Below are 46395 nucleotides of genomic sequence, written 5' to 3'. Positions count from 1 at the left end.
ACTAACTTGCTGATTGTTGGGAGGCGTTTTCTTTGCTTCTGTTTCTTTTTCGCCGCGTCGGAAAAAGAAATGAGGTGCCGCCACGCACAGTGGCTAATAGCGATAAAGAGAATAACTAACTTAAACCAACCGCAAGCCTGAGAAGCACCAACCCAGCCTCCCCCCGACCGAGTGCGAACGAAAAACTATTGCGCTCCTACGAGCCTGTAACCCACCCCAGTCTCCGTAACGATATGAACCGGCTGTGTCGGATCAAGCTCGAGCTTGTGGCGAAGGTGCCCCATATAGACGCGCAAATAATGCTGGTTCTCAACATAAGCCGGCCCCCACACTTCACGCAGCAATTGCTGATGCGTAATAACTCGTCCGGCATGACGCACCAGCGTAGTCAGCAGCCGATACTCAATCGGCGTGAGATGAATCGCCGTCCCATCACGCGTCACGCGCCTCTCCGACAGATCAACCGAGACAGTGCCGAACCGTACCAACGGCGTCTCCTGTTGCCCGCCACGATTACGCCGTCGGAGTTGCGCGCGAATTCGCGCGAGCAACTCCGACACACCGAAAGGCTTGGTGAGATAGTCGTCCGCGCCCGCATCCAGCGCCGCAACCTTGGCGTCTTCGTGGGTGCGCGCGGAGAGCACGATCACCGGTTGCTCAGTCCAGGTACGCAGTTCACGAATGACATCGATACCGTCGGTGTCCGGCAAGCCAAGGTCGACGACAATGAGATCAGGCAAACGAAAAGCAGCTTCACGCAAGCCCTGTTGCCCGGTTTCCGCCTCGAACACGGTCATGCCCTGCGCTTCCAGCGTGCTCCGTACGAAACGGCGAATCTGCTTGTCGTCCTCAATGACAACAACAGTCAAAGTAGGCTCGCTCATGGAATATCCGACTCCGCGGCAGCGTCGGGCCCCTCGCCGCTCTCCTCGGGAAGCACCTCGAAATACGGCGTCTGATTGGCCGGCAGCGTAAACCAAAACCTCGCACCCAGAACTTTTCCTTCGCTATCCTCCCTATTCTCCGCACCAATCTTTCCACCATGCGCCTCTACAATCGCCCGGCAGATTGCGAGGCCCAAGCCGATCCCGGGCTTCGCAGATTCCTTCTCGCCACGCGTGAATTTATCGAAGAGCGTTTGTTGTATTCCCGAAGCCAGACCCGGCCCGTTGTCGTCCACGCAGACCCGGACATAACGTTCGCCGGCTTGCTGTTCGACAGCTGCATGGATTGACAGCGCCGAGTCTCGCGGCGTGTATTTCGCTGCGTTCTCGAACAAGTTGGCGAGCAACCGCTCCATCAGTACGGCGTCAAGTTGTATCAGCGGAAGGTCGGGCGGAACACGAACCTGCACTGGGCGCCCGGCGAGCGTACGGCGACACACGGCCAGAGCCGCGCCGACCACTTCCTCCAGCATCAGCCACTGCCGGTTCAGACGAATGCTCCCCGCCTGAAGCCGGGCCATGTCGAGCAGATTCGTCACGAGCCCGCTCATGCGCAGCGCTTCCTCGTGGATCGCGTGAACCAACTCGCGCGCACTGTCCGCAGACCCGTTAGGAAGACGCTGCTGCTCCTCCAGCACCGACGCGAATCCGACAATCGAGGTCAGCGGCGTGCGCAAGTCGTGCGAGATCGCCGAGAGCAGCGAGTTGCGCATGCGCTCCGACTCCATGTTGACCAACGCATCCTGCGCAATTTCAACGTAGTGGACACGTTCAAGCGCAAGCGCGATCTGCGAAGCAAACGTATCGATCATGCGCTGCTGTTCCGGTACCGCAAGCTCGGCGGCATTGCCGGTGATGAGCGCGAGGACACCGCGTGTACGCATCGGCGCCTTGAGCGGCAGATACAGCGCATTGCTGGCCGGCAGTGTGTCCGTTCCGCGCCCTGCGGGCTTCTGCTGGTCGTACACCCATTGCGCGATGTCGAAGTCGAGATCGGCCGCGTCGAGCGTGACCTGCGGATTCGGATCGTCAACTTTCTGCCGGACCTTTTCCGAGCTGTCGGGAAGCAGGATGGCGACCTTGGCCTGGAAGATTTCCCCCACGTGCCGCGTCCCTATTTCAATGATCTGCTCGGTCATCAATGCGCCGCCCAGTTCACGAGTCATGGCGTACATGGCGCCCGTGCGCCGCTCGCGTAGCGAGGCTACCCGCGCCTGACGCCGAAGATTCGAAGTCAGATGACTGATCGTCAAAGACGTCAACAGCATGACAAAGAAGGTCAGAAGGTACTGCGTGTCCGAGACCGAAAACGAGAATTGCGGTGGAACGAAGAAGAAATCAAACGCCGCGACGCTCAGGAATGAAAGTAGTACACCAGGGCCCCGTCCAAGTCGAACCGCGGCAAAGACGACGCCCAGCAAATACAACATCACAAGGTTCGTGAGGTCGATATGGCGGGACAGCAGGCCCGCTAGCGCGGTAATCGCAACGCCAATAGCGGCCGCAAAAATGTATGCGTTGGGTGAGGATCGCGTTTCATTGCGGACCCCGGCGAACATCGGAATGCTTGCGTGGCGCTCGCGCGCTTCCTTTGCCGCCTTCACGCCCACCAGCGTCACATCGATATCGTGCGCATACTGCACCAGCGCTTCGGCAACAGGCTGGTCAAGCAAACGACGCCAGCCAGGTGCATCGGACGCGCCCGCAACGATCTTCGATACATTGCGCATGCGTGCGTACGCGACCAGCGTGGCAGCCGCGTCGGCGCCATCGAGGGTCACGGTTTCCGCGCCCAGCTCGGACGCCAGCTTGAGTGCGTCCAGCGTGCGTTTGCGCCATGCATCAGGCAACCGCTGCAGCTTGGGTGTTTCAACATATACCGCCAGCCAGTCCGCCTTGAGGCTCGCAGCCAGACGCGCGGCCGAGCGAACCAGCGTGGCGCTTTCAGGACCCGGGCCAATGCATGCAATAAGCCGCTCACGTGCCTGCCAGATCCGGCTGATCGACTGATCAGCGCGATACTCGCGCATCTGCGCGTCCACGCGGTCAGCCGTTCGACGCAGCGCCAGTTCGCGCAAGGCAATCAGGTTGCCCTTGCGAAAAAAATTCTTTACCGCGTTTGCCGCTTGCTGCGGCATGTAAACCTTTCCATCCCTCAACCGGTCAAGCAACTCTTCGGCTGGCAAGTCGACGAGCGTGACTTCATCGGCGAGATCGAACACGCGGTCCGGCACGGTTTCCCATACGCGGATACCCGTGATCTGTCCGACGATATCGTTAAGGCTCTCCAGATGCTGGACGTTGACCGTGGTGTACACGTCAATGCCCGCGTCGAGCAATTCGTACACGTCCTGCCACCGTTTCAGGTGACGAGCGCCTTGCACGTTCGAATGCGCCAGTTCGTCGACGAGTATCAGTTGCGGTTTGCGCGCAAGCGCAGCGTCGAGGTCGAATTCGGGCAGTTGCCGGCCACGGTACTCGTAGTGCATCAACGGTATCGCATTCAGCCCTTCGACCAGTGCCAACGTCTCCTTGCGGCCATGCGTCTCGACGATACCGACGACGGTGTCGACACCGTCGTCCCGTCGCCGATGCCCGGCTTGCAACATGGCATAGGTCTTCCCGACACCAGCCGATGCACCGAAGAAAATCTTCAACTTGCCACGCTGCTTTTTCTCTTCGTCGCGCTGGATCTTGTCGAGCAGTTCATCGGGATCGGGACGGTCCATCAGCTAGCGGGCTTCAGGTCGTCAAGCGCGAGGTTCAGCTTCAGCACGTTCACGCGCGCTTCGCCAAGGATGCCGAACTGGCGCCCGCTCGTTGCGCGTTGAACCAGCGCATCGACGTCGTTATGCGACAGCTTGCGTGCCTTCGCGACGCGGTCGATCTGATAGGCAGCCGCGGCAGGACTGATCTCAGGATCGAGACCGCTGCCCGACGACGTCACGAGGTCGACCGGGATCGGCGCTGTATTCGTCGGGTCGGCATCGTGCAGCGCACTGATGCGTCCTTTCACTTCATCCGCAAGCGCCGGATTCGTCGGGCCGAGGTTCGAAGCGCTCGAGCCTTGGGGGTTATAAGGGTTCGGCGACGTGGCGGACAAGCGGCCCCAGAAATAACCCGGCGCATCGAATTGCTGACCCAGCAGTTCCGAGCCGACCGGCTTGCCGTTTTTCTCGATCAGGCTGCCGTTTGCCTGGCTGGCGAAAGCAGCATGCGAGACCGCGGTGACCACGACTGGATACACGACCCCGGTCATCACGGTCAATGCCGCGAACAACACGAGCAAAGGACGAAGGATGTTTTTCATGACTATTAACCTTGGTAAATTGAAACGAGGACCATTGAGCAGAAAAGAGGCCGGGTATATAAAGCTTGCGCACTACCCGGCCAAAGCCCTGCTCGGATCAGGCCCAGCCAAACGCAGTCAGAATCATGTCAATGAGCTTGATGAACGGGAACGGCAGCAAGATACCGCCGAGGCCATACACCAGCAGATTGCGGCGCAGGAGCGAAGCCGCACCCAGCGGCCGGTATTTCACGCCCTTCAACGCCAGCGGAATCAGCACGACGATGATCAGCGCGTTAAAGATCACAGCGGACAAGATGGCGGACGACGGCGAAGTCAGATGCATGACGTCGAGCACGCGCAATTGCGGATACGTCGATGCAAACGCGGCCGGAATAATGGCGAAGTACTTGGCCACGTCGTTGGCGATCGAGAACGTCGTCAACGAACCGCGCGTCATCAGCATCTGCTTGCCGATCTCCACAATCTCGATCAGCTTGGTCGGATTCGAATCGAGGTCGACCATGTTGCCGGCTTCCTTCGCCGCCTGCGTGCCGGTGTTCATTGCCACGGCAACGTCGGCCTGCGCAAGCGCCGGTGCGTCGTTAGTGCCGTCGCCGGTCATCGCGACCAGCCGCCCTTCAGCCTGATAACCGCGGATGGTGGCAAGCTTCGCTTCCGGCGTCGCTTCCGCAAGGAAGTCGTCGACGCCCGCTTCGGCTGCAATCGCTGCAGCGGTCAAGCGGTTATCGCCCGTCACCATCACGGTCTTGATACCCATCTTGCGCAACTCGGCAAAACGCTCCTTGATGCCGCCCTTGACGATGTCCTTCAGCTCGATCACACCCAGGACACGCGCACCTTCTTCGCGCCTGTCGGCCACCACGAGCGGCGTGCTGCCTCGACGCGCGATTTCATCGACCGCATTCGATACTTCCTGCGGATAACGGCCGCCATTGCGTTCAACGTACATCTTGACCGCATCGGCTGCACCCTTGCGAATCTCACGATCCGGCAAGTCGACGCCGCTCATGCGTGTTTGTGCGGTGAAGTTCAGGAACGTCGCGTGAAGCGTAGCCATCTCGCGTTGGCGAATGTTGAAACGCTGCTTGGCGAGCACAACAATACTGCGGCCTTCAGGCGTTTCGTCGGCCAGCGATGCAAGCTGCGCCGCGTCGGCCAGGTCCTGCTCCGAGAGACCCGGAGCCGGCACGAAGCTCGATGCCTGACGGTTACCCAGCGTGATCGTGCCGGTCTTGTCGAGCAACAGCACGTCGACGTCACCCGCTGCTTCAACTGCGCGGCCTGAGGTCGCAATCACGTTCGCCTGCATCATGCGGCTCATGCCGGCCACACCGATGGCAGACAACAGACCGCCAATCGTGGTCGGGATCAGGCAGACCAGCAGGGCGGCCAGCGCGGTGATTGTCACCACGTGACCGGCCTTCATTGCGCCAACCGAGAAGATCGAGAACGGCAGCAGCGATGCGGTAGCAAACAACAGCACCAGGCTGAGCGCAACCAGCAAGATCGTCAGGGCGATTTCGTTAGGCGTCTTTTGACGCTTGGCGCCTTCGACCATCGCGATCATGCGGTCGAGAAACGCCTCGCCCGGATTGACCGTCACACGCACGACGATCCAGTCCGACAGTACACGGGTACCACCCGTCACCGCCGTAAAGTCGCCGCCCGATTCGCGGATCACCGGCGCTGATTCACCCGTGATCGCCGACTCGTCGACTGAAGCAACACCGTCGACCACTTCACCGTCGGCCGGAATCACGTCGCCCGTTTCCACGAGGACGATATCGCCCTTGCGCAGCTCGGTTGCAGTCGTGATGCGGATCGACCCCTTCGGATTCGGCGCGTCCAGCTTCTTTGCCATCACATCGCGCTTGGCGCTGCGCAGCGACGCGGCCTGGGCTTTGGAGCGTCCTTCGGCAAGTGCTTCGGCGAAGTTCGCAAACAGGACCGTGAACCACAGCCACAGCGAGACCGCGAGAATAAAGCCTGCCGGCGCCTCAGCCTGCCCCGAGAGCGCCGCGACCCACAACACCGTGGTCAGGATGCTGCCGATGTAGACGCAAAACATCACCGGGTTGCGCAACTGCGTACGCGGGTCCAGTTTCCTGAACGAGTCCGCAATCGCCGGCATCACGATCACCGGGTCGAACATCGAACGAGCTGCCGAGCGTGAATGGCTACTCGGCTCCGGATTTTTCTCCGGTGCCTTGTTCGGCGTTTTCACTGGCGGTTTGACAATTGTGTTCATACTTTCCTCTGTATCAATGACCGCTTATTTGCCCGAGAGCATCATCAGATGCTCGACCACAGGGCCCAGCGCAAGCGCGGGTACGTAGGTCAATGCACCGACCAGCACGACTGTGCCGAGCAACAACACGACGAACAGCGGACCATGGGTCGGCAAGCTGCCGGCCGTAGTGGCAATACGCTTTTTAGCAGCGAGCGCCCCGGCAATGGCCAGCACCGGGATGATCGAACCAAAGCGGCCGAACCACATGGCAATGCCGGTCGAGATGTTGTAGAACGGCGTGCTTACCGTGAGGCCAGCGAAGGCGCTGCCGTTGTTGTTCGCAGCGGAACTATAGGCGTAGAGAATCTCGGAGAATCCATGCGGCCCGGGGTTCGCTATGCCCGCTTGACCCGCTGTCGTCAGCACGCCAATCGACGCACCGAGCAGCACCAGGAACGGCGTCAGCAACACCACGATCGCCACCATCTTCATCTCGTACGATTCGATCTTCTTGCCGATGTATTCAGGCGTACGGCCGATCATCAGGCCGGCAACGAACACCGCGAGCATGGCGAAGACCAGCATCCCGTATAAGCCCGAACCCACGCCGCCGAAAATCACTTCGCCGAGCTGGATCAACAAGAGCGGTACGAAGCCGCCCATTGGCGTCAGCGAGTCGTGCGCGTTGTTCACAGCGCCGCACGATGCAGCCGTGGTCGCAACCGTGAAGATGCCCGACTGCACAATACCGAAGCGCACTTCCTTACCCTCGGCGTTGCCGCCTGCCTGCATGGCGGACGCGCTCTGGTCGACATGCAGCGAGGTGAACAGCGGATTGCCGGCCTGCTCGAACGAAATCTCGCCCCAGCACGCAATGGAAAAGGCAATGGTCATCGCCGCGAGGATCGCGTAGCCCTGCCGTTTATCGCCCACCATGCGCCCGAACACGACACACAACGCTGCCGGAATGACGAGCATTGCAATCATCTGGACGAAGTTGGAGAACGGCGTCGGGTTTTCGAACGGATGCGCGGAGTTGGCGTTGAAGAAGCCACCGCCATTCGTGCCGAGCATCTTGATCGCTTCTTGCGAAGCAACCGGGCCCATCGCGATCGTCTGCTTGTCGGCCTTGTTGTCCACCATCACCGGATTGCCCTTGGCATCCTTGACCGGATTGCCCTGCGCATCCGTCTTCGGCGTCTGGTAGACCGTCGTCTGCACTGTCGAAACGTCCTGGTAAGCCTCGAAGTTCTGGATCACGCCTTGGCTCACGAACACCAGCGCGATAACCGTGGCGATCGGCGCAAGGATGTACAGCGTGATGCGAGTCAGGTCGACCCAGAAGTTACCGATGGTCGCAGCGGTATGACGCGCGAAACCGCGAATCAGCGCAACAACAACGGCAATACCGGTCGCGGCAGAGAAGAAGTTCTGCACGGTCAGGCCAACCATCTGCGACAGGTAGCTAGCAGTCGCCTCCGGCGTGTAGTCTTGCCAGTTCGTGTTGGTCACGAAGCTGACTGCCGTGTTGAACGCGGCGTCCGGGGTCATCGGACCAAAGCTTTGCGGGTTGGACGGCAACCACTGCTGCAGGCGCATGAATCCGAAGACGACCAGCACGCCGAGCGCATTGAAGGCGAGCACGGCAAATGCGTAGTGCTTCCACGACATTTCCGACTTGTCGTCGACGCCGGCGAGTTTGTACAACAGCACTTCGACCGGGCGGCCGATGCGTCGGACGACTACAGACGAGCCGTCGAGTACGGACGTCATATACCGGCCGAGCGGAATCGCAAGCGCGATCAGCACGACGATATACAGGCCCGTTTGAAACAGTGTATTGGCGTTCATTCCAGATCCTCCGCACGCAGTAGTGCGTACACGAGGTACACGAATAACAGCAGTGTCGAAGCACCTGCCAGGATCATCATCCAGGTGGTCATGGACGACCTCCCGGAGCGCGACGCAACTTGTCGCAACCGATGGCGAGGGCCGCAGTCACTGCCCAGAAGGCGATGATGCCGGCGATATATAGCAGGTCCATTGTTTTGATCTCCCGTAGCGGATTTGGACGTGCTGAAGGTTAGTTGATCGCGCGTAAACGGCCGGAAAAGAGAACGAGCGGGGGTATAAAAAAAGTGTAAACACGCGGAGGGAGAGTTTGGCGCCAGGGGGTGGGTGCGGGTTATGACCGGTGGATGGACTTATCCGAGCGTGAGGCGGTGCTGAGAAACGCTAAAGGGCCGGATGACAAGCCGCCGCGAGAGACAAGGCACTGGAGGGATGGCGCAGCAGGGGAGTAAAGCGATGCCGCAGTTGACCAGCGGACTACAAGTGGACTAACATGAACTTAGTCCACTAGGAGCGAATATGCAAACCGTCAACATTCACGATGCAAAGACTCATTTCTCCAGGCTTGTCGATGCCGCGGCAGGTGGCGAAGAAATCATCATTGCGAAGGCCGGCAAGCCCGCTGCCAAACTGGTGCCCATACAGCATGACCGGAGTCCGCGTCGTTTCGGTGGTTTGAAAGGAAAGGTAAAAATTGCCGACGACTTCGATGCGCCCTTGCCCGAAGACCTGATCGCTGCGTTTGAGGGACGTTGATGCGTTTGCTCCTCGACACTCACATTTACCTGTGGGCGGTGACGGACAGCCGAAAACTATCCAAGCAAGCGCGAAAACTGATTACTGACGCCGACGAGGTTTTTGTGAGCAGCGCAAGCATTTGGGAAGCATCCATTAAAGTCGGCTTGGGCAAGCTGGATGCTGATGTAAATCTTTTGGTAGCAGAGATAGACGCAAGCGGCTTCAAGGAACTGCCGGTTCGTGCAGTGCATGCCGCATTGGTCAGCGACTTGCCGGACATTCATCGCGATCCGTTCGACCGGCTTTTGATCGCACAGGCGCTTTCTGAACCCCTTCGCCTAATGACAGCCGATAGTCATCTGGGGGCGTACACCGAGCTCGTCATCACGGTTTAAGGAGAAACTCGTCATTAAGGGCAATCGAACGGTTGCCCTTAATGCTTAGTGCACAGTCCGCTAACCGCCTTCCCTCATTCTCCAATCACGCAGAAGCCGCACGGCGAAGGCGCCGTGCAATTCGTCCGAACGCGTAAAACTGCTGCGCCCACACGCCGTATCCATAGTCGCGCGCAAAACCTTCCGGCACGGGCAACTGGTCCCGAATGCCGGTCGGCTCGATCGAACGATTCCACGCCGCGGTCTTGAACAACATATCCCACCACGGAAACAGGACGCCGAAGTTGCAGCCATATCGCGTGCCTTCGTGACCATAACCCACCGCGTGATGGCGCCGATGAAACGTCGGGCTCACCAGCAGGCGATCAAGGAACGGAACCACCGGCAGGTGCGCGTTCACGTGCTGGATGCTTTGCAGCACATTGCTGACCGCGACCAGCACCACGAACTGCGATGGCTGGACGCCGATAAAAAGCGAAAGCGCCGCAAAGAATGCTGCCTGGATGATGTCATCGAGAAAATGATTCCGGTCGTCGGCCCAGAGCGACATCTGCTGTTGGCTGTGGTGAACGGCGTGAAGCTCCCACCAGACGCCAAAGCGATGTTGCCAGCGGTGATACCAGTAACCCGCGAAATCCAGGATCACCAGATAGATCAGGAATGACACGACCGGTTGATCCGTCACGCCGGGCCAGATGCTGTCGACGTCGATGTTCGGTATGTCGTAGATCGCAATCAGGCTCTGCCAGTGATTGAACAAGGGCTGCAGGAGAAAGAAGAACGCAAGGTTAATGAGCCCGAGCTTGGCGATCCAGGTATAGAAGACGTCAGAACGAACCGCCTTTCTATCCTGCCATGTTTCGATCGGCCGCAACGCCTCCAGCGGGCGCAGGATCGCGAAGGTGGCCAGTATCTCCAGCACCCCGATGATCACCCAGTAGAGCGCATCGTAGGTATCTTCGTCGTACCCCATCAAGCCGACCTTGAAGAAGATCGGCTGGACGACATCGACATATAACAGGGTCTGCAAGGTAGAGACCACGTTGTCGAGTTGCGCGGCGATTTCAGCAATCATGGAGGTCCTCTTGTACTACCTGAAAATTAACCGAGGGGAATAAAGCGCCGCACATGTCAATCCGGATTCGGTGCATACACAGGTGCCCGGTCCGCAACATAAATCCCATGCGGAGAACGTCCGACCGCGATGGTGTCGATTAGTTTGCGGCTGGCGAGATCAATGACGCCGACATGACGCGCAAACCGGAAAGTCACCCAAAGGGATTTACGATCGGCAGACAATTCCATGTCGTCGGGTCCGGGCAATAAACCCGTGATATCCCCAACCTTCTCCAGCGTCGTGTAGTCCAGGATGCTGATCGTGCTGGCCACGCGATTGGTCACGACAATGTGTTTGCCGTCGTCCAGATTGCGGAAGTTGTGCGCGCCTTTGCCAGTCTGAATGCGTTTTATGACTTGCTGCTTATGCCAGTCGACAACGGCAACGTCGTCTTCGCCCGTCATGCCGACCAGCAGGTCCCGGTCGCCCGGCGTCATCCAGAGCCCGGCCGGCGTGTTCCCGACCGTCATCTTCCACTTCACCGTTTGAGTGGCCAGATCGATTGCGGCGAGTTCACCTGAATCCTGCAACGTGACGAATACCGTGCTGGCATCTGAAGAAAACGTCATGTGGCTAGGCGTTTTCCCGAGCGGGACACGCTTCACGAGCGTGAGGTCTTGGCCGTCGTATTTATAGACATCGACCCGGTCCAGCCGCAAGCCGGCGGTGACGAACCATTTGTGGTCAGGAGAAAAACCAAGCTGATACGGATCTTCTATGTTTTCGACCCGCTTTTGTACCTTGCCGCTACGCGGATCGACAAAGATCAGATCATTCGACACCGAGTCGGCGACAATAAGCGAACTGCTGTCCGGCGTAATCATCAGGTGATGGGGTTCTTTACCTGTCGGTTCAGTAGCCAGGACCTGTCGTTTTGCCTCATCGATTAACGTGAGCTGCGCCTCGCCGGAATCCAGCACGATAACCTTCGGTGCGGCCGGATTATCTGCTAAAGCAATGTGTTGGAAAAGCAGGCTGACGACCGCTGCCACTGAAAGGTTTCTGATTGCAGTGCTAAGCATATTGAAAGAAATGACAACGAGGAAGCCCGGACAGGCCAAAACTGTGCTTTGATAGCTTAACGCGCTGGTTTGAAACCGACAGAAAGCTATCAAAACACTGCATGTAATGCCGCGTGGCGAACGCCAAGCCCGCCGCCACGAAACGAACCTTATCTCTAACGTATCGAATCAAGCAATGGATGACCGAGTCCGCGCTGAAACTAGCCGATCGATGACCGACAATACGACTCTGGCCATGCGCGATGTGCTGGAAGGCCGCCGCACGGGCTGGTCCGTGCTTCTGCCCTTTGCCGGGCCGGCGGTAGTGGTCTCCGTCGCTTATATGGATCCGGGTAATTTCGCGACCAATATCCAGGCCGGCGCGAGATACGGGTATGGATTATTGTGGGTTGTGCTGCTGGCGAACATCATTGCAATGTTATTCCAGGCACTTTCCGCAAAACTGGGAATCGTCACCGGACGGAATCTGGCCGAACTATGCCGGGATTACTTACCGAAACCGCTCGTTTATGTGATGTGGGGAGTAAGCGAGGTCGCGGCCATGGCCACCGATCTGGCCGAATTCCTGGGTGGCGCGATCGGGCTTAGCCTGCTTTTTCACATGCCGTTGTTGATCGGCATGATCGTCACGGCGGTCATAACCTATGGTTTATTGTTCTTCGAGAAAGCCGGGTATCGGCCGCTGGAGCTGATCATCGGCGCGTTGGTCGGCATTATCGGCTTGTCGTATCTGGCGGAGCTTTTTATTGCGCCGGTCGCGTGGTCCCAGGTCGGGCTGCATCTGTTCAAACCCGAATTGCCCGACGCGCAAGCGGTGACCATCGCCGTGGGCATTATCGGCGCGACGGTCATGCCGCACGCGCTGTTTCTTCATTCGGGGCTCACCCAGGGCCGCCTGCCTCCCAAGACCGAAGCCGAACGCAAAAGGCTGCTCACGTTCTCAAACGTGGAAGTGATCATTGCATTGACTATTGCAGGCATGATCAACATGGCGATGGTGATCATGGCATCCGGCGCTTTTCACTCAGGTCATCCGGAAGTGGCCGAGATCGAAACCGCCTATCACACGCTTGCGCCGCTGCTTGGTATTGCCGCTGCGGGCATTTTTCTCTTGTCGCTGATCGCGTCGGGCATTTCAAGTTCGGTCGTGGGAACCATGGCCGGTCAAATGATCATGCAAGGGTTCGTCGGATTCCGCATTCCGCTATGGCTGCGCCGCGCGATCACGATGGTCCCTAGCTTCGTCGTGGTCTGGCTCGGCATGAACGCAACGCAAGCGCTCGTCGTGAGCCAGGTCGTGCTGAGTCTTGCGCTGCCGTTTCCCATGGCAGCACTCGTCTGGTTCACCTGCAGGACAGACGTCATGGGCTCGTACAAAAACCGGACGCTGATCAAATTCACGGCCATCTTTGCGGCTGTTGCAGTGCTGTCGCTCAACGTCGTGCTGTTGCTGCAGACGTTCGGTGTCGATATTCCGGGTCTTCCGGGCGCTTGACGCACCGCACTACCCGCCCCGCTTATCTTTGCCCCACGCCCTTAAAGAACGTATAGCAGAACACGCCATCTGCCTGCGTGGTTCGATAAAGGTCCCTGATGCCGTCGTCGAAATCTTCCGGCTTGATCAGGCCGGAAGATATCGCTGGCGCGCGAACGCCCTCGATCATCGCAGTGAATGTCTTCCTCGTGAATCCATCGACCAGATCAGGCCGGCTCGAGTCCGCGTACACCATGCGAGGTGACACGCGAACCTTATCGAAACCAGTCGCTGTCATCAGCGGATATAACTGCCTGCCGATAAGCGCATTGCCTCCCGCCCGCTGCTGCAACGTGATTTGGCACTGAATGGCCGCGCGCGCAGCATGACTGTCCGGATGAAAATACGTCGATCCGTGATCCCCTTCAATGACCGTGATCGTTCCACCCGGCTTGAGCAAACGCTTGAGCAACGTAAGCGCCTCGATGGGATGCGCAAGATGCTCCAGCACGAAGCAAACAAAAACGTGATCGAAAGACCCGGCATCGAACGGCAACGAGAATATATCGGCCTGCTGGAACGTCACGTTGGTAAGTCCCGCTGCATTGATTTTTTGCCGGGCTGCGTCGATTGATTCCGGGCGAATATCGATCGAGGTGAATCGTGCATCCGGGCTACGCTGAGCCAGCGTGACCGTCTGCGCGCCGACGCTGCATCCCGCCTCCAGCACCGTGTGTCCGGCAGGATAAAGCGTGTCGAAGTGCAGCAGGTCAGTCAGCGTTCGCGCCTGGTTCTGCAGGCGCTCGTTCTCGTGCGATTGATAACCGTGTACATACGCGTCCATGAATCCAGACCTCCTTCAAGTGGGTGGCCCAGTTTCGCTGTTCACTCCGGCGCTCGTCTTGAACGTTATTGCAGCGCGCGCACGGCCGTTTTCTGCCAGGCGCCGGGCGTGAATCCGAACTGACGAACGAAAAGCCGCGTCATGTGGCTTTGGTCAGCGTAACCACACGACGCTGCCGCTTGCGCCAGGCTTAGCCCTTCGCGAATGAGGCTTCGAGCTCGCTCGCCGCGCTGATGTAACAGCCAGGAATGCGGCGGCACGCCATAGATCTTTTCGAAGCGGCGCAGGACTTGATATTTGCTTAAGCCCGCCATCGCGGCCAGTTCGCTTAGTGTCGGCGGATTAAGCAAGTCATCGCCAAGCCGTTCGCGAACTTGCCTCAAGTCCCCGCCAATCTCGCGAACGGGTGGAACAGTGGAATGGACATTCAGCAGAAGCGCGCAGGTCTGGACCAGGGACTCTTCGCACGCGAGGACATTGGCGCTGGTCGACTGTCGCTCAGCGCCGCAGTTCTCGACGCGCCGAAACAGTTGCCGCAGCGCAGCGCCGAGTCGCGGGTCTTCTATAACAGGATGCGTGAGCGCTACATCAGAAGCGGTGCGAGACAGAGGATCGCCCAGCATGGAAGCAATCACCCCGGGTTCCAGATACACCATGCGCCAGCGACGCGAAGCGCCGCCAATCGGGCGGCCGTCATGCACCTCACCGGGATTGGTCGTGATCAGGTTGCCGGCATGAGCCTCCACCAGCCCCTGACCGCTAGCGGAGCTTTGCGCGCCGTTTTCCAGAAGGCCGAGGCCGAAGGTTGCATGCCAGTGTTTGCCGTAGTGACGAGCACTGTCGATGTCCGTGCAATAGACATCCGCCCAGGGCGAGCCAAACACTCGACAGCAGTGACTTGGAGTTGCCTTCATGTCTCAGAGACTATCGCAAGTTGAGCCTCGAGTTAGTTCAGAAGCACCGTTAAGCCGGGTTTACCAGAAACACAAAAAACGAAACAATAGTCACATCATAAGATACGATTATCACAACTGGACGCCACTAATAAGGCTGCAATGCCCACAAATGTTATTGACTCATCATTTGGCCGATGAGAAGATCACAACAACGTTTTGCGATCAATAGCAAAAAATTCGCAGAATACATAAAAGAAGTTCGTCATGCAGACGAAGGAGACAAGCGAGATGAGTGAACCGGTTGCGGTCGCGGCCGCTTCATCGCCTCAGGTTCCATTGATCCGTGTTGCGGGCGTCACGAAGCGATTTGGCGGCGTGCAAGCGCTTCGCGGCGTCAACCTCGAAGTACTTCCCGGAGAAGTCCACGCGTTGCTGGGCGAGAATGGTGCCGGGAAGTCAACGCTGATCAAGATCCTGAGCGGTGTTCATGCTTACGATGAAGGGTCCATCGAGATCGCCGGCAAGAGAGTGGCGTTCGACTCCCCCGCAAAATCCCGCGACGCGGGTATTGCCGTCGTCTATCAGGATCTGAGCCTGGTCGAATCCTTGTCCGTCGGCGCCAACCTGATGCTGGGACGAGAGCCGCGTACGCGTTTGGGTTTCGTGAAGAAACGCGAGCTCATGACAATGGTCAGTGACTTTCTTAAAGCACATGGCATCCCGCTCGATGCACGCACACCCGTGGGTTCTCTCCCCTTCGCTTATCGGCAGATGACGGAGATCTGCAAAGCGTTGATGGGAGACGTGCGAATCCTGATCCTCGACGAACCCACCTCGGCGCTGACCGGGGGCGAGGAACAAATCCTCTTCGACGCCATCCGCACCGTGACGGATCGCGGCGTGGGAGTGATCTATGTGACCCACCGGTTAAACGAGGTGTTTCGTATTTCCCAGCGAGTCACGGTGTTCCGTGACGGCATGAATGTCGGCTTGTTTCCAACAGCGGAAACCGATATGAAGCAACTGGTTGCAGCAATTATTGGCCCCGGCCACGCCGCCTTGCATGCCCGGGAAAGGACCGCGGTGGGCTCGGCGAGCGAGTTGCCTGCAGGAGAATGTGAGACGGCATCCGTGACCGTGGCGCCTATCCTTACGTTATCCAAAGTAGGTAACGACCGGCTCCATGATGTCAACCTTACGGTCCGCAAGGGCGAGATCCATGGACTCGCGGGATTGATCGGCAGCGGCCGCACCGAGATCCTGCAAACCATCTTCGGACTCAGACCGGTTGATATGGGCGCTATTGTTATCGACGGCCAGCCGCTCTCCCGTATCACGCCGGCCAAGGCCATCAAACTTGGCGTCGCGCTCGTGCCGGAGGACCGCCATCTGCAGGGGCTGGTTCTCGACCACTCCATCGAGCGAAACCTGACCTTGCCGCGGTTGCCGCATTTTTCCCGGTGGGGTTGGCTGCGCAGCCAGGCTGCCGTGCAGCAGGCACGAAGCGCGATGAAAAAGCTGGCCGTGAAAGCGCCGGGCTCTTCCACCTACGTCAAATTCCTGTCTGGAGGAAATCAACAGAAAGTGGTCTTTGCCAAGTGGGATCGACCGCGGCCAAAACTTCTTCTGCTCGATGAACCCACGGTTGGCGTCGACGTGGGCGCGCGCGAGGAAATCTACGGCGTGGTCCAGGGCGCCGCCAGTGCTGGCACAGGTGTCCTCATCGTTTCCTCGGATCTGGATGAACTGCTGCGCTTATGCGACCGGGTCTCGATCGTGGTCGACGGCCGCATCGTCAATACCATTGATCGCGCCAATCTCGGCAACGCCGAAGAGCTTCATCACCTGATTCAACTTTCCCGTTCTTCCAACGAGTCCCCCAAGGGGACTTCCTTCGGGGCGCACGCAACATGAACGACTCTGTCTCGACGCCGGCGACTGACGGGCAGGTTGCCCAGCAGCGGCGCAGCCGCAAGTGGCAACTGGTGCAACTCCTGTTGCAGGGAGACAGGCCGTATGCGCTGTATTTCGCGTTCGTGATCCTGCTGGTGGTCTTCAGCCTGGCGTCGCCGTGGTTCCTCTCGATCGACAACTTCCTGAACATCGGCCGCCAGACCGCGCTCGTTTCCATCATCGCTATCGGCATGACGTTTGTCATCATTGCCCGGCAGATCGACTTGTCGGTGGGGTCAACGCTGGCGTTGTCCGGGATGTCCGCCGCACTGGCGATGGCGCATGTCGGCGACAACTGGATCATCGGAGCCGTCGCTGGCATCGGCACGGGCGCACTCGTGGGCACGATCAACGGATTCATTATCACGAGGCTGAGCATTCCCTCGTTCCTGGTGACGTTAGGATCCCTGAGTGCTGCGCGCGGGCTGGCATTGCTGGTCACGACGACCAAACCGGTCATCATCACCAATGATTCCTTCGTCGCGATCTTCGGCGAGGGCGATATTCTCGGCGCACCGGTGCCGATCATATGGACGGTGCTCGCCGTGATCGCCGGCATCTTGCTGCTTCACTACAGCGTCTTCGGCCGGCAGATCTATGCAGCTGGCGGCAATCCGACCGCAGCGCTTTATTCGGGCATCAACATCAGGCGCGTGACGACGCTTGCCTTCATTCTCACCGGCATGCTTGCAGGGCTCGCTGCACTCGTCCTCTCCGCGCGCTCGCATGCAGCACGTCCCGATGTCGTCCAGGGTCTCGAGCTCGATGTGATCGCCTCCGTGACGCTTGGCGGGTGCAGTTTGTTCGGTGGCCGGGGGTTCGTTCTCGGCACGCTGCTTGGCAGCCTCATTATCGGAACACTCAATAACGGTCTGGTTTTGCTGGGCGTGAGTTCTTCGCTCCAGCTTGTCATCAAGGGAGCGATCATTGTCGCGGCGGTCGCTTTTACGAAGAAGTGACGGAACCACGGCCACGCGCCGGCCAAGGTTCCGCGATGGGCAGGAGACGCGGTACATCAAAACCAACGGAGGAGAATCATGAAAATGGTTTTAGCCAGTGTGATGGCAGCGGCAGGCGTCGCGGCCATGTCTTCTTACGACGCCCGCGCGCAATGCGTGACCGGGCTGCCGGTAGGATCGATAGGACCCAAGTCGATTGTCGGGCAAGGACCCAACGGCGAAAAAGCGGCTTCCGTGGACACGGTGCAACTCAGCGCCGCCGACATGGCCAAGGTGAAAGCCGGTAAATTCAAGGTCGGCATTTCCATGCAGACCATGAACCTCGACTGGTCCCAGCTGCAGGTGCAAGGCATCACCGATACCCTGAAAAAATATGACGTCGAGGTCATCGGCACAGCGTCGGCCGAGTATCAGGTCGACAAGCAGATCGCGGATATCGAGAACACCATTCAGCGCCATCCGGACGGCATCATCTCCATTCCGGTCGACGGCACCGCGACCGCCGCGACGTACAAGAAAGTTTCGCAGGCCGGCATCAAGCTCGTGTTCATGGACAACGTGCCCACCGGCCTCAAACATCCTGAGCAATACGCGTCGATGATCTCGGCCGACAGCGAGGGCAATGGCCAGATCGCGGCCAAGGTCCTTGCGTCATGCGTCCCCCAGGGCGCCACGATTGGATTAGTCAATTTCGGTGTGGATTACTTCAGCACGAAGGAGCGCACCAAGGCGGTCAATGACTGGATGAAAAAGAACCGGCCCGATATCAAGATCAAGCAGGTCGACTTCACGGATCCCTCGAAAGTGGGACAAATCGCGGGCGACTTCCTGACGGGCAATCCGGACGTCAAGGGCTTGTTCGCGGTTTGGGATCAACCGGCGTTGGACACGCTGACATCGATGCGGGCGCAAGGGGTGAACATTCCTGTCACGACGGTGGATCTTGGCCTCGAATCCGCGATCGAGATAGCCAAGGGAGGACCGCTCAAGGCGACCGGTTCGCAGCGTCCCTACGATCAGGGTGTTGCCGAGGCGATGGCCATGATGAAGGCGCTGATCGGACAGACGCCGCCGGCCTGGATCGGCGTGCAGTCTCTGCCCGTCGTCCAGTCGACTGTGCTCGAAGCGTACAAGACCGTCTTCAAGAAAGATCCTCCAGCCCAGCTTGCGGACGCATGCAAGAAAGCGAAGCCGGCTTGCGGCTGATGTGAAGCTTGAGCGAGGTACGGAGAGCGATTGGTGGCACCGTGCTTCGCTTGTCCGCAATCCCGGAGCGACGTTCGGTTTGTTCCGGGACGATGCCCGGAAATCAAGTGTGTCTGAACGCTCGCGCTCACCCTTGCGGTGAGCGCGATGACAACTTATCCAGTAGCCTGCGCAGCGTATCCCGCTCGTCCTTTTCCAGCGAAGCGAGTATTACATCGTCGAGTTTCAGTGCGATCGCCATGGCCTGCTGCAGCAACGCCGCGCCCTTCGGCGTGAGCTGGATCGCATAGCGGCGACGGTCGGCTTCATCCGGCACGCGATTGATCGCGCCGAGCGCCTCCAGATCGTCAATCATCGGCACGATCGCGCTAGGCACCACGTTCAACGCCTGGCCGAGCGCGAGTTGAGAGGCCATCGGCATGCCGCGGATAGCCGCCAGCAAACCACAATGCCTCGGTCGAAGCCCAAGCGGGCGCAAACGCTCGGCGAACTCCTCAGTCGCAGCCTGCCCCAGCTTGCTGAGCATGTAACCAGCGGTATTAGTCAAGTGACTTGCTTGTTTCATGGTCGAATAGTACATTGATTAAATCATTCACTATGTGAACTATTCCCCATGAGAACGAAAACCCTCTTCTACGTATGTGCTTCGATTACCTGCTTGAACGCACTGACCAGCGCTGCCTTTTCGGTGGCAATGCTCATCGGCGAACCGTTAATGAAGACCGCCGCCATGTACGGCGTTGCGCGCAGTGTGCCGCTCGCCCTGGCAGCGCTGGCCGCGACGGCTACGCGCTCCTATGGCGGTATCGTGGTGCTAGGCTTGCTGTTGGCGTCGGTACAGGCATGCGACGCGATTGTCGGATGGATGTCGCGCGATGCTGGCAAGACGATCGGGCCGCTGGTGCTGGCGGTCTTGACCCTCGTTTCGGTCATTGTTTTCTTGCGCAAGGAACGGTCGGAGGCTTCTTGAGACTGGCCGGCGAAATACCTAGAGCGCGCGCGAGAGTCGGGTCAGCGTATCAACCGGATGCCAGCCCGCCTTTTGCCAAAAGGTCATACCGGCCTCGTTATCGACGACAACATCGAGATGTACCCATCCCAGTTGATGCTCCCGCAGGCCCTCGAGACACCTGTCGATCATCGCCCGGGCGAGCCCTTGACCACGCGAAGCGGGCGCAACCACGACATGCTGAAGGAATCCACGGCGTCCATCGTGGCTTGCCAGAGCGCAGCCAACCAGGTTGCCGTCATCAAAAGCGACGACGCTCAGGCCCGGATTTCTGGCAAGTAACCGTTCGATCCCGTCCCGGCTGTCGGTGACGGGCCGAATATCGACACCCGGTGTACTCCGCCAGAGCGCAACTACAGCTTCATAGTCAGCCAGCACCATTTCTCGAATCTCTACGCCCATTTTCCATCCTGCAAAGAGCTATTGTTAAACGTCAAGCAAACACGCGACTATAGATTTTACTGACACCGCCGACGCTTCTTTTAACACCTAGTTTACGCGCACTCAAATAGCATTTGCCCGAGTCGCGGTTCAGGCCGTCGGCATCGAATGCTCAGGCAGATCGCGACGCCTGAAAGTAATGAGATGTTTTTTGGCCCTTGCAATATCCCGGAGTTTTAGAAATGAAAAAGTCCCTCGTGGTCGCTGCCTTGTCGTGCGCGTCCATTGTTTCCGCTCACGCCCAAAGCAGCGTCACGCTCTATGGCGTTACCGATACCGGCCTCATCTATAGCAATAATCAAGGCGGTCATAGCGCCTGGCAGGAAACCAGTGCCGCAACCGAAAATACCGTGTACGGGTTGAAGGGCTCGGAGGACCTGGGCGGAGGTCTGCATGCCATTTTCAAACTCGAAAATGGGTTCAACCTGAATAACGGTACATCGTTCAATTCCGGCGATGCATTCGGAGAGCAGGCATATGTCGGCATACAAAGCGACAAGTTCGGCACGCTGCTGCTGGGCCGTCAATTCGATCCGGTCAATGACTACCTCGGACCTTTGTCGGCTACAGGCAGCGGCTACGGCGGCAACCTGTCCGCACACCCGTTCAACAACGATAACCTGGCCGCTGACTCCATGAGTCTTAACAATGCGGTCAAGTACACGAGTGTGTCGTATGCCGGCTTTACTTTCGGAGGCGCATACGCGTTCAGCAACAAAGCCAATGGATTCTCAGACAACCGGGCGTACGGGTTCGGCACTTCGTATTCGGCGGGTCCGCTGAACGTTGCAGCGGCGTATCTTCAGTTGAACAACGCTGGAGGCGGTATCCAGGCAACCAATCCAAACGGCGCAGTGGCACTCGGCGACGGCAGCGCCGACTTCGTCGCCACGCGCCAGCGTACCTGGGGTGTCGGCGGCAACTACGTCTTTGGCCCGGCCACGGTTGGCTTGTTGTGGACCCATTCGCAGATCGACAACATGGCCAGCGTATTTGCGGGGAGCTCAGGAAATGTCCCGTTGGCCGGCCAGTTGCGGCTCGACAACTATGAAGTCAACGCCCGCTATGCGTTGACACCCGCGCTCAGCCTCGCAGCAGCCTATACGTTCACCGATGGGTCGTACAACAGCGGAGCATCCGGGTCGTCACCAAGGTGGCACGAAGGCACCTTGCAAACCGACTACGCTCTGAGCAAACGCACGGACTTCTATGTTGAAGGCGTCTATCAACATGTTTCCGGCGCTCAAGCGGGGACCGTGTTAAGCGAGGCCACCATCAACACGCTGTCGCCCTCATCGACTGGAAGCCAGCTCGCCGTGACCGTGGGTATCCGCCATCAGTTTTAAAAGGCACGGGTAGTTGGGTTGTTGCACAGGCAGTGATCAAGGTGAATCTCGAACTGCACAGACTGTATGGCGCACCCGCATGAAGGGAACGCTGGCGCTTGGCGTAACTCGCCACGGCGCCAGCAAGATCATCCTACGTTCATTGGCAACAGCACCATCTGCCTGCCCTGCTGGTGCAGGCGCGTCTGGATCTCGACGGGTGTCTGGTTGTGCAACCACGCCGTCAGGAAATTGACCCTCTTGAAGATCAGTTTGCTGGCAAAGCACACGCTGTTTGGAAACTCATCCATCGTGGTCTCGGTTAGCTTCATGAATTCTCCAATCGGGTGCGTGCCGAAGCCAATCCGGTAATCGGCCGGAATGCCATGCCGGCGGCAGTGCGCGACGTAGTACTCGAGCGACGACCTGATCGTTTTCTGCAGACGATCCAGATGTTCGGCGCCTTCGTAACTTTGCGCATCGACTTCGCCCACGGCGAGAAATATGAAGCTCTTGAAGTGGCCAGGGAACAGCCGGTTGACCCACAGAAGCGCGTGCATGCTTGCACCGCGATGTTTGCCGACCAGCAGGATGGCTGTCGGCTGAGACGGGTCCGGGTTAGCCAACGTGGTTTCATCGGTTGCAGGCGGCATGTCGCTAAAGATTGCGTCCTCCCTGGCGAGTTGCGCACGTGTGTCGTTGTAGTGACGTTTGATCAAGAAGCACGCGACGATCACCGCGCTCGTGACCAGCACCGTCAGCCAGCCACCTGCCGTGAATTTCTCGACCAGCGTAATGACCAGCACGGTACTGGTCACCGAGAGACCAAGCGCCGACAGCACAAACGGTCTCACCCAGCCTTTACCGTCACGGCGATGAAGCCACCAGTACGTGCACAAGCCAAGCAACGACAGGCTGAACGTGAGGAACACATTAATGCTGTAAAGCACGACGAGGATGTCCACGTTGCCGTGCGTCCAGAACAGGATCACCAGACTCGCGATCCCCATGACGACGATGCCGTTCTGCCTGACGAGCCGCGTCGACAGGTCGCGGAAATGGCGCGGCACCCAGGAATCGGAGGCCATGTTCGACAACACCGCCGGACCGTCGAGAAAGCCCGTTTGCGCACCGACCAGCAACAGTCCCGCTTCGAGGGCCAGCACCACGGCCAGCAGTGCATGACGCGCGAACGCCGATCCGAGTCCCAGATGGTCGATCACGCTGCCGAAGACCACGGCGTTGAGCGTTTGGCCCTCAACCGGCCGGGCCTGCCACAACATGTAAAGCAGGATGATGCCGCCCGCCGTGAACGCCAGCGACGTCGCCATGTAGAACATCGTCACCTTGCCGTTCGGCACGCGCGGCTCGGCCAGCATGTTGACGTTGTTCGACACCGCTTCGAGGCCTGTGTAAGTACCGCCACCTAACGAAAACGCACGCATCAGCAGGGCTATGACCACGAGCGGTCCGAGCGTATGCGACATGGTGTGCGCTTCCGCCACAGCGCCTGGCACAACGGCCACCAGCTGATCGCCGTGGACGGCTACGCCATAGACGATCAGTCCAAGATGGAGCACGACAAAACCGAGAAAAATCGGCACCAGCACCAGGGTCGACTCCTTCATGCCGCGAAAATTCAGCCCGGTCATCAGGACGATCAGCGTCAGTTCGGTGGCGAGTTTGAATGCCTGCGCGCTAACAGGCAACAGGCTGAAAAACGCATCGACGCCGCTCGCAAGCGACGTCGCGATCGTCAGTACATAGTCGACCAGGAGCGCTGCCCCTGAGACGAGCCCCGGGCTCGACCCCAGCAAGGCGGTAGCGACGCGATAGCCGCCACCGCCAGTGGGAAACAGTTCGATGACCTGGTTGTAGCCAAGCGCGATGACAAAAACGGTCGCCGCGGTCGCGAACGCGAGAATCAGCGCGAGCGGCGTGTGCTGACCGAGCGCCAGGAACGCTTCTTCAGGACCATAGCAGGAGGAAGACAGTCCGTCCGCACCGAGCCCGACCCATGCGAGTAGCGGCGTGACGGCAATGGCATGGCGCGTGCGCGGATCGAGAGGATCGAGCGGCTTGCCGACCAGCAGGCTCCAGATCTTGTGAACGGCAGCCATGGCGTCTCCGAATTGATCCAGAAGCGGGAAATATTATTGTGAGCGAGAACGTCGAGGCCGCCAAATTCGCTTTCTTACGCAGTGTTTGGTTTTCCGTAATCTAGCCGCCAACAGTCCCGGCGCGTTGCTGCAGGAAGTGGCGCACTGCGGGATCGCGCTCGAGGCCGATGGCGCGCCGGTACGCTTCTGCCGCTGCCTCTGCGCTACCGTTTCGTGTCAATAGTTCCGCGCGCGCAGCCCAGTAGGGCTGGTATTCCGACAGCCGCGCGTCCCCTGCCAAATCATCGAGTGCCGCGAGTCCCATCGCTGCGCCCTGTATCTCGGCGATTGCAACGGCCCGGTTGAGCATCGCCACCGGGGAGTCGATCAACTGGCATAAGACGTCATACAGTTGCACGATAGCCGCCCAGTCAGACTGGCCGCCGCGCCGCCGCACTGCATGAGCGGATTGCACGGCCGCTTCCAACTGGTACCGCCCGAGCTTGCCACCCCGGCTTGCGTGCGACAGCAGTTCCTCCGCCTCGTCGATCATGGCCAGGTCCCACAACCGCACATCCTGGTCGCTCAGCGCCACGTACGAGCCATCGGCACCTCGCCTTGCCGCGCGCCGGGCATGCGTGTGCAGCATCAACGCCAGTAGTCCGAGCGCCTCGGCATCATCCGGCAACAACGAAGCGACAAGCCGGCCCAGCCAGATCGCCTCGTCCGCAAGATTGCGACGGCGTGCGTCGCTCCCCTCAGGATCAGCCCACCCTTCCGAATACGCTGCATAGATGGCTTCGAGCACCGTGTCCAGACGCTCGGCCAGCATCGTCTGGTCAGGCAGTCCAAGGCGGATGTTGGCATTGCGGATCTTGCTCTTCGCGCGCACGAGGCGCTGCCCCATCGTGCCGGGCGCCGTCAGGAACGCCGAGGCGATCGTCGCGGCGTCGAAGCCGAGCACCGCCTGCAGCATCAGCGGCGCGCGCACGCCGCGCTCGATCGCGGGATGAGCACAGGCAAACATGAGGCCCAGGCGCTCGTCGGGTATCACCGGCTCGCCATCCTCGTCGCTCGCCAGTTCGGCGAGCCACTGCAGGTATCCCGCCGCGTCCTCTCCAAGACGCCGCCGGCGTGCCGCATCGACCATCTTTCGGCGCGCGACCGTGAATAACCACGCGTCCGGATTCTGCGGCACGCCGTGCATCGGCCAGTCAGTGAGGGCGGTGGCGAAGGCTTCGGACAACGCGTCTTCCGCCCCCGCCACATCGCGAGTGCGGGCGGCAAGAAACGCGATCAGCTTGCCATAGCTGCGCCGCGCTGCCGCCTCTGCCGCCCTTGCCGCTTGATCCGCTTCACCGTCGCCCGGCAACACGAGCTCAGTCCTGCCCAAGCGGCCAGATCGGCCGTACTTCCATCGTGCCGTAGCTGGCAGCAGGACATCGGGCAGTCCATGACAACGCGGTATCCAGGTCAGGCACGTCGATGATGTAGTAGCCGCCCAGCTCTTCCCGCGTCTCGGCGTAGGGACCGTTAAGCACCTTGGTCTCGCCCGACCGGACACGTACAGTCGTAGCCGTCTCTACCGGCCTTAGCCGCGCTCCTCCACGCATGATCCCGGCCTTTTGCAGCGCTTCGGTATAGGCACCGAAGGCAGCAGTCATTTCCGCGCCTTGCGCCGGGCTCATCTCTTGCAGCTCGGCCTCGCTCCGAAAAATCAGCAGCATGTATTCCACGATAACTCCTTGTCTTTGACGGCAAGACACCATTGCCTAGCCTTGACAATGTCGCGCGGCTTAGCGGGATTTATACATGGTAGGTAAAAAAAGTCGGGTGCGTTGGAAGGTTGGACGGGGAACTGCGGGGCGATTAAACCAACTGCCGAATGGCGGGCTCGTCGCCAGTTTGGGAGCCGATTAATCGACTGCAAAATCGAAGGGCGTCGAGTTGACCTTCGAAGCAATCAGAGCGCCGGGTGCTATAGCACTAAAAAAATTACTCGGAACAGCTTGACTCTACGCCACGGCCAGCGACAAGTGACCAATAGGCTCCTTGGCAGGTATGATCTTGATTTCGATGTCGTAGCCGAGTCGATTCAAGCAATCCATCAGCTTGCGTTCAGAGAGGTTAGAGAAGTCCCCCCTCAGCAGGCCCGATACTTTGGGCTGAGCAATTCCCATACGGCGGGCAGCTTCTTCCTGAGTCAGCCCGAGCTTGCGCACGGCCTTGGTAATTTCAATCACAAGGCCCGACTTGATCTTGAGCTTTTCGGCATCTGCAAAGCCCAAGTCGGCAAAAACGTTGCCGGAACCCGTCTCGACCTCGATACCGTCAACGATTCGCTTTCTCATCTCGTAGCTCCTTCACCAGCGCTTCGGCAACCTTCAGCCTGGCACGAATAATATCCATATCTTCCTTGGGTGTGGCGATTCCGCTCTTGCTCTTCTTCTGAAAGCAATGCAGCACAAATACCGCTTCCTGAAACTTCACCGTGTAGACGGCGCGATAGGTGCCGCCAGCGTCATCTTCAACGACCTCCAAGACCCCAGCCCCACCGAAGCCTTTGAGAACTTTGGCGGCGCCATGCTGGCTACCTCGCTGGGCGAAATCCAGTGCATGCCCGAAGAACTTGCGCACATTTATTGGAAGCCCTATCAAGTCTCTCTTACTGCTACCGATCCAAACGAGCGACTTCTGTTGGCCTACCATACACGTATTATACCTTAAATAGTATAAACTACAAATAAGACTGTGAACGAGTGCATACAGAGCGCTCGACACTGTTGGTGACGTCGTTATATTCGAGCATCACTATTCAATGAAAGACGACTAGTGATCCTAAGTTTTCCGGGCATTCCTACACCCTGTCCGGGTTGCTCATAGTCTCATGAAAGTAGCGCCTTGCGGGCTAACGACAGTGTCGAGTAACAACACCCATCCCTCATCACCATCAAGTCGCGGCATGAACCTTCAACTCATCCGCTCGCGAAAGAAACAACTTCAGAACAGGAGAGGTGTTCGACTTGCTATAGCCGATGACCAGATCGATCGTCGGCGCATCGCCTTCAAGGGGCCGGCTGACTACCGACCACGGCAGCAGGTTGTTCGCATACTCCGGCATCAGCGCGAGCCCGCGCGTGGACGCGACCAGCGACATGGCCATTGCCAGATTATCGACCCCGTGTTCGGGCGTGATATTGACCCCGCTCTGCTGCAGATACTGCACGATCACCGCGTGCGCCACCCTCGCCTTGTTTGACGCCATGATGAATGGCTCGCCCACGAAATCCTCCGGTCGGATCGTCGCTCGCCCGGTCAACCGATGATCGCTCGGCATGAGCGCAATGAACTTTTCGCGGCTGACCACCCGGTACTCGAGATCGAACCCCGGTTCGGCACGCAGAAACGCCAGGTCGAGTTTTCCACGCGCGAGTGCATCGGCGAGATCCGGTGAATAGTGGCTCGACACCGTCACGTCGATGTTCGGCAGTTCATCGCGAAGCACCTGCATGGCGCGCGGCAGCCAGGTCATTTCCTGGCCGGTCAGGAAGCCGAGCGCGAAGACTTGTTTCGTGGGCTGCGCGGCTCGGCGCGCTGCCTCGATGGCGGCGTCGACCTGCGTCAGCGCGAGCCGCGCATGGTCGAGAAAAGCCTTGCCCGCCGCGGTCAGTTCAACCCCGCGCGCACTACGGTTGAACAGCTCCATACCGACCTCGTCTTCCAGATCGCGGATCTGCCGGCTAAGCGATGGTTGCGACGTATGCAAGCGACGTTCGGCTGCAACGGTCAGGCTGCCGGCCTCCGCGACGGCCAGGAAATATCGCAGATGTCGAAGCTCCATAGATCCTCTTTGATTTGCCCATGCCTGACAGGCATGCCCGCCAGCCTACAAAGTCTTTTTCCTTTCCTCAAGATATCACTAGATTACGCATCAGGCAGCGACGAAACGGCGATGACCCGTTCATCGCAATGGCGTGGAATCTGTCGCGCTCCATGCCTTTCATCTATATCGGAGAACCGCCATGACTCGCTTTACCCACCAGACCACCCCGACGCAATTCGTCGATGCGAACGGCATCCGCTTCGCCTATCGGCGCTTCGGCAAGACTGGGGGCGTGCCGCTCGTGTTCAACATCCACTTCACCGGAACGATGGACCACTGGGACCCGGCCGTCACCGATGGTCTTGCCCAGGATCGCGAAGTGATCCTGTTCAACAATGCCGGCATTTCCAGCACCTCCGGCGAAGTGCCGCAATCGATTGAAGAGATGGCCGCCAACGCCGCGGCTTTCATCAAGGCACTGGGTCTCACGCAAGTCGACGTGCTCGGTTTTTCGATGGGCGGCCTGATTGCGCAGCAACTGGCGCTGCTCGAACCGCAACTCGTGCGCCGCCTGGTCCTGGTCGGCACCGGCCCGCGCAGCGGCGAAGGCATGCAATCGCTGACGCCCGAGGCACAGGATATTTTCGGCGCGGCTTACGAGGAGCCCGATCATCTGTGGCTACGTGTGCACTTCTCGCCGTCGGAGGCGAGCCAGGCGGCTGGCCGCAAATTTCTGCAGCGCTTCCGCCTGCGCACTGAAGAGCGGGATCCCGAAGCCAACGACAAGGTCGCACCGGCGCAACTTGCCGCGCTCGCCAAATGGGGCGCGCCGCGCGAGAACCCTTTCGATTACCTGAAGGCGCTCGCTCAGCCCACGCTCGTGATCAACGGCGATAACGACGTGATCATCTACTCGATCAACTCGTGGATCCTGCAGCAGAACATTCCGAACGCGCAGTTGATCATTTACCCCGATGCGAACCACGGTTCGCTGTACCAGTATCCCGAGCGCTTCGTGACACACGTCGCGCAGTTCCTGTCCGAGAGTGGCGAACGCGCCTGAGCCAAGGCTCACGCTCCGAGCCGTCCGTTTGCTTTTCATTCAACTTACTGGGGTCTCGTCATGACCAGCCTCTCCGGAAAGACCGCTCTTGTTACGGGGGCTTCACGCGGCATCGGCCGGGCCAGCGCACTTGCACTCGCGAAACAAGGCGCGCAGGTGCTGGTGCACTACAGCAGCGGCGAAAAGGAAGCGGACGCTGTCGTTACCGAGATTCGTGCGGGCGGCGGCAACGCCCAGAAAGTCGCTGCGAATCTGCGCGATGCAGACGGCCCGCATACGCTTGCCAAGCGCGTACGCGCTGTAGTGGGTCATCGACTGGACATTCTGGTGGCAAACGCCGGCATTTCAAAGTCGGCGAGCATCGAGGAAACGACCGTTGAAGATTTCGACGACCTGTTCGCCGTGAACGTACGCGCGCCCTATTTCCTCGTGCAGCAGTTACTGCCTGTGATGTGCAAAGGTAGCAGCGTTGTTCTACTATCTTCTCTCGCGGCACATGCCGCGGTAGGCACGTTCCCGGCATACGCGGCTACCAAGGGCGCGGTCGACACGCTCGTCAAGCATTTCGCTTCCGCGCTCGGCGAACGTGGCATCCGCGTGAATGCGGTTGCGCCCGGTGTCGTTGCAACCGACATGGCGAGCTTCGCGAAGACCGATGCGGGACGCGTTTCAACGCTCGGCATGCAGGCGTTGAAACGCGTTGCACAACCCGATGACATTGGCGGTGCGGTCGCGTTTCTCGCATCGGATGCGGCGCGCTGGATCACTGGGGAAACGCTGCGCGTCGACGGTGGCTCGAAACTATGAGCCGAACGGATTCAAGTATTTTCAATGCCTGGGATAAAGCTTGTTGATTAGGTATCCACATTTAAATAATGCATCCAAAGGAAGATTCGAAATGACAACCGCCACACCCGTACTGTACGAATCAAAAGGATCCCCCAACGCGCGGCGCGTGCGTTTCTTCATCGCGGAAAAGGGAATCGATATTCCGATGAAGCCTGTCGACCTGGGCGTCAAAGAACAGTTCTCCGATGCCTACCGCGCCGTCAATCCGCGTAGCCAGGTGCCGGCTTTGGCATTGGCCGGCGGCCCAGTCATCACAGAAGTGCTTGCGATCTGGCGTTATCTGGAAGAAGCGTATCCGCAGACGCCCTTGCTAGGCACGACAGCTACGTCGAAGGCGCTCGTCGCGATGTGGGAACGCCGCGCAGAACTGGACGGCTTCGCGCCGGTGATGGAAGGCGTGCGCAACGCGGTCCCCGGACTGAAAGGCCGTGCGCTGTCAGGTCCGCACGCCTATGACCAGATTCCCGAACTGGTCGAGCGAAGCAAACAACGCGTGGCCAACTTTTTCGCGGACTTCAATGAGCGGTTGGAGACGGTGCAGTACGTCGCCGGCGATGAATTCTCTGCGGCGGATATCACGACACTGGTTACGGTCGACTTCGCAGCCAACGCACTGAAGATGCCCATTCCAGCGGAACACACCGCATTTCAGCGATGGTATGACGAAGTATCGGTCCGGCCGAGCGCCGCTGCATGACGTATTCATGACGTAGCCACAACGAAAAAACTTATCTGGATTTTATCAACTGCGGAGATTTTCTTCGCCGTTGCACTGTTCAATCAAGGAATCGAAATGACCAGCAAACCCGTTGTACTCATCACTGGCGCACTGACCGGCATTGGCCGCGCGGCCGCACTTGCATTCGCCCGCGAGAACGCACGTATTGTCGTGTCGGGGCGCCGGGCTGAAGAGGGCCGAAAACTCGCCGAGGAGCTCATCGCACTCGGCGCCGAAGCTGAATTCATTCAGGCGGATGTCCGCTTCGAGGACGAGGTGCGCAATCTCGTCGACGGCACCGTGGCCCGCTTCGGGCGACTGGACGTCGCGGTCAATTCTGCAGGCTCGGAAGGTGAATCGGCACCCGTCATGGAGCAGACTCCCGAACGGTATGCCGCCGTCTTCGACACCAACGTGCTCGGCACGCTGCTCGGCATGAAACACGAATTGCGCGTGATGTCGGCGCAGGGCAGCGGCAGCATCGTCAACATCTCGTCGACAATGGGCGCGCGTGGCGCAGCGGGCGCGTCGATCTACGTAGCCAGCAAGCACGCGGTAGAGGGACTGACCAAGTCCTCAGCGCTCGAAGCGGCGGCGTTCGGCGTGCGCGTCAACGCCGTCGCGCCCGGTCCTGTGCAAACTGCCATGCTCGACCGCCTGACGGTAAACGCCGAACGCAAGGCTGCCTTTCTTGCGGGCGTCCCGCTTAAACGAGCCGGAACGCCGGAGGAAATGGCCGACGCGATCCTGTTCGTTTCGTCCGACAAGTCGAGCTTCATGACCGGTGAGGTCCTCAGGGTCAATGGCGGAAGAACGGCTTCCTAACCTCTTTCACCACACCTTGGAGATACCCATGCTCTATGAAATCCGGACCTATACCTTCAAGCCACTGCGCACCGCCGAATGGCTCGCGTTATACAAGACCGAGGCTCTGCCGATTCAGCAGGAATATCTTGGCAAACTGATCGGCTTCTTCACGACTGAGATTGGCGACATCAGCCAGGTCGTTCATATCTGGGCTTACAAGAGCCTTGACGATCGCCTTGAGCGCCGCGACAGGATGGCGGCCGATCCTCGCTGGCAGGCATTCGGAGGCAAGGTGAAAGCGTTGGACATTCTCGTCGGCATGGAGTCGCGGATCATGAGGCCGACGGACTTCTCGCCGTTGCAGTAACGCGAACGTGCAAAGGCAAGCGCTTCGTCACAACGGCCATTTCATCTCGTTCAGCCGGGCACGCTGGTTGTTCCGGGTGAGCCCTGAATCACCGCACGGGACTGACGCCCATGCGATTAACGGTAATGGTGAACGTAATGTCTACCCCACTCTTCAATGACCTGCCCGCACCGCTCAAGAGCGTGCAAACACAACCCCTGTTCGTCATGCGTCTCGATGTCAAGCCGATTGTCATCGTCGGAGAGACACCCGGGCCATTTCGCCGGATAGGAATCGTGCCGTCAGGAACGTTCGCCGGCGAGCGGCTGTCGGGCAAGGTGCTGGACGGCGGCAGCGACTGGCAAACCGTGCGCAGCGACGCCAGCACCACGCTCGACGTGCGCCTGGTCCTGCAAACCGGCGACGGCGTGCACATCATGATGGCTTATCGGGGCGTGCGTCACGGTCCTGCCGACATCATGCAGCGACTGGAAAAAGGCGAGGAAGTCGACCCGGCAAGCTACTACTTCCGCATCAACCCGATCTTCGAGGCGCCTGCCGGAAAGTATGAGTGGCTGAACCAGATCATCGCGGTGGGTACCGGCCACCGGTTCGCGCATGGGCCGGTCTACAGCGTGTTTGAAGTCTTGTGAACAGGACACGTCAGCGCGGCGCACGCACCGCTGGCGTCTTCACCACGAGCCTACTTCTGCGGCCACATCGTGCGGCCGAGAAAGGTCAGCGTGCGGTCCCAAGCCAACTGCGACCAGACCGGATCGAACTGCGTCCTGGCAATACGGCCCGGCCCGAGTGCTGTTTCATTGGCGAACGCATGGTGCGCCAGGTAGTGATGAAACTCCACGTCCACCTTGGCATCGGTCAACTTGGTTTTCAATGCTTCGACCGTTTCGGTGGGAAAGAAAGCGTCTTGCGTGGCCCAGTGTCCCAGCACGGGAACCTTGATCTTCGATGCATCGATGTACTCGAGCGGCGGGAAGCCGTACCACACCACACCGGCCGACACCTCCGGGATATTGCTTAGCGCCAGCAACGTGAGCGCGCCGCCCATGCAAAAGCCGGTCACCGCGACCCGCTCCGAATGCTCTTTCAAATACAGCACGGCGCCACGAACATCCTGACCGGCAGCGTCGCCGAAGTCGAGCGCGCTCAGCAGGTGGTTCGCCTCGGCCTCTTCCACGGTCGATTTCCCGCGGAAAAGATCGGGCACCAACGCCAGATAACCGGATTGCGCGAGCCGGTCCGCCACGCCGCGAATCTGGTCGTTCAAACCCCACCACTCCTGAATCACGACGATGGCGGGCGCACCCTCGAGTTTCTGCGGCTTGGCCAAGTAACCCTGGATGTCCTGCCCGTCAGGGCGGCGAAAGGTGATCACGGATCCTTGCGACTGTGTCATGAGATGGTCCTCGATTAGGCGGAACCGGTAGCATAGCGCCAGCGGCGAAAATACGCCGACGGCCACCACGACTCGTCAAGACTATCCAGCAATGGCCAGTTCTCCTCGACACAAGCACGTGCACGTCTTCATCGATTCTACGAAGCGCTAAATCCCGCGAGCACGGCTGACCTGAGCGAAACTCATTGCGATCGAGCCTCTTGAGGCGGTGCTGCGGCGTTCCTCAAACGCGTCACTGGGTTCTAGCATCGGGCGACTGATCGGCCCGTAAACGTCGGAGCGACGGGCCGCCAAGCATTTCTGGCCAACGCTTCCCGCTATGAGGCCGGGATCCACTGCTGCGGAAACCATCGCGCTGGACGAGGACGAGGACGCGCTCTCGGCTAGAACTCGTCCCCAGGGATCGATGATCATCCCGTTTCCAGGCGAAGATTGATTGTCGCCAGTGTCCGAGCCGTCGCTAAAGACGACGAACATCCCGTTATCGGACGCTCGCGCCATCAGCGACCGGCGCAGCCAGTCTGCTCCGCCAGCGCTCTCTGCGGTCACTGCGCCATGGTCTGCGCGCGGCCGGGATCGCCGCTCCGGGAAAAACCGCTGTAGCGAAGTATCTCCCTGGCCGTCCGAGCCGATCATCCGGTGCGGAGCAACGAGCAAGGTCGCGCCCATCAGCGCCGTCATGCGAACGTTCTCGATCAAATAATTGTCAGCGCCGATGAGAATGCCGATGCGAACGCCCCACTTCGTATCCAGGACGGTGTACTGCTCGCCACACTCGATGCCGGGATGCTCGACGACGTGCAGTTTGCGATGACAACGACGCAACCCGCCCGGAATGCAAACCACATAGCTGTTGAAAAACTTCCCGTCGGGCGCACGCTCGATGAATCCGACGCCCGCAGCTACGCCGGTACGCTCGACTGCATTAGCGACTGCCTCGATCGAACGACCGTCGAGCGGCTCGGCGAGTGTGGCGAGTTCGCGGCGACGAAGGTGCAGGGTATCGCCGTATCCAACCAGGCTGGCTTCGGGAAAGACAACCAGCGAGATCCCTTTGAGCGCGGCATCTGCGAGCCAGGCTGAAACGTTCGCGACGTTTTGAGACGCGTTGCCGCGCAGCGAGATGAGCGGGACCGATGCAACCTGGAATGTGGGAGACGGAGATACGGACATGTCGGGCACCACTTGACTTGAGCAAGGAGTCTATTGGACTGCCCGACCTTCAATAAGTAAAATGAATCATTTGACCTGTTCAATCACTGTCTGGAATGGAACTTAAACTTCTACGCGCCTTCCTTACCGTTACGGAACTCCGCCATTTTGGGCGTGCCGCCGAAGCGCTCAATGTCACCCAACCCGCCCTTAGCAAGCAGATTGCGGCCTTGGAGAGCACCCTTGGTGCGCGGCTTTTTGAACGCGGCAGACACGGCGCTGAACTGACTTCATTCGGTGCGGAGTTCCTTCCCGGCGCGGAAACACTGGTACGCGACGCGGACGAACTCGTCGCACGTGCGCGTGAAGCCAGCAGTGGAAAGCGTGGGTATTTGCGTGTAGGTCTCGGGCTCTCTACCTTGACCTTAGCGCCCCAACTGATCGCCGAATTTCGAAGACTTAATCCGAACGTCAGCGTTTCGCTAAATGATCTTTCTTCGGCCGAGCAAACCCGCCGGCTTCTCGCAGGGAAGCTCGACGTCGGCTTCCTCCGCATGCCGGCTGACAGCGGGTTATCGTGTTTTCCGGTGCTGAGCGAGACGTTGGCGCTTGCTGTGCCTCAGCACGCAAGATGGAAGCGCCTTCCATCAAATCTGAACGAGCTTAACGAACCCGGGTTGATCGCGCTCGCGCGCAGCCGTGGCCCCGGCTTGGCAGCACAGATAGATCACTGGTGTAGTGAGCATGGCTTCGGGCCTCGGGTGATTCAGCAAACCGACGATATTCAGTCCGTTCTTGCCGCTGTCGCAGCAGGCGTGGGCGCTGCATTCTTGCCGTCCGGAGCAAAGTACCTTTTGCGGGACGCCAGGGTTCTGCCCTTGCGCGATGCGGCCGCCCGTTGGCAAGTCGGGCTAGCGTGGCATACGACTCGCGATGACGCGGTAGTGACGCGTTTCATTGAATTCGTCCGCGTGGCGACAATGCGCGCTTCCCGAATCATCAGTTGATTAAAACCGACCCGCGCTGCCAGACCAGTCGGGGCCGATTAACAGGCACCGCCCTAGGCAGTCGATACCTTGTTCCGACCAGTCGCCTTCGCGTTGTACAAGGCTTCGTCGGCAGCTTTGACCACCGTTGTCAAATCGTCGTCGATTTGCGGTTCACGGCTCACCGCGCCAATACTCGCTGTCACGCATCCAAATTCGCTGCCCGCGTGCTCGATCCGGCATGCGCAGATGGCGGAGCGGATCTTTTCAGCGATAAACGAGGCGCCCGCCGCCGACGTATCGGGAAGGACGACAATGAACTCCTCCCCTCCATAGCGTGCGGCGCTGTCGGCCGGACGCCGGATGTTGTCGGCGATGCATCGTGCGACGGCCGCCAGGGTATCGTCGCCGGCCTGATGACCATAAGTGTCGTTGTAGGCCTTGAATCGATCGATATCGACGAACAACAGCGACAGGACATTTTGTGAGCGTTTGGCGCGGCGCCACTCCAGTTCGAGAATCTCTCCCAGACTGCGACGATTATTCAACCCGGTAAGACCGTCGGTTCTCGCCAGCATCTGCAGCTCCGACTCAGCCCGCAAGCGCCGCCGCAACTGTATGCCGAGCATGACGGACAGCGCGATGAACGCCGCGCCGAACATGGCCATCAGCGACCCGATCGTCAAGGCGCGGCGCCGCCATGGCGCGTAGATATCTTCCTCGGACGCAGCCGCCATGATGATCAGCGGAGAACGCGGGAAGTTGGCGAACCAATACAGCCGCCGCACGCCATCGATTGACGCCGTTTCGCTAAAGCTCCCCTCCGGTGCTGACATAAAACGCCGGAAGGTGGCTGCGTTCTTGATGTTTCGTCCGATCACCTTGGGATCGTAGGGCTGCCGCATCAGCATGGCTCCATCTTTTCCGATCAGCGACAGCGATCCATGCGGACCCAGCGACAAACCCGCAAACAAGTCATGGAAATAGGCGATATTCACCGCCAAAAACACGATCCCCGCAAACGATCCATCCCGGTGAGAAAGCCGTCTGCTCAGGCCGATGCTCGGTGTACCGTTGCGCAGGCGAGACAAGTAAGGATCGCTTATATAGAGGCCCGCATTGGGGTTGTCGCGTTGAACCTTGAAATACTCGCGGTCGCTGAAATTCCCGGTTCTCGGCGTATCGCTGCCGGAGTCGATGACGACGTTTCCGAGCTCGTCCATGACCAGCATCGAACCGAGATATTTCGCGCTGGCCGCGCGGTCGAAGAGTACTTCCCGGCGCAAATGCGGCGGCAAGATCATCACGTCCGGTTGTTGAAGCCCATCTACCACGGCTTGCAGCGACAGTTCGTACAGTTCGAGATTGCGCTCGATATCACGCTGGGCAATGACGGCGATATCGCGCAAGGTGTCGCGCGTATGATCCAGCGCATCCTGACGGCTCTGATACAGGACTACGCAGCATAAACCCATCATGATTCCGGCGACGAGCACACCGCACGAAGCGACTGCAACGGACGTCGACAGCCCATGCTTCAAGCGATTCGTGATGCCGGCGCAGCTGGATTGCTCTGCTTTTCTCATTGTAATTGCGGTCTTTTCTGTCTGAGAGGGAGCATCGTTTTCGTCCTTGGCCCCGCCGGATCGGCATCAGTGCACCGAGGGTTTCACGTCCAACTCACGTCTAACCGACGTCCCGCCTGTCTCCATCGAAAACGCTTCGCCGCCGGTTTCACCGCCGGCGTTACCAGCCGCCACCCGCCTTGGGGTTCATTTGCCATGCAGTCATGCACACGCCATTATTGGCGGGCGGGTTTTCAATGGAAAATGTGCGACCTCAACCGCTGTCTCCCGCGATACGCATCATATTCCATCAACCCCATGCCAGGTGTTTTCTGGAAAACCATGTTCATAAGGAGACGTTGATGTTCCAGCGACTATATGAAGTCCATGAAGTGACGCAGGAAACCAAAGCACTCGCGACCGCACGCAAAATAGCAGCAATTGTCGCGGCGCTCGTCCTTCCCACCATTGCACGTTCCGAACTCGCTTACAGCGCTCTGCCCGATGAGCTGGAAGCGAAGCTGGTCGGTTATCTCCAGGGATTTTGCTTGCCGATCTGCACCGCGTGGCAAGTTGATGACGCGGATGTATCGATCGCTGCCACTGGCCTCATCGTCACATTGATGTTTCCTGACAGTCCGGCCTCTCTCAGCGCATCGATCGATGGTTTGATCGCGGGCTCCGAGGCTTTCAGGATCGGCGTGGATGCGGGCCGTCGCGACGGTGAACTGTATCGCACGACCGGACGTAAAGGCACCGCGCTATTGCAGATATTAGCGAACGATTTCCGGGGGTTCTGCGACTACTCAAAAGTTGCGGCCGACGCGCCTGCGTAAGACGGTGTAATAGCTTGCGCTCGTCTTTAGCTGACCGGATCTCGAGCTTATTGAAGCTGGACGCCGCTTCAAATGATCGATGCTGGCCGCGCGTTATCGGTCAGCTTTTCTCGCTGCACTGCGCCTCCCGCAAGAGCGCGGTGCCGCCCTGTTTTCTCCGCGTGTTCTTTCAGGCAGGGTTTGTCTTGATAGCGTTGCGCCCTTTCTTCACGGCATCGATACGCATTAAATGCGACTCCTAATCACGGGCTGTGGCTAAGCAAGGCCTGTACCATTCACTATTGGCCACCGCATGGCGAAGCGAGCCTGTCTTCAGAAGCCGGCTCACGCCTCGATCTTCGTCATCTTCACCATCTGGCTGAACATGAGTTGCGGCGCGATCCGGCTCATGGCCTTCAGCACGTTACTAAGGCCCGGGCGAATCTCCAGCTTGCCCGCTTCAATCTCTGCAATCGCCCGTTGCGCGAGAACCCTTGCATCCATGCCCTTCTGCCCTTTCATCTCCGCCTCGAATTCGCCCCGAAGCAGCGGCGTCTCGACGGCGGGCGGAGCCAGTTCGATCACGGTCACGCACGTGCCGCGGAGTTGCACGCGCAGGGACTGGGTGAACGAGTGAATGGCAGCCTTGGTGGCGCAATAGACCGGCGACGCGGGATAAGGGATGAAAGCGAGGCCGGACGACACATTGACAATAAGCGCGTCTTTGCGCGTCTTGAGATGCGGCAAGAACCGCTGGATCATCCGCACCGGCCCGCTCAGGTTGATCTCGATCTCGCGGGTCACGTCGTTCAGATCGCGCTCCCGGTTGAGATTGAGATTGCGCATGATCCCCGCATTGTTGACGAGCGTATCGAGCGCAGGAAATTGCTCGAGCACACGGTCATGCAATGCATCGATCGCTTCCGGACTTCCGACATCGCTCTGGAACGCGTGGACATCAGGCAGCGCCTGTATGGCGGCGTCGAGCTTGTCTTGATCCCGGCCGGTGACGATCACGGTGTTGTTCCTCTGAAGCAGTTGCTTCGCCAGTTCAAATCCAATGCCACTAGTCCCGCCCGTGATCAAAATGGTCTTTCGTTCGAGCTTCATTGGAGACTCCTTGTCTTGCGTGGTTGTTTGCTGGACCGCGCCGCCGAGTATAGGAGCGTCACTCTCAATGAGAAAGAAGGCACCGAAAAGTGCCATACTCACCGCAAGGAGAGCGTAAAAGATGCAGAAAATCCCTCAGTTCACGGACGAGCAAATTGCGCGGGCAAAGAGGTATGCGGCCAGCACGCCGCCCGATGACCTCGACCCTCGAATCCAGGCTTTAGTGAACGATCTCATCGGCCGCGTTGCCGACAAGTGGACGATGTTGATCATCGAAGTCCTCGCCGAAAAAGGTGTCATGCGCTTTACTCGAATCAGCGAACGAGTCGACGGCATCAGCCAGAAAATGCTCACGCAGACGCTGCGCCACATGGAACGCGATGGCCTGATTACACGGACCGTGCATCCTGTTGTGCCGCCAAAAGTCGAATACGAACTGACGCAGCTCGGCATGAGTCTTGGCGCGGCCTTTTGCGGCGTGTGGGTGTGGGCAGCAGAAAACCTCAGGCAGGTCGAGAAGGCCCGCAACAGCTTCGACGAAAAATCCCAACGCATCGCCTGAAGGCTTACTCCGACGGAGTGAAACCCGGCGCGCAGGGTTTCGCCGCAGCACGCTTATAATCTGGCGCGGCACCGGGCATGCCGGATAAAGGAAAGCGATCCGGCCGATCGTATCGCTGCGTGACAGCGATACCTGGCGGAGTGAAGCGCTATGACAACGACGAGTTTTACGCGTGAAGCCAACCGCTTCTTAACCGAATACGACGGTCAACCCGTCCAGCATCAAACAGAATTAAACAAGCCGGTGCGGTTTTGTTCGCGGCGGCACCTTACATCAACTGAAAGACCGAAAGAGTGATCATGACCATCTCCATCTACAGCGCATCCGTCCCGGTTTTCAAGCAAATGCTGACCGCCTTGTCCGAGGTGCTCAGGAAGGCGGAAACGCACGCCGCCGAGAAGAATATCGACCCGAACGCGCTCCTGCAGGCACGCCTGTTCCCGGACATGTTCCCGCTCGTGCGCCAGGTGCAGATCGCCGCCGACTTCAGCAAGGGCGTGAGCTCCCGCCTCGCCGGCGTGGAAGTGCCGTCGTGGCCCGATACTGAAGTGACGTTTGCCGACCTGCAAGCGCTTATTGCCAAAGCGTTGGCTTACATCGGCACGTTAGACGCCGCGCAATTCGAAGGCGGCGAAAACAAGGAAATCGTGCTGCGTCCGGGCACGCCGAAAGAGAAGAAGCTGATTGGAAGCGCGTATCTGCAACACTACGGCCTGCCGCAATTCTTCTTCCACGTCACGACCGCGTATGCGATCTTGCGCCACAACGGCGTGGAGATCGGCAAGCGCGACTACATGGGCGCTTACTAATCGACGGCACTCGCGGCTGCCTGCGACGGACCGGGTCAAGTCCGTCGCAGGCAGCCGATCAGCAGTCCATCAGCCGCCAATCAACCGGTCAGAAGGTCTGCCATTCCGGATCCTTGACCGGGACCGGCGCAATCCTGCCAGCCGCAGCCGGCCGTTTTGCCGGCTTGGTTTTACTCGCAGGCCGCCTTGTCACCGGAACCGCATCGACGGTCGTGACGGTCTGCCCAACCGGATCGGAAGCACTGATCCTGAAGACCGACACGAGCTCGCGCAAGGTGCCCGATTGAGCCGCCATCGACTGCGCCGCGGCGGACGCTTCTTCAACCAGCGCCGCGTTCTGCTGCGTCACCTCGTCCATCTGCATGACCGCCTGATTGACCTGCTCGATGCCGGTATGCTGCTCACCCGATGCCGCGCTGATCTCGCCCATCAGGTCCGTCACACGCTTGACTGACTGCACCACCTCGCCCATCGTGCGCCCCGCCTCGTCAACGAGCTGCGAGCCGGTTTTCACGCGCTCCACCGAGGCGCCGATCAGGTCCTTGATCTCCTTGGCCGCCGACGCGCTGCGCTGAGCCAGCGTACGCACCTCGCCCGCCACCACCGCGAAGCCGCGGCCTTGCTCGCCGGCGCGTGCCGCTTCAACCGCCGCATTCAGCGCGAGGATATTCGTCTGGAATGCAATGCCTTCGATCACCGTGATGATCTCCGCCACTTGTTCCGAGCTGCTCGAAATTTCGCTCATGGTCCGGACCACGCGATTGACGACCTCGCCTCCGCGCACGGCCGTCTCGGACGCGTTCACCGCAAGCGAATTCCCCTGCAGCGCATTCTCTGCGTTCTGCTTCACCGTCGCGGTGAGTTGCTCCATGCTCGCGGCGGTTTCTTCCAGCGATGCAGCCTGCTCTTCGGTACGCTGGCTGAGATCGGTATTACCTGCTGCAATCTGCGCTGAACCGGTGGCGATGCTGTCGCTGCTGGTGCGGACCCGGCCCACCACGTCGACCAGCCGTTCGTTCATATGACGCATGGCGGCCAACAGCTGACTGGCTTCGTCCTTGCCCGAGACTTCGATCTTCGCGGTCAGGTCACCGCGAGCGACGGTCTCTGCAATCACAACAGCGCGCCGGATCGGAGCGGTAATGGAGCGCGTGACCAGCCAGCCGATCGCTACGCCCGCGAGCATCGCGATGGCGATCAGTACGCCTGTGCTGAGCATGGCGCTGTCATAAGTCGACGCGGCGTGTTCGACTTCCTTAACGGCACCGCTGCGGTTGAGTTCGATATCCGTTTCGATCAGCTTGAGCACGTCGCCAAACGCGGAGGCGGCGTCACCGCTCGAGAGCGCACGGGCGTCGTTGAATCCGGCATCGCCTTTGTCGGACAGGTCGAGAACCTTCGTGTCGATGGCCGCGTAGCGCGCCCACGCGCGCTTGATGTTGTCGAAGATTTGCTGCTCTTCCGGCGAGGACACCAGCTTCTCGTAGCCGGCAAAAACCGCATCAAGCTTGACGACGAACGCGTCGTGCGCCGCCCGTTGTTCCTGCTTGTCCTTCGCGTCGACAGCGAGGATTGAGCGCAATGACGTGCGGCGCACATTGTTGGCATACGCCTGCATGCTGCCGGCTGCCTGAACGCTAGGGAGCCAGTCGTCGCCCAGCTCGCGCGTGCCTGCGTAGATGCGTGACGCTTGCCAGAGCGTCAGCACGCCGACCGTGCACAACAACACCAGAATTGCTGCAAAACCCGCTCCGAGCCGGGTGCCTATTTTGAAGTTGCTCAGATTCATCTCAATGCTCTCCTGTGTAATCAACGATGAACACAATTACGGAGCAATAACGAGTTCCTGAAACAAGCTTTCAGTTTTGAAGGCGACCGAGGGAAGTGTAAAGATGAGGCTCTTTTTCTAAGTTATTGAATTTAATATGTAATAGTTGTATGGATGATCGTCGCACGTCTGCGGGATTCTTTAGGCTTCAGTAAAAATAACGTGTTTGAGATGGAAAATCGGTAAAAAATGGAACATTCCCGCCCGCGAGTAAGCGGTTCTGAGTACTTTTCCCCTTTATCGATCGCCGCGCAAAATAATTCGATATTCCTTACATCGGAGAAATATTTGTATCGTTTGGAGACCGATAACTCGCGCCTTGTTGTGACCGAACGACAATTTCTAGCCAAATGCACACGTACCCGGTATCGATCGCTCATGATTCGGCTGCATCGGGTGCCGATCGCGCAAACAACTGCGCGCACAGTTCCCGCCCAGCCTCGCTCAGCGAGGCTGTGGGCGTGCCGGTAGCGCTTTCGTCGCTGGCGGTGGGGCCGAGCAACGCCGCGTCGGACAGTGCGGTGAGGTGACGTCTCAGGCTGCTCATCGGCACGCCCGATTGCTTCGATAACTTCGCGAGCGACCACGCCCGCCCGGGTGTCTCCTGCGCGGCCCGCCATAACTGGGCGAGGATCGCGATCAGCGCCGGGTCGATTTCATCGTCCATGCTTTTAGTCCCTTTTTTAGTCCCTGTTTTTCCCACGCTCCATGCCCGCGACCAGTTCGCCGAGCGTCTTCAACGCTGCTTCTGTCTGCGCGCTCCACGGATAACTGTAGTTGAGCCGGATGAAATGGCGGAAGGCATCGCGCGATGAAAACATGGTGCCCGGCCCGATCGTAATCCCGCGTTCGAGCGCGACCTGGTAGAGCAACATCGAATCGACGTTATCGGGCAACTGGACCCACAGCACGTAACCGCCCATCGGCGCGGACATTTGCGTGCCGTCGGGAAAGAAGCGCTTGACCATTGCGATCATGAGCCGCGCCTGCTGCCGGTACACCTTGCGCACATGCCGCAGATGCCGGTCGTAACCGCCCCGCCGAAGATAGTCGGCCACCGCGATTTGCGGCACCGACGGCGTGGTCAGCGTGTTCAGGAACTTGAGTTTCTCCACCTCGCGCCGGTAGCGCCCGGGCATCGCCCAGCCGATCCGGTAGGACGCCGTCAGGCTCTTCGAAAACGACGCGCAGTGCAGCACCAGCCCCTTTTTATCGAAGTTCTTAAGCGCGGACGGCCGTGCTTCGCCGTAATACAACTCCTGGTACACATCGTTTTCGATGACCGGGATTTCATGCGCGGCGAGCAGGTCGACAAGCCGTTCCTTGTTCGCGTCGGACATCACGAAACCCAGGGGATTCTGGAAGTTCGGCATGACCATGCACGCCGCGATCCTGTGTTCGCGAATGATCGTCGCGAGCGCGTCGATGTCGATACCTTCGGCCGGATGTGTCGGCACTTCGATCGCCCGCATGCCGAGCCGCTCGATGGCGTGGAGCATTGCGTAATAGGTTGGCGATTCGACCGCGACCGTATCGCCCGGTTTCGCCACGGCCTGCAGGCTCAGGTTGATGGCCTCGGTGGCACCGACAGTAATAACGATCTCATCGGGATCGACGGGCACGCCGTTCTCCGCGTAACGCCGCGCGATCTGGCGGATCAGCTCGGGGTTGCCGGGCGGCAAGTCGTCCATCAGGTTCCAGCTCGAATGCCGGCGCGCGGTGGCGTTTGCCAGTTGATTGATTTGACGCCACGGGAACAGCGATGGATCGGGATAAGGGGAACCCAAAGGCGTGGCGTCCTGCGAACGGATCGAGCGAAGCGTGGACAGGACGAGGCGGCTGACGTCGACTGTCGACGCGACCGGAGGCGGTTGCGAGGCCACCGGACTGACCGCGTGTGCAGAAGGCAGTTCGCGCACGAAGTAGCCCGACTGCGGCCGGGTTTCCAGCACACCCCTGCTTTCCAGCAACGCATACGCATGCAGGACCGTCTTGATGCTGACCTCGTGCTGGGCGCTTGCCTGACGCACCGACGGCACGCGTTCACCCACGGCAAACACACCGCGACGCACGGCTTCCTCGATCTCGGCGGCTAATTTTTCGTAGAGCGTCACGATGGGTGGATGACTAAAAAGGGGCGAAACAACGGGTTCGATCCGGGCGAGCCGACAACTGTACTCCTCGTGTATCTATTTTTCTGTATACCGCGGAATCTTTGGAACACAGTAGCCTACGATCATTGGTGAAAACCCTAATTAATCTGCGGCAGGCATTGTGAAAAAAAACGAACCTCGCATTGAGCCGTACACGCACCCCGCCGCAGGCTGGGGCGCGCTGAAATACGTCGCCATCAACCTGCTCAAGGAGAAAGTGTCGGGCGCGAACTACCGCTCGTTGCTTGGCCAGAACCAGCCGGACGGCTTCGATTGCCCTGGATGCGCGTGGCCGGATCGCGAGCATGCATCCACCTTCGAGTTCTGCGAAAACGGCGTCAAGGCCGTGGCCGCCGAGTCCACCAGCAAGCGCGTTACGCCCGCGTTTTTCGAAGAACATACCGTCGCTCAATTGATGGAGGAATCGGACTTCGAGCTTGAACAGCATGGCCGTCTGACCGATCCGCTCGTCTACGACACCGCCCGTGACCGCTACGTGCCCATTGCGTGGGATGACGCGTTCGCGCTGATTGCAGACCACCTGAACCGGCTCGACAACCCCGATCGCGCCGCGTTCTACACCTCGGGCCGCGCGAGCAACGAAGCCGCGTTTCTGTACCAGTTGTTCGTGCGCATGTACGGCACCAACAACTTCCCCGACTGCTCGAACATGTGCCACGAAGCCACGAGCCGGGGTTTGCCGGGAACCGTGGGCGTGGGCAAGGGAACCGTCACGCTCGAGGATTTCGAACACGCGGATACCCTCCTGCTCTTCGGCCAGAATCCCGCGACGAACCATCCGCGGATGCTCGGAGAACTGCGCGAGTGCGCGAAACGCGGCGCCACGATCGTCTCGATCAACCCGCTGCGTGAACGCGGTCTGGAACGGTTCGCGAGCCCGCAGCATCCGGTTGAAATGCTCACCGGCGGCAGCACGAAAATCAGTTCGGTGTTTATCCGGCCGAAGATCGGCGGGGATTTTGCGTTGATCAAGGGCGTGGCGAAACGCGTGATCGAACTGGACGATGCGGCTTTGGAACAAGGTGCGCCGCGCGTGCTCGATGGGGAGTTCATCGCTGAGCATACGGTGGGTTTCGACGCCTTCGCCGAGGATCTGCGCGCCGAAAGCTGGGACGCGATCGTCGCTGAATCGGGCGTGCCGAAAGACGAAGTGCTGCAACTCGCCGATATCTACGCCCGAGGCCGTGCCGTGATCTCGACGTGGGGCATGGGCCTCACGCAGCACAAGAACTCGGTGCCGACGGTACAACTGCTGTCGAACCTGATGATGATGCGCGGGAACATCGGCCGGCTTGGCGCGGGACTATGCCCGGTGCGCGGGCATTCGAACGTGCAGGGCGACCGTACGGTGGGCATAGAAGAGCGGCCGACACAGGCGTTCCTCGACCAGCTCGGCGCCGTCTACAACTTCGAGCCGCCGCGCGAACACGGGTACGACGTCGTGCGTTCGATCGAGGCGATGATCGCTGGCGAGTTGAAAGTGTTCATTGGACTGGGCGGCAATTTCTCGATTGCGACACCCGATACGCCACGTGTGTGGGAAGCCATGCGCTCGTGCGACCTGACCGTGCATATCACGACCAAGCTGAACCGCAGCCATCTGATTCATGGTCGCGACGCGTTAATCCTGCCCACGCTTGGGCGTACTGAAATCGATATGCAGAACGGCGTGGCGCAAGGCGTGAGCGTGGAAGATTCCATGAGCATGGTGCACATTTCGTACGGCATGAACCGCCCTGCTTCGCCGAACTTGTTGTCGGAGATCGCGATCGTCGCGCGCATGGCGCAGGCCACGCTTGGCAGCGCGAAGGTCGACTGGCTTGCGCATGCGAACGACTATGCGTTGATCCGCGACGGTATCGAGAAAGTGATCCCCGGCTTCCAGGATTACAACGAACGGCTCAAGCGTCCGGGCGGGTTTCATCTGGGCGTGGCGTCCCGCGACCGTGTGTGGAATACGCCTAGTGGCAAGGCGCAGTTCCTGGTGCACAGGATCGAATTCGATACCCCGATTCATCGTGCCCGGACCGTTCATGGCGAGCGTTTGCTGACGCTCATGACTACCCGCTCCCATGATCAGTACAACACGACGATTTATGGTCTGGACGACCGTTATCGCGGGGTGTATGGCCAACGGCGTGTGTTGTTCGTCAATCAGTTGGACATCGAGATGCTGGGTTTCGAAGCGGGACAACGCGTGGATATTACGAGCGTATGGGACGACGGCGTCGAGCGGCGTGCTGAGGGATTCCTGCTGGTCGCTTATGACATTCCGCGTGGTTGTCTGGGGGCGTATTATCCGGAAACTAATCCGCTCGTGCCGTTGTCGAGTGTTGCTGATGGTGCGGGGACGCCTACGTCGAAGTCTATTCCGGTGTTGTTGCGGGCTTCTGAGAAGCAGCTGGAAGCGGCTTGAGATGTGGTTTTTCGCTCGCGCCGGTGGACGGGGTTTGGTTTTTTGGTCTGCTGGCGCGGGTGGGCGGAGGCGGTGCTGGGTTGGTGCTGCTTAGGCCTGCGGTCGGTTTAAGTTAGTTATTCTATTTATCACTATTAGC

General features: G+C 59.4%; 44 protein-coding genes. 19 read left to right on the top strand and 25 right to left on the bottom strand.

The features are described from left to right. Positions 1–185: 185 nt before the first annotated feature. The 6 genes from kdpE to kdpF form a co-directional block, all read right to left on the bottom strand. Positions 186–884, bottom strand: a complete 699-nt coding sequence (gene kdpE, locus M0D69_RS32890) for a two-component system response regulator KdpE (RefSeq protein ID WP_301786015.1) — start codon at positions 882–884, stop codon at positions 186–188. Next, complete coding sequence (locus tag M0D69_RS32885; RefSeq protein ID WP_301786014.1) at positions 881–3673, bottom strand: sensor histidine kinase KdpD; 2793 nt, start codon at positions 3671–3673, stop codon at positions 881–883. Before M0D69_RS32885 ends, kdpE begins: the two co-directional genes overlap by 4 nt. Next, positions 3673–4254 (bottom strand): potassium-transporting ATPase subunit KdpC, encoded by a 582-nt coding sequence (gene kdpC / locus M0D69_RS32880; protein ID WP_301786013.1) that lies wholly within the window; start codon positions 4252–4254, stop codon positions 3673–3675. Before kdpC ends, M0D69_RS32885 begins: the two co-directional genes overlap by 1 nt. A 97-nt stretch (positions 4255–4351) precedes the next feature. Continuing rightward, complete coding sequence (gene kdpB / locus M0D69_RS32875) at positions 4352–6409, bottom strand: potassium-transporting ATPase subunit KdpB (protein ID WP_301786016.1); 2058 nt, start codon at positions 6407–6409, stop codon at positions 4352–4354. Between the two features lie 120 nt (positions 6410–6529). Further along, on the bottom strand, positions 6530–8338 hold the full coding sequence (kdpA, locus tag M0D69_RS32870) for a potassium-transporting ATPase subunit KdpA (protein WP_301786012.1): 1809 nt from the start codon (positions 8336–8338) through the stop codon (positions 6530–6532). Beyond that, the gene (gene kdpF, locus M0D69_RS32865) at positions 8335–8430 is read right to left on the bottom strand and encodes a K(+)-transporting ATPase subunit F (protein WP_063779061.1); all 96 of its coding nucleotides are present in this window, start codon (positions 8428–8430) and stop codon (positions 8335–8337) included. The genes kdpA and kdpF overlap by 4 nt, the downstream gene beginning before the upstream one ends. Positions 8431–8857: 427 nt before the next feature. On the opposite strand from kdpF, the gene M0D69_RS32855 reads away from it, so the two are divergent. Further along, positions 8858–9094 (top strand): type II toxin-antitoxin system Phd/YefM family antitoxin, encoded by a 237-nt coding sequence (locus M0D69_RS32855; protein ID WP_301786010.1) that lies wholly within the window; start codon positions 8858–8860, stop codon positions 9092–9094. Beyond that, positions 9094–9471, top strand: coding sequence for a type II toxin-antitoxin system VapC family toxin (locus M0D69_RS32850; protein ID WP_301786009.1), 378 nt, complete (start codon positions 9094–9096; stop codon positions 9469–9471). Before M0D69_RS32855 ends, M0D69_RS32850 begins: the two co-directional genes overlap by 1 nt. Before the next feature lie 85 nt (positions 9472–9556). Here the strand turns inward: M0D69_RS32850 and M0D69_RS32845 are convergent, their stop codons facing one another. Continuing rightward, on the bottom strand, positions 9557–10546 hold the full coding sequence (locus M0D69_RS32845) for a sterol desaturase family protein (protein ID WP_301786008.1): 990 nt from the start codon (positions 10544–10546) through the stop codon (positions 9557–9559). Between the two features lie 56 nt (positions 10547–10602). Beyond that, positions 10603–11610, bottom strand: a complete 1008-nt coding sequence (locus tag M0D69_RS32840) for a beta-propeller fold lactonase family protein (RefSeq protein ID WP_301786007.1) — start codon at positions 11608–11610, stop codon at positions 10603–10605. Positions 11611–11785: 175 nt separating this feature from the next. On the opposite strand from M0D69_RS32840, the gene M0D69_RS32835 reads away from it, so the two are divergent. Continuing rightward, the gene (locus M0D69_RS32835; RefSeq protein ID WP_301786006.1) at positions 11786–13105 is read left to right on the top strand and encodes an Nramp family divalent metal transporter; all 1320 of its coding nucleotides are present in this window, start codon (positions 11786–11788) and stop codon (positions 13103–13105) included. 22 nt (positions 13106–13127) lie between these two features. On the opposite strand, the gene M0D69_RS32830 is transcribed toward M0D69_RS32835, so the two are convergent. After that, positions 13128–13928 carry a class I SAM-dependent methyltransferase gene (locus M0D69_RS32830; RefSeq protein WP_301786005.1) on the bottom strand — a complete coding sequence of 267 codons (801 nt, stop codon included), beginning with the start codon at positions 13926–13928 and terminating at the stop codon, positions 13128–13130. Positions 13929–13993: 65 nt separating this feature from the next. After that, positions 13994–14842, bottom strand: a complete 849-nt coding sequence (locus M0D69_RS32825) for an AraC family transcriptional regulator (protein WP_301786004.1) — start codon at positions 14840–14842, stop codon at positions 13994–13996. Positions 14843–15112: 270 nt separating this feature from the next. Here M0D69_RS32825 and M0D69_RS32820 point away from each other — a divergent pair, with 270 nt between their 5' ends. The 3 genes from M0D69_RS32820 to M0D69_RS32810 all read left to right on the top strand — a co-directional run bounded on the left by M0D69_RS32820 (position 15113) and on the right by M0D69_RS32810 (position 18942). Beyond that, positions 15113–16738: a sugar ABC transporter ATP-binding protein gene (locus M0D69_RS32820; RefSeq protein ID WP_367619790.1), complete on the top strand. Its 1626-nt coding sequence runs from the start codon at positions 15113–15115 to the stop codon at positions 16736–16738. Beyond that, positions 16735–17736, top strand: coding sequence for an ABC transporter permease (locus M0D69_RS32815; RefSeq protein WP_301786002.1), 1002 nt, complete (start codon positions 16735–16737; stop codon positions 17734–17736). Before M0D69_RS32820 ends, M0D69_RS32815 begins: the two co-directional genes overlap by 4 nt. 78 nt (positions 17737–17814) lie before the next feature. Then, positions 17815–18942 carry a substrate-binding domain-containing protein gene (locus M0D69_RS32810; protein ID WP_301786001.1) on the top strand — a complete coding sequence of 376 codons (1128 nt, stop codon included), beginning with the start codon at positions 17815–17817 and terminating at the stop codon, positions 18940–18942. Between the two features lie 127 nt (positions 18943–19069). Here M0D69_RS32810 and M0D69_RS32805 read toward each other — a convergent pair whose 3' ends face one another. Continuing rightward, positions 19070–19489, bottom strand: coding sequence for a MarR family winged helix-turn-helix transcriptional regulator (locus M0D69_RS32805; protein ID WP_301786000.1), 420 nt, complete (start codon positions 19487–19489; stop codon positions 19070–19072). Positions 19490–19600: 111 nt separating this feature from the next. Here M0D69_RS32805 and M0D69_RS32800 point away from each other — a divergent pair, with 111 nt between their 5' ends. Next, positions 19601–19912 (top strand): hypothetical protein, encoded by a 312-nt coding sequence (locus M0D69_RS32800; protein WP_301785999.1) that lies wholly within the window; start codon positions 19601–19603, stop codon positions 19910–19912. An 18-nt stretch (positions 19913–19930) separates the two neighbouring features. Here M0D69_RS32800 and M0D69_RS32795 read toward each other — a convergent pair whose 3' ends face one another. Further along, positions 19931–20353, bottom strand: coding sequence for a GNAT family N-acetyltransferase (locus M0D69_RS32795; RefSeq protein ID WP_301785998.1), 423 nt, complete (start codon positions 20351–20353; stop codon positions 19931–19933). A 221-nt stretch (positions 20354–20574) separates the two neighbouring features. Here M0D69_RS32795 and M0D69_RS32790 point away from each other — a divergent pair, with 221 nt between their 5' ends. Continuing rightward, positions 20575–21738, top strand: coding sequence for a porin (locus M0D69_RS32790; RefSeq protein WP_301785997.1), 1164 nt, complete (start codon positions 20575–20577; stop codon positions 21736–21738). A gap of 128 nt (positions 21739–21866) precedes the next feature. Here the strand turns inward: M0D69_RS32790 and M0D69_RS32785 are convergent, their stop codons facing one another. The 6 genes from M0D69_RS32785 to M0D69_RS32760 form a co-directional block, all read right to left on the bottom strand. Then, the gene (locus tag M0D69_RS32785) at positions 21867–23837 is read right to left on the bottom strand and encodes an APC family permease (protein ID WP_301785996.1); all 1971 of its coding nucleotides are present in this window, start codon (positions 23835–23837) and stop codon (positions 21867–21869) included. A gap of 100 nt (positions 23838–23937) precedes the next feature. Further along, entirely contained in the window at positions 23938–25191 is a 1254-nt protein-coding gene (locus M0D69_RS32780) for an RNA polymerase sigma factor (RefSeq protein WP_301785995.1), read from the bottom strand. Between the two features lie 4 nt (positions 25192–25195). Next, positions 25196–25543 (bottom strand): YciI family protein, encoded by a 348-nt coding sequence (locus tag M0D69_RS32775; RefSeq protein WP_277032487.1) that lies wholly within the window; start codon positions 25541–25543, stop codon positions 25196–25198. A gap of 288 nt (positions 25544–25831) precedes the next feature. Then, entirely contained in the window at positions 25832–26167 is a 336-nt protein-coding gene (locus tag M0D69_RS32770; protein WP_301785994.1) for a helix-turn-helix domain-containing protein, read from the bottom strand. Next, on the bottom strand, positions 26148–26525 hold the full coding sequence (locus M0D69_RS32765) for a type II toxin-antitoxin system RelE/ParE family toxin (protein ID WP_301785993.1): 378 nt from the start codon (positions 26523–26525) through the stop codon (positions 26148–26150). The genes M0D69_RS32770 and M0D69_RS32765 overlap by 20 nt, the downstream gene beginning before the upstream one ends. Positions 26526–26766: 241 nt before the next feature. After that, complete coding sequence (locus M0D69_RS32760) at positions 26767–27657, bottom strand: LysR substrate-binding domain-containing protein (protein ID WP_301785992.1); 891 nt, start codon at positions 27655–27657, stop codon at positions 26767–26769. Between the two features lie 181 nt (positions 27658–27838). Between M0D69_RS32760 and M0D69_RS32755 the strand changes: the two genes are divergently transcribed. The 6 genes from M0D69_RS32755 to M0D69_RS32730 all read left to right on the top strand — a co-directional run bounded on the left by M0D69_RS32755 (position 27839) and on the right by M0D69_RS32730 (position 32075). After that, positions 27839–28702: an alpha/beta fold hydrolase gene (locus tag M0D69_RS32755; protein WP_301785991.1), complete on the top strand. Its 864-nt coding sequence runs from the start codon at positions 27839–27841 to the stop codon at positions 28700–28702. A gap of 60 nt (positions 28703–28762) precedes the next feature. Next, a complete protein-coding gene (locus M0D69_RS32750) occupies positions 28763–29509 on the top strand; it encodes an SDR family NAD(P)-dependent oxidoreductase (RefSeq protein WP_301785990.1) in 747 nt (248 codons plus the stop codon). Positions 29510–29600: 91 nt separating this feature from the next. After that, entirely contained in the window at positions 29601–30248 is a 648-nt protein-coding gene (locus M0D69_RS32745) for a glutathione S-transferase (protein ID WP_301785989.1), read from the top strand. A 96-nt stretch (positions 30249–30344) separates the two neighbouring features. After that, positions 30345–31094 (top strand): SDR family NAD(P)-dependent oxidoreductase, encoded by a 750-nt coding sequence (locus M0D69_RS32740; RefSeq protein WP_301785988.1) that lies wholly within the window; start codon positions 30345–30347, stop codon positions 31092–31094. Positions 31095–31122: 28 nt separating this feature from the next. Next, positions 31123–31443 carry an NIPSNAP family protein gene (locus tag M0D69_RS32735; protein WP_301785987.1) on the top strand — a complete coding sequence of 107 codons (321 nt, stop codon included), beginning with the start codon at positions 31123–31125 and terminating at the stop codon, positions 31441–31443. Between the two features lie 137 nt (positions 31444–31580). After that, entirely contained in the window at positions 31581–32075 is a 495-nt protein-coding gene (locus M0D69_RS32730; RefSeq protein ID WP_301785986.1) for a DUF3237 domain-containing protein, read from the top strand. A 50-nt stretch (positions 32076–32125) separates the two neighbouring features. Here the strand turns inward: M0D69_RS32730 and M0D69_RS32725 are convergent, their stop codons facing one another. Beyond that, positions 32126–32839, bottom strand: coding sequence for a dienelactone hydrolase family protein (locus tag M0D69_RS32725; protein WP_301785985.1), 714 nt, complete (start codon positions 32837–32839; stop codon positions 32126–32128). 147 nt (positions 32840–32986) lie between these two features. After that, positions 32987–34012: a nitrilase-related carbon-nitrogen hydrolase gene (locus tag M0D69_RS32720; RefSeq protein WP_301785984.1), complete on the bottom strand. Its 1026-nt coding sequence runs from the start codon at positions 34010–34012 to the stop codon at positions 32987–32989. Positions 34013–34107: 95 nt separating this feature from the next. Here M0D69_RS32720 and M0D69_RS32715 point away from each other — a divergent pair, with 95 nt between their 5' ends. Continuing rightward, positions 34108–34998: a LysR family transcriptional regulator gene (locus M0D69_RS32715; RefSeq protein WP_301785983.1), complete on the top strand. Its 891-nt coding sequence runs from the start codon at positions 34108–34110 to the stop codon at positions 34996–34998. A gap of 53 nt (positions 34999–35051) precedes the next feature. Here M0D69_RS32715 and M0D69_RS32710 read toward each other — a convergent pair whose 3' ends face one another. Further along, positions 35052–36563, bottom strand: a complete 1512-nt coding sequence (locus tag M0D69_RS32710; protein WP_301785982.1) for a sensor domain-containing diguanylate cyclase — start codon at positions 36561–36563, stop codon at positions 35052–35054. Positions 36564–36904: 341 nt separating this feature from the next. On the opposite strand from M0D69_RS32710, the gene M0D69_RS32705 reads away from it, so the two are divergent. After that, entirely contained in the window at positions 36905–37378 is a 474-nt protein-coding gene (locus tag M0D69_RS32705; protein ID WP_301785981.1) for a hypothetical protein, read from the top strand. A 324-nt stretch (positions 37379–37702) separates the two neighbouring features. Here the strand turns inward: M0D69_RS32705 and M0D69_RS32700 are convergent, their stop codons facing one another. After that, a complete protein-coding gene (locus M0D69_RS32700; protein WP_301785980.1) occupies positions 37703–38467 on the bottom strand; it encodes an SDR family oxidoreductase in 765 nt (254 codons plus the stop codon). Between the two features lie 121 nt (positions 38468–38588). Here M0D69_RS32700 and M0D69_RS32695 point away from each other — a divergent pair, with 121 nt between their 5' ends. Continuing rightward, positions 38589–39029: a helix-turn-helix domain-containing protein gene (locus tag M0D69_RS32695; RefSeq protein WP_301785979.1), complete on the top strand. Its 441-nt coding sequence runs from the start codon at positions 38589–38591 to the stop codon at positions 39027–39029. Between the two features lie 299 nt (positions 39030–39328). After that, entirely contained in the window at positions 39329–39838 is a 510-nt protein-coding gene (locus M0D69_RS32690) for a DUF1993 family protein (RefSeq protein ID WP_301785978.1), read from the top strand. A gap of 88 nt (positions 39839–39926) precedes the next feature. On the opposite strand, the gene M0D69_RS32685 is transcribed toward M0D69_RS32690, so the two are convergent. From M0D69_RS32685 to M0D69_RS32675, 3 genes are all read right to left on the bottom strand, one after another. Further along, the gene (locus M0D69_RS32685) at positions 39927–41627 is read right to left on the bottom strand and encodes a methyl-accepting chemotaxis protein (protein WP_301785977.1); all 1701 of its coding nucleotides are present in this window, start codon (positions 41625–41627) and stop codon (positions 39927–39929) included. A 415-nt stretch (positions 41628–42042) separates the two neighbouring features. After that, the gene (locus tag M0D69_RS32680; protein ID WP_301785976.1) at positions 42043–42333 is read right to left on the bottom strand and encodes an ArsR family transcriptional regulator; all 291 of its coding nucleotides are present in this window, start codon (positions 42331–42333) and stop codon (positions 42043–42045) included. Positions 42334–42349: 16 nt separating this feature from the next. Next, on the bottom strand, positions 42350–43780 hold the full coding sequence (locus M0D69_RS32675; protein WP_301785975.1) for a PLP-dependent aminotransferase family protein: 1431 nt from the start codon (positions 43778–43780) through the stop codon (positions 42350–42352). A gap of 160 nt (positions 43781–43940) precedes the next feature. Between M0D69_RS32675 and M0D69_RS32670 the strand changes: the two genes are divergently transcribed. After that, the gene (locus M0D69_RS32670; RefSeq protein ID WP_301785974.1) at positions 43941–46256 is read left to right on the top strand and encodes an FdhF/YdeP family oxidoreductase; all 2316 of its coding nucleotides are present in this window, start codon (positions 43941–43943) and stop codon (positions 46254–46256) included. The last annotated feature ends 139 nt before the right edge of the window (positions 46257–46395 follow it).

This window comes from Caballeronia sp. SEWSISQ10-4 2 (assembly GCF_030464885.1).
Classification (GTDB): domain Bacteria; phylum Pseudomonadota; class Gammaproteobacteria; order Burkholderiales; family Burkholderiaceae; genus Caballeronia.
This window is presented reverse-complemented; position numbering and strand designations above follow the sequence as displayed.

Coding starts and splice junctions, on each gene's coding strand:
- kdpE (WP_301786015.1), bottom strand. CDS start 884: ATGAGCGAGCCTACTTTGACTGTTGTTGTCATTGAGGACGACAAGCAG.
- M0D69_RS32885 (WP_301786014.1), bottom strand. CDS start 3,673: ATGGACCGTCCCGATCCCGATGAACTGCTCGACAAGATCCAGCGCGAC.
- kdpC (WP_301786013.1), bottom strand. CDS start 4,254: ATGAAAAACATCCTTCGTCCTTTGCTCGTGTTGTTCGCGGCATTGACC.
- kdpB (WP_301786016.1), bottom strand. CDS start 6,409: ATGTTCGACCCGGTGATCGTGATGCCGGCGATTGCGGACTCGTTCAGG.
- kdpA (WP_301786012.1), bottom strand. CDS start 8,338: ATGAACGCCAATACACTGTTTCAAACGGGCCTGTATATCGTCGTGCTG.
- kdpF (WP_063779061.1), bottom strand. CDS start 8,430: ATGACCACCTGGATGATGATCCTGGCAGGTGCTTCGACACTGCTGTTA.
- M0D69_RS32855 (WP_301786010.1), top strand. CDS start 8,858: ATGCAAACCGTCAACATTCACGATGCAAAGACTCATTTCTCCAGGCTT.
- M0D69_RS32850 (WP_301786009.1), top strand. CDS start 9,094: ATGCGTTTGCTCCTCGACACTCACATTTACCTGTGGGCGGTGACGGAC.
- M0D69_RS32845 (WP_301786008.1), bottom strand. CDS start 10,546: ATGATTGCTGAAATCGCCGCGCAACTCGACAACGTGGTCTCTACCTTG.
- M0D69_RS32840 (WP_301786007.1), bottom strand. CDS start 11,610: ATGCTTAGCACTGCAATCAGAAACCTTTCAGTGGCAGCGGTCGTCAGC.
- M0D69_RS32835 (WP_301786006.1), top strand. CDS start 11,786: ATGGATGACCGAGTCCGCGCTGAAACTAGCCGATCGATGACCGACAAT.
- M0D69_RS32830 (WP_301786005.1), bottom strand. CDS start 13,928: ATGGACGCGTATGTACACGGTTATCAATCGCACGAGAACGAGCGCCTG.
- M0D69_RS32825 (WP_301786004.1), bottom strand. CDS start 14,842: ATGAAGGCAACTCCAAGTCACTGCTGTCGAGTGTTTGGCTCGCCCTGG.
- M0D69_RS32820 (WP_367619790.1), top strand. CDS start 15,113: ATGAGTGAACCGGTTGCGGTCGCGGCCGCTTCATCGCCTCAGGTTCCA.
- M0D69_RS32815 (WP_301786002.1), top strand. CDS start 16,735: ATGAACGACTCTGTCTCGACGCCGGCGACTGACGGGCAGGTTGCCCAG.
- M0D69_RS32810 (WP_301786001.1), top strand. CDS start 17,815: ATGAAAATGGTTTTAGCCAGTGTGATGGCAGCGGCAGGCGTCGCGGCC.
- M0D69_RS32795 (WP_301785998.1), bottom strand. CDS start 20,353: ATGGGCGTAGAGATTCGAGAAATGGTGCTGGCTGACTATGAAGCTGTA.
- M0D69_RS32790 (WP_301785997.1), top strand. CDS start 20,575: ATGAAAAAGTCCCTCGTGGTCGCTGCCTTGTCGTGCGCGTCCATTGTT.
- M0D69_RS32785 (WP_301785996.1), bottom strand. CDS start 23,837: ATGGCTGCCGTTCACAAGATCTGGAGCCTGCTGGTCGGCAAGCCGCTC.
- M0D69_RS32775 (WP_277032487.1), bottom strand. CDS start 25,543: ATGCTGCTGATTTTTCGGAGCGAGGCCGAGCTGCAAGAGATGAGCCCG.
- M0D69_RS32770 (WP_301785994.1), bottom strand. CDS start 26,167: ATGAGAAAGCGAATCGTTGACGGTATCGAGGTCGAGACGGGTTCCGGC.
- M0D69_RS32765 (WP_301785993.1), bottom strand. CDS start 26,525: ATGGTAGGCCAACAGAAGTCGCTCGTTTGGATCGGTAGCAGTAAGAGA.
- M0D69_RS32760 (WP_301785992.1), bottom strand. CDS start 27,657: ATGGAGCTTCGACATCTGCGATATTTCCTGGCCGTCGCGGAGGCCGGC.
- M0D69_RS32755 (WP_301785991.1), top strand. CDS start 27,839: ATGACTCGCTTTACCCACCAGACCACCCCGACGCAATTCGTCGATGCG.
- M0D69_RS32750 (WP_301785990.1), top strand. CDS start 28,763: ATGACCAGCCTCTCCGGAAAGACCGCTCTTGTTACGGGGGCTTCACGC.
- M0D69_RS32745 (WP_301785989.1), top strand. CDS start 29,601: ATGACAACCGCCACACCCGTACTGTACGAATCAAAAGGATCCCCCAAC.
- M0D69_RS32740 (WP_301785988.1), top strand. CDS start 30,345: ATGACCAGCAAACCCGTTGTACTCATCACTGGCGCACTGACCGGCATT.
- M0D69_RS32735 (WP_301785987.1), top strand. CDS start 31,123: ATGCTCTATGAAATCCGGACCTATACCTTCAAGCCACTGCGCACCGCC.
- M0D69_RS32730 (WP_301785986.1), top strand. CDS start 31,581: ATGTCTACCCCACTCTTCAATGACCTGCCCGCACCGCTCAAGAGCGTG.
- M0D69_RS32725 (WP_301785985.1), bottom strand. CDS start 32,839: ATGACACAGTCGCAAGGATCCGTGATCACCTTTCGCCGCCCTGACGGG.
- M0D69_RS32720 (WP_301785984.1), bottom strand. CDS start 34,012: ATGTCCGTATCTCCGTCTCCCACATTCCAGGTTGCATCGGTCCCGCTC.
- M0D69_RS32715 (WP_301785983.1), top strand. CDS start 34,108: ATGGAACTTAAACTTCTACGCGCCTTCCTTACCGTTACGGAACTCCGC.
- M0D69_RS32710 (WP_301785982.1), bottom strand. CDS start 36,563: ATGAGAAAAGCAGAGCAATCCAGCTGCGCCGGCATCACGAATCGCTTG.
- M0D69_RS32705 (WP_301785981.1), top strand. CDS start 36,905: ATGTTCCAGCGACTATATGAAGTCCATGAAGTGACGCAGGAAACCAAA.
- M0D69_RS32700 (WP_301785980.1), bottom strand. CDS start 38,467: ATGAAGCTCGAACGAAAGACCATTTTGATCACGGGCGGGACTAGTGGC.
- M0D69_RS32695 (WP_301785979.1), top strand. CDS start 38,589: ATGCAGAAAATCCCTCAGTTCACGGACGAGCAAATTGCGCGGGCAAAG.
- M0D69_RS32690 (WP_301785978.1), top strand. CDS start 39,329: ATGACCATCTCCATCTACAGCGCATCCGTCCCGGTTTTCAAGCAAATG.
- M0D69_RS32685 (WP_301785977.1), bottom strand. CDS start 41,627: ATGAATCTGAGCAACTTCAAAATAGGCACCCGGCTCGGAGCGGGTTTT.
- M0D69_RS32680 (WP_301785976.1), bottom strand. CDS start 42,333: ATGGACGATGAAATCGACCCGGCGCTGATCGCGATCCTCGCCCAGTTA.